At 62.1% G+C, this 57,671-nt stretch carries 52 protein-coding genes (2 of these 52 only partly in view); 31 read left to right on the forward strand and 21 right to left on the reverse strand.

The annotated features are described in order from the left end of the window. The 3 genes in view from LCM24_RS11870 to LCM24_RS11880 are tightly spaced (each overlapping or abutting the next) and all read left to right on the forward strand, a layout consistent with a single transcriptional unit that may run on beyond the window. Positions 1 to 119 carry the 3' end of an ATP-dependent zinc protease gene (locus LCM24_RS11870; RefSeq protein WP_224804589.1) on the forward strand. Its footprint begins 343 nt before the window's first position, so the window shows 119 of its 462 coding nt (coding positions 344-462); its start codon lies beyond the left edge, outside the window; it ends in the stop codon at positions 117 to 119. Further along, a complete protein-coding gene (gene rimK / locus LCM24_RS11875) occupies positions 116 to 1,021 on the forward strand; it encodes a 30S ribosomal protein S6--L-glutamate ligase (protein ID WP_090479688.1) in 906 nt (301 codons plus the stop codon). Before LCM24_RS11870 ends, rimK begins: the two co-directional genes overlap by 4 nt. Beyond that, a complete protein-coding gene (locus LCM24_RS11880) occupies positions 1,018 to 1,809 on the forward strand; it encodes a hypothetical protein (protein ID WP_224804591.1) in 792 nt (263 codons plus the stop codon). Before rimK ends, LCM24_RS11880 begins: the two co-directional genes overlap by 4 nt. Here the strand turns inward: LCM24_RS11880 and LCM24_RS11885 are convergent, their stop codons facing one another. The 4 genes from LCM24_RS11885 to rpsF all read right to left on the reverse strand — a co-directional run bounded on the left by LCM24_RS11885 (position 1,810) and on the right by rpsF (position 4,642). Continuing rightward, entirely contained in the window at positions 1,810 to 3,249 is a 1,440-nt protein-coding gene (locus tag LCM24_RS11885; RefSeq protein ID WP_224804593.1) for an AMP nucleosidase, read from the reverse strand. A 122-nt stretch (positions 3,250 to 3,371) separates the two neighbouring features. Next, entirely contained in the window at positions 3,372 to 4,040 is a 669-nt protein-coding gene (rplI, locus tag LCM24_RS11890; RefSeq protein ID WP_090479677.1) for a 50S ribosomal protein L9, read from the reverse strand. A gap of 12 nt (positions 4,041 to 4,052) precedes the next feature. Then, entirely contained in the window at positions 4,053 to 4,277 is a 225-nt protein-coding gene (gene rpsR, locus LCM24_RS11895) for a 30S ribosomal protein S18 (protein ID WP_090479673.1), read from the reverse strand. Then, on the reverse strand, positions 4,277 to 4,642 hold the full coding sequence (gene rpsF / locus LCM24_RS11900; RefSeq protein WP_090479670.1) for a 30S ribosomal protein S6: 366 nt from the start codon (positions 4,640 to 4,642) through the stop codon (positions 4,277 to 4,279). Before rpsF ends, rpsR begins: the two co-directional genes overlap by 1 nt. A 205-nt stretch (positions 4,643 to 4,847) precedes the next feature. Between rpsF and LCM24_RS11905 the strand changes: the two genes are divergently transcribed. Then, positions 4,848 to 5,810, forward strand: coding sequence for a DUF808 domain-containing protein (locus LCM24_RS11905; RefSeq protein WP_224804595.1), 963 nt, complete (start codon positions 4,848 to 4,850; stop codon positions 5,808 to 5,810). 4 nt (positions 5,811 to 5,814) lie between these two features. Here the strand turns inward: LCM24_RS11905 and LCM24_RS11910 are convergent, their stop codons facing one another. Continuing rightward, positions 5,815 to 7,242: a glutamate ligase domain-containing protein gene (locus LCM24_RS11910; protein WP_224804597.1), complete on the reverse strand. Its 1,428-nt coding sequence runs from the start codon at positions 7,240 to 7,242 to the stop codon at positions 5,815 to 5,817. A gap of 66 nt (positions 7,243 to 7,308) precedes the next feature. Here LCM24_RS11910 and LCM24_RS11915 point away from each other — a divergent pair, with 66 nt between their 5' ends. The 5 genes from LCM24_RS11915 (at position 7,309) to LCM24_RS11935 (ending at position 12,267) form a co-directional block, all read left to right on the forward strand. Next, the gene (locus LCM24_RS11915) at positions 7,309 to 8,136 is read left to right on the forward strand and encodes an LD-carboxypeptidase (RefSeq protein ID WP_224804965.1); all 828 of its coding nucleotides are present in this window, start codon (positions 7,309 to 7,311) and stop codon (positions 8,134 to 8,136) included. A gap of 25 nt (positions 8,137 to 8,161) precedes the next feature. Beyond that, the gene (gene fabD / locus LCM24_RS11920; RefSeq protein WP_224804599.1) at positions 8,162 to 9,100 is read left to right on the forward strand and encodes an ACP S-malonyltransferase; all 939 of its coding nucleotides are present in this window, start codon (positions 8,162 to 8,164) and stop codon (positions 9,098 to 9,100) included. After that, complete coding sequence (gene fabG, locus LCM24_RS11925) at positions 9,100 to 9,852, forward strand: 3-oxoacyl-[acyl-carrier-protein] reductase (protein ID WP_090480276.1); 753 nt, start codon at positions 9,100 to 9,102, stop codon at positions 9,850 to 9,852. The genes fabD and fabG overlap by 1 nt, the downstream gene beginning before the upstream one ends. Positions 9,853 to 10,009: 157 nt before the next feature. Beyond that, positions 10,010 to 11,131, forward strand: coding sequence for a DNA polymerase III subunit beta (dnaN, locus tag LCM24_RS11930; protein WP_090479659.1), 1,122 nt, complete (start codon positions 10,010 to 10,012; stop codon positions 11,129 to 11,131). 56 nt (positions 11,132 to 11,187) lie between these two features. Next, positions 11,188 to 12,267, forward strand: coding sequence for a DUF2855 family protein (locus tag LCM24_RS11935; protein ID WP_224804601.1), 1,080 nt, complete (start codon positions 11,188 to 11,190; stop codon positions 12,265 to 12,267). Here LCM24_RS11935 and LCM24_RS11940 read toward each other — a convergent pair. The 6 genes from LCM24_RS11940 to LCM24_RS11965 form a co-directional block, all read right to left on the reverse strand. Next, on the reverse strand, positions 12,264 to 13,274 hold the full coding sequence (locus LCM24_RS11940) for a zinc-dependent alcohol dehydrogenase family protein (RefSeq protein WP_224804603.1): 1,011 nt from the start codon (positions 13,272 to 13,274) through the stop codon (positions 12,264 to 12,266). The genes LCM24_RS11935 and LCM24_RS11940 overlap by 4 nt on opposite strands. Beyond that, the gene (locus LCM24_RS11945) at positions 13,271 to 15,022 is read right to left on the reverse strand and encodes an N-acyl-D-amino-acid deacylase family protein (RefSeq protein WP_224804605.1); all 1,752 of its coding nucleotides are present in this window, start codon (positions 15,020 to 15,022) and stop codon (positions 13,271 to 13,273) included. Before LCM24_RS11945 ends, LCM24_RS11940 begins: the two co-directional genes overlap by 4 nt. 60 nt (positions 15,023 to 15,082) lie before the next feature. Further along, on the reverse strand, positions 15,083 to 16,492 hold the full coding sequence (locus tag LCM24_RS11950) for an MFS transporter (RefSeq protein ID WP_224804607.1): 1,410 nt from the start codon (positions 16,490 to 16,492) through the stop codon (positions 15,083 to 15,085). A 90-nt stretch (positions 16,493 to 16,582) separates the two neighbouring features. Then, positions 16,583 to 17,443, reverse strand: coding sequence for an alpha/beta fold hydrolase (locus LCM24_RS11955; RefSeq protein WP_224804609.1), 861 nt, complete (start codon positions 17,441 to 17,443; stop codon positions 16,583 to 16,585). Between the two features lie 31 nt (positions 17,444 to 17,474). Then, the gene (locus LCM24_RS11960; RefSeq protein ID WP_224804610.1) at positions 17,475 to 19,163 is read right to left on the reverse strand and encodes a PHA/PHB synthase family protein; all 1,689 of its coding nucleotides are present in this window, start codon (positions 19,161 to 19,163) and stop codon (positions 17,475 to 17,477) included. A 69-nt stretch (positions 19,164 to 19,232) separates the two neighbouring features. Continuing rightward, entirely contained in the window at positions 19,233 to 20,540 is a 1,308-nt protein-coding gene (locus tag LCM24_RS11965; RefSeq protein WP_224804612.1) for an FAD-dependent oxidoreductase, read from the reverse strand. Between the two features lie 186 nt (positions 20,541 to 20,726). On the opposite strand from LCM24_RS11965, the gene LCM24_RS11970 reads away from it, so the two are divergent. From LCM24_RS11970 to LCM24_RS11985, 4 genes are all read left to right on the forward strand, one after another. Beyond that, positions 20,727 to 22,952, forward strand: coding sequence for an EAL domain-containing protein (locus LCM24_RS11970; protein ID WP_224804613.1), 2,226 nt, complete (start codon positions 20,727 to 20,729; stop codon positions 22,950 to 22,952). A 90-nt stretch (positions 22,953 to 23,042) separates the two neighbouring features. Next, entirely contained in the window at positions 23,043 to 25,229 is a 2,187-nt protein-coding gene (locus LCM24_RS11975; protein ID WP_224804615.1) for an EAL domain-containing protein, read from the forward strand. Between the two features lie 64 nt (positions 25,230 to 25,293). Beyond that, on the forward strand, positions 25,294 to 27,111 hold the full coding sequence (gene lepA / locus LCM24_RS11980; protein WP_224804617.1) for a translation elongation factor 4: 1,818 nt from the start codon (positions 25,294 to 25,296) through the stop codon (positions 27,109 to 27,111). 197 nt (positions 27,112 to 27,308) lie between these two features. Continuing rightward, positions 27,309 to 29,225 carry a putative bifunctional diguanylate cyclase/phosphodiesterase gene (locus LCM24_RS11985; RefSeq protein ID WP_224804619.1) on the forward strand — a complete coding sequence of 639 codons (1,917 nt, stop codon included), beginning with the start codon at positions 27,309 to 27,311 and terminating at the stop codon, positions 29,223 to 29,225. On the opposite strand, the gene LCM24_RS11990 is transcribed toward LCM24_RS11985, so the two are convergent. The 3 genes from LCM24_RS11990 to LCM24_RS12000 form a co-directional block, all read right to left on the reverse strand. Then, positions 29,222 to 30,043: a hypothetical protein gene (locus LCM24_RS11990; RefSeq protein WP_224804621.1), complete on the reverse strand. Its 822-nt coding sequence runs from the start codon at positions 30,041 to 30,043 to the stop codon at positions 29,222 to 29,224. The genes LCM24_RS11985 and LCM24_RS11990 overlap by 4 nt on opposite strands. A 281-nt stretch (positions 30,044 to 30,324) precedes the next feature. Then, the gene (locus LCM24_RS11995; RefSeq protein WP_224804623.1) at positions 30,325 to 31,590 is read right to left on the reverse strand and encodes a glutamate-5-semialdehyde dehydrogenase; all 1,266 of its coding nucleotides are present in this window, start codon (positions 31,588 to 31,590) and stop codon (positions 30,325 to 30,327) included. A gap of 46 nt (positions 31,591 to 31,636) precedes the next feature. Then, on the reverse strand, positions 31,637 to 32,428 hold the full coding sequence (locus LCM24_RS12000) for a pyrroline-5-carboxylate reductase family protein (RefSeq protein WP_224804624.1): 792 nt from the start codon (positions 32,426 to 32,428) through the stop codon (positions 31,637 to 31,639). Positions 32,429 to 32,632: 204 nt separating this feature from the next. Here LCM24_RS12000 and proB point away from each other — a divergent pair, with 204 nt between their 5' ends. The 7 genes from proB (at position 32,633) to LCM24_RS12035 (ending at position 40,153) form a co-directional block, all read left to right on the forward strand. Further along, positions 32,633 to 33,781 carry a glutamate 5-kinase gene (proB, locus tag LCM24_RS12005; RefSeq protein ID WP_224804626.1) on the forward strand — a complete coding sequence of 383 codons (1,149 nt, stop codon included), beginning with the start codon at positions 32,633 to 32,635 and terminating at the stop codon, positions 33,779 to 33,781. A 95-nt stretch (positions 33,782 to 33,876) separates the two neighbouring features. Further along, the gene (locus tag LCM24_RS12010; protein ID WP_090479604.1) at positions 33,877 to 34,680 is read left to right on the forward strand and encodes an outer membrane protein assembly factor BamD; all 804 of its coding nucleotides are present in this window, start codon (positions 33,877 to 33,879) and stop codon (positions 34,678 to 34,680) included. Positions 34,681 to 34,977: 297 nt separating this feature from the next. Continuing rightward, on the forward strand, positions 34,978 to 35,151 hold the full coding sequence (locus LCM24_RS12015) for a DUF465 domain-containing protein (protein ID WP_090479601.1): 174 nt from the start codon (positions 34,978 to 34,980) through the stop codon (positions 35,149 to 35,151). A gap of 86 nt (positions 35,152 to 35,237) precedes the next feature. Continuing rightward, the gene (gene nhaA / locus LCM24_RS12020) at positions 35,238 to 36,440 is read left to right on the forward strand and encodes a Na+/H+ antiporter NhaA (protein WP_224804628.1); all 1,203 of its coding nucleotides are present in this window, start codon (positions 35,238 to 35,240) and stop codon (positions 36,438 to 36,440) included. Positions 36,441 to 36,473: 33 nt separating this feature from the next. Next, positions 36,474 to 38,138, forward strand: coding sequence for a DNA repair protein RecN (gene recN, locus LCM24_RS12025; protein WP_224804630.1), 1,665 nt, complete (start codon positions 36,474 to 36,476; stop codon positions 38,136 to 38,138). Positions 38,139 to 38,207: 69 nt separating this feature from the next. Next, the gene (locus LCM24_RS12030; protein WP_224804632.1) at positions 38,208 to 39,155 is read left to right on the forward strand and encodes a hypothetical protein; all 948 of its coding nucleotides are present in this window, start codon (positions 38,208 to 38,210) and stop codon (positions 39,153 to 39,155) included. A 167-nt stretch (positions 39,156 to 39,322) separates the two neighbouring features. Continuing rightward, positions 39,323 to 40,153: a hypothetical protein gene (locus LCM24_RS12035; RefSeq protein ID WP_224804634.1), complete on the forward strand. Its 831-nt coding sequence runs from the start codon at positions 39,323 to 39,325 to the stop codon at positions 40,151 to 40,153. Between the two features lie 13 nt (positions 40,154 to 40,166). Here the strand turns inward: LCM24_RS12035 and LCM24_RS12040 are convergent, their stop codons facing one another. Then, entirely contained in the window at positions 40,167 to 40,670 is a 504-nt protein-coding gene (locus tag LCM24_RS12040) for a DUF2165 family protein (protein ID WP_224804636.1), read from the reverse strand. A gap of 74 nt (positions 40,671 to 40,744) precedes the next feature. Here LCM24_RS12040 and ligA point away from each other — a divergent pair, with 74 nt between their 5' ends. Both ligA and bla read left to right on the forward strand, forming a co-directional pair. Next, on the forward strand, positions 40,745 to 42,823 hold the full coding sequence (ligA, locus tag LCM24_RS12045) for an NAD-dependent DNA ligase LigA (RefSeq protein WP_224804638.1): 2,079 nt from the start codon (positions 40,745 to 40,747) through the stop codon (positions 42,821 to 42,823). Between the two features lie 46 nt (positions 42,824 to 42,869). Further along, positions 42,870 to 43,970, forward strand: a complete 1,101-nt coding sequence (gene bla, locus LCM24_RS12050; RefSeq protein ID WP_224804640.1) for a class A beta-lactamase — start codon at positions 42,870 to 42,872, stop codon at positions 43,968 to 43,970. Here bla and LCM24_RS12055 read toward each other — a convergent pair. From LCM24_RS12055 to LCM24_RS12070, 4 genes are read right to left on the reverse strand one after another with little or no spacing between them, the layout of a single operon-like run. Continuing rightward, complete coding sequence (locus LCM24_RS12055; RefSeq protein WP_224804642.1) at positions 43,967 to 44,662, reverse strand: DUF2459 domain-containing protein; 696 nt, start codon at positions 44,660 to 44,662, stop codon at positions 43,967 to 43,969. The genes bla and LCM24_RS12055 overlap by 4 nt on opposite strands. Then, positions 44,659 to 45,561 (reverse strand): 50S ribosomal protein L11 methyltransferase, encoded by a 903-nt coding sequence (locus LCM24_RS12060; RefSeq protein WP_224804644.1) that lies wholly within the window; start codon positions 45,559 to 45,561, stop codon positions 44,659 to 44,661. The genes LCM24_RS12055 and LCM24_RS12060 overlap by 4 nt, the downstream gene beginning before the upstream one ends. Then, positions 45,558 to 46,514 (reverse strand): EAM family subclass B3 metallo-beta-lactamase, encoded by a 957-nt coding sequence (gene blaEAM / locus LCM24_RS12065; protein WP_224804646.1) that lies wholly within the window; start codon positions 46,512 to 46,514, stop codon positions 45,558 to 45,560. The genes LCM24_RS12060 and blaEAM overlap by 4 nt, the downstream gene beginning before the upstream one ends. Continuing rightward, entirely contained in the window at positions 46,504 to 47,214 is a 711-nt protein-coding gene (locus LCM24_RS12070; RefSeq protein ID WP_224804648.1) for an SDR family NAD(P)-dependent oxidoreductase, read from the reverse strand. The genes blaEAM and LCM24_RS12070 overlap by 11 nt, the downstream gene beginning before the upstream one ends. A gap of 108 nt (positions 47,215 to 47,322) precedes the next feature. On the opposite strand from LCM24_RS12070, the gene sdhC reads away from it, so the two are divergent. From sdhC to LCM24_RS12100, 6 genes are read left to right on the forward strand one after another with little or no spacing between them, the layout of a single operon-like run. Further along, complete coding sequence (sdhC, locus tag LCM24_RS12075) at positions 47,323 to 47,703, forward strand: succinate dehydrogenase, cytochrome b556 subunit (RefSeq protein WP_224804649.1); 381 nt, start codon at positions 47,323 to 47,325, stop codon at positions 47,701 to 47,703. A 9-nt stretch (positions 47,704 to 47,712) separates the two neighbouring features. Further along, entirely contained in the window at positions 47,713 to 48,099 is a 387-nt protein-coding gene (gene sdhD / locus LCM24_RS12080; RefSeq protein ID WP_090479565.1) for a succinate dehydrogenase, hydrophobic membrane anchor protein, read from the forward strand. Next, on the forward strand, positions 48,099 to 49,940 hold the full coding sequence (gene sdhA / locus LCM24_RS12085) for a succinate dehydrogenase flavoprotein subunit (RefSeq protein WP_090479562.1): 1,842 nt from the start codon (positions 48,099 to 48,101) through the stop codon (positions 49,938 to 49,940). Before sdhD ends, sdhA begins: the two co-directional genes overlap by 1 nt. Positions 49,941 to 49,958: 18 nt before the next feature. Beyond that, complete coding sequence (locus tag LCM24_RS12090; RefSeq protein ID WP_224804651.1) at positions 49,959 to 51,062, forward strand: saccharopine dehydrogenase family protein; 1,104 nt, start codon at positions 49,959 to 49,961, stop codon at positions 51,060 to 51,062. Beyond that, entirely contained in the window at positions 51,059 to 51,502 is a 444-nt protein-coding gene (locus LCM24_RS12095) for a thiol-disulfide oxidoreductase DCC family protein (protein ID WP_224804653.1), read from the forward strand. The genes LCM24_RS12090 and LCM24_RS12095 overlap by 4 nt, the downstream gene beginning before the upstream one ends. Further along, entirely contained in the window at positions 51,499 to 52,362 is an 864-nt protein-coding gene (locus LCM24_RS12100) for a glycoside hydrolase (protein WP_224804655.1), read from the forward strand. The genes LCM24_RS12095 and LCM24_RS12100 overlap by 4 nt, the downstream gene beginning before the upstream one ends. On the opposite strand, the gene LCM24_RS12105 is transcribed toward LCM24_RS12100, so the two are convergent. Continuing rightward, positions 52,359 to 53,006 (reverse strand): peptidylprolyl isomerase, encoded by a 648-nt coding sequence (locus LCM24_RS12105; RefSeq protein ID WP_224804657.1) that lies wholly within the window; start codon positions 53,004 to 53,006, stop codon positions 52,359 to 52,361. The genes LCM24_RS12100 and LCM24_RS12105 overlap by 4 nt on opposite strands. Before the next feature lie 214 nt (positions 53,007 to 53,220). Here LCM24_RS12105 and LCM24_RS12110 point away from each other — a divergent pair, with 214 nt between their 5' ends. The 3 genes from LCM24_RS12110 (at position 53,221) to creD (ending at position 56,864) form a co-directional block, all read left to right on the forward strand. After that, positions 53,221 to 53,610, forward strand: coding sequence for a BlaI/MecI/CopY family transcriptional regulator (locus tag LCM24_RS12110; protein WP_160594806.1), 390 nt, complete (start codon positions 53,221 to 53,223; stop codon positions 53,608 to 53,610). Beyond that, positions 53,607 to 55,352 carry a M56 family metallopeptidase gene (locus LCM24_RS12115; protein ID WP_224804659.1) on the forward strand — a complete coding sequence of 582 codons (1,746 nt, stop codon included), beginning with the start codon at positions 53,607 to 53,609 and terminating at the stop codon, positions 55,350 to 55,352. The genes LCM24_RS12110 and LCM24_RS12115 overlap by 4 nt, the downstream gene beginning before the upstream one ends. Before the next feature lie 129 nt (positions 55,353 to 55,481). Next, on the forward strand, positions 55,482 to 56,864 hold the full coding sequence (gene creD, locus LCM24_RS12120; protein WP_224804662.1) for a cell envelope integrity protein CreD: 1,383 nt from the start codon (positions 55,482 to 55,484) through the stop codon (positions 56,862 to 56,864). Between the two features lie 72 nt (positions 56,865 to 56,936). Here creD and LCM24_RS12125 read toward each other — a convergent pair whose 3' ends face one another. Next, positions 56,937 to 57,671, reverse strand: partial view of a neutral zinc metallopeptidase gene (locus LCM24_RS12125; RefSeq protein WP_224804663.1) — the 3' portion only. Its footprint extends 114 nt past the window's final position; 735 of the gene's 849 nt are visible here — the last part of the coding sequence; its start codon lies off the right edge, out of view; it ends in the stop codon at positions 56,937 to 56,939.

Raw genomic sequence — 57,671 nt, forward strand, 5'->3', positions numbered from 1 at the left:
ACATGAAATTCCCGATGCTGATCGGCCGCTCGTCCCTGCGTCGTAGATTTGTCGTGGATTCAGGATATTCCTGGCTCCAGACGCCCGAAATGAAGGTCAAGAAAGGCCACAAACCATGAAAATCGCCATGCTTGCGCGCAATCCCAATCTCTATTCGCACAAGCGCCTCAAACAGGCGGCGGAAGAGCGCGGGCACGAACTCGACATCCTTAACACAACGCGCTGCACGGTGCACATCGCGAGCCACCGGCCCGAAGTGTATTACAACGGCGAAGCTTGCGTCGGCTATGATGCGGTCATCCCGCGTATCGGCGCCTCGATCACGAACTACGGTCTAGCGATCCTGCGCCAGTTCGAAATGCGCGGATGCTGGCCGCTCAACGAAAGCGTCGCCATCGGCCGCAGCCGCGACAAGCTGCGCTCCATGCAAATTCTCGCCAAGCACGGCCTCGGCCTGCCGCTGACGGCCTATGCCAACGACCCCAAGCAGGCGGAGGAGATCATCAAGGCGGTGAAGGGCCCGCCCGTGGTCATCAAGCTGCTGGAGGGCACCCAGGGCATTGGCGTCGTGCTTGCCGAAACCATGTCTTCGGCCAAGTCGGTGATCGAGGCCTTCCGCGGGGCCAATGTGAACATCCTCGTCCAGGAATTCATTAAGGAAGCAGGCGGCACGGACATCCGTGCGCTGGTGGTCGGCGGCAAGGTCGTCGCCGCGATGAAGCGCACCGGCGCAGCGGACGATTTCCGCAGCAATCTCCACCGTGGCGGCAGCGCAGAGCTGATCAAGATTACGCCTGCCGAACGCTCGACAGCGGTGAGCGCGGCAAAGCGCATGGGGCTCAATGTCTGCGGCGTGGACATGCTGCGCAGCAACCACGGTCCGGTAATTATGGAGGTGAATTCCTCGCCCGGCCTCGAAGGCATTGAGAATGCCACCGGCAAGGACATCGCCGGGATGATCATCGACTACATGGCGGCCAATGCGAAGGTCGGGAAGACGAAGACGAAGGGGAAGGGGTGAGCGACAATTCAATCGGCGATGAGTTCGAGACGAGCGATTTCGTCGATGTTGAGATTGGCTTGTGCCGACTAAGCGTTGATTTGCCGAAAGACATTCAGTTTCGAATGTTGAACAGTCTCAACCACTTCGCAGCTGCCTCTCAAATCTTCGATCTAGATAGAGAAATGGCTTCTTTTCGGTCTATCACCGGCGAAGAGGAGGCTGCATCATGTTTCCTGTTGGCGTTGCGCATTCGTCAATACGCTGACGCGCGGAAACTCAATCCGAAAAACCATCTGCATAAGAATGCCGCTATCGCGTGCATGATCGCGCTGGCGGTCCAGCTCCAACCGATTCTTGCGCAATTTCAGTTGCTATTCGATTTTAGAAACTGTCGAATCGATTTAAAGATTCCGCTTTCGAACTTCGGTGTTCAGGGTGGCGAGACATTTGCAATGCAACCCGTTGAGCCATTGGATATGTTGCACAGTCGGGAAGGCGTCGATGAGAACGATGTTTATCTCGAAGCATTGCAGCGGTTGGCCGACGGTGCTGAATTCGACGACATTAAGCAGCTAGTATCTGACCGGGCCAATCAGCGAAACACACTCTTGTATGCTTCGCACGATGGAATGCCCGAAAGTCGGGCAACCTTAGAAGGTATTGAAGGCCGTCGAGCCCGCTCACTGGCTTTACTGGTCATTACAGTGATGATCCTACAGTCACGTAAGAAGTTGGCTTCGGTACGGCAAACGGTTCCCGCGTTAGTCTCGATTATCTCGAGGCTACCTTCAGCTGAAAATAAGTAGCTACCTAAACGGCGGCTCGTTGAAGGCACGCAGCTTGCGGCTGTGCAGTTTCGGGCCTTCCTGGCGCAGCAGGTCGCAGGCGGTAACGCCGATCTGCAAGTGGGCCGCGATGGCTTCCTCATAGAACTTGTTTGCCTGGCCGGGCAGCTTGATCTCACCGTGGAGCGGCTTGTCCGAAACGCATAGCAGCGTGCCGTAGGGGACGCGGAAGCGGTAACCCTGGGCCGAGATGGTTGCGCTCTCCATGTCGATGCCGACTGCGCGGCTGAGGCTCAGCCGCTTTGCCGACTGGGTATAGCGCAGCTCCCAGTTACGATCGTCGGTGGTGACCACGGTGCCGGTACGCATGCGCTTCTTGAGGTCGCTGCCGTGCTCGCCGGAGACGGCTTCCGCCGCTTCGGCCAGGGCCTGCTGGACCTCTGCGATGGCGGGAAGGGGGATTTCCGGCGGGAGGACCGGGTCGAGCACGTGATCGTCGCGCAGATACGCATGGGCGAGCACATAGTCGCCGATCTTCTGGCTGGGGCGCAGGCCGCCGCAGTGGCCGATCATCAGCCATGCTTCGGGGCGCATCACCGCCAGGTGATCGCAGATCGTTTTGGCGTTGGACGGACCAACGCCGATGTTCACCAGCGTAATACCGCCGCCGTTCTTGCCGACAAGGTGGTAGGCGGGCATCTGGTGGCGACGCCAAGCGGTATCGGACAGTTGGCCGCGCGCATTGTCGGTCGCTTCGGTAATCATCAGGCCACCGGCGCCTGCGAGCGCAGTGTAGCCGTTCTTACCAAGCTGCGATCCTGCCCAGTCGACGAACTCGTCCACATAGCGGTGGTAGTTGGTGAACAGGATGAACCGCTGAAAGTGCTGCGGATCGGTCCCGGTGTAATGCGCAAGCCTTGCAAGGCTGAAGTCCGTGCGCAGGCCGTCGAACAGCGACAGCGGGATGGGATCGTCAGGGTTTTCCAGCTCGATGCCGTCGGCCAGCTCGTCGCCGATATCGGCGAGGTCGGTGGAGGGGAAATGGCGGGCGATCTCGTTGGGATCGATACCCGCCAATACCGCACCGGCTTCACCGTCGAGCACGTAAGGGAAGGGAATTTCCTGGCGTGATGAGCCGACCTCCACCTCGATGTCGTAATTCGATCCGATCAGTTCGAGCTGTTCGCGCAGATAATTGCGGAAGAGGTTGGGGCGGGTAACCGTCGTTGCATAGAGCCCGGGCATGTTCAGCCGGCCGAACGCGCGGTTGGAACCGTCAGGCATCTGGCCGCCGCGGAACAGCAGGCGGAGTTCGGGATAGGCGTAGCTGCCATCCTTGCGCCGTTCGGCGGCGGGCAGCTCGCGGGTTTTGCCGAAAGCGATCACGTCTTCCCGCAGGCGGGTAATCGCCGCGTCATAGACGGTTTCGAGCTTGTCGAGGATCTGGTCGATTGATTCCATGGCTGGATTTTCTCCTGGCTTCTTGTTGTTTTGATGACACCTCCTGCCACAGGAAGGGGCCTGTTACAAAAAGGGCGCGGAGACCGAAGTCGCCGCGCCCTGTTTGTTCGAGGTCGATGCGCTTAAGCGTCGTCACCTTCCGGCTTCGTCGCTTCGATGAGGGCTTCGCTTTCGCTGGTGCCTTCTTCGGTGCTGACGCCGTCTTCGAGCATGTCGGCGGGGATTTCACCCGGCTCGAGGCCCGTGTCGATGCGGTTGGCTTCGGCCTGCTCTTCGATTTCGCGCTGTTCTTCTTCGAACATCTGCGCGAGCACGTCGACGCCCTGGCTCTGCAGTTCGGCTTCGTCGTCCGAGCGGGCGACGTTCGCCTTCACGGTGACGGAAACCTCAGGGTGGAGGTCGATGCGCACGTCATGCATGCCGATCGTCTTGATCGGGTTGCCCATGATGACCTGCTTCTTGTCGATCTCGTGACCCTTGTCGGAAAGGCCGTTCACGATGTCGCGAACGTTGACCGAACCGTACAGCTGGCCTGCGTTCGAAGCGGCGCGGATCAGCACGACTTCGACGCCGTCGACCTTTTCACCGGCCTTTTCGGCTTCGGCGCGGCGTTCGGCGTTTTCCTTCTCGAGGCGTTCGCGGTTGGCTTCGAAGACCTTCTTGTTCGCAGCGTTGGCACGAAGGGCCTTCTTCTGCGGAAGGAGGAAGTTGCGCGCGTAGCCGTCCTTCACGGTGACGACGTCACCGATCGTGCCGAGCTTTTCGATGCGCTGGAGGAGAATGATATCCATGGTCTCTGCTCCTTACTTCACGATGTACGGAAGCAAGCCGATGTGGCGTGCGCGCTTGATCGCCTTGGCGAGTTCACGCTGCTTCTTCGCGCTGACGGCGGTGATGCGGCTGGGGACGATCTTGCCACGCTCGGACATGAAGCCCTGGAGGAGGCGAACGTCCTTGTAGTCGATCGCGGGGGCATTCTTGCCAGCGAACGGGCAAGACTTGCGGCGGCGGAAAAACGGACGGGCCATCAGTTACGCTCCTCGCGTTCGCGGCGCTTCTTGGAATCGCGCTCGTTCTTGCGCATCATCACCGACGGACCTTCTTCGTGTTCGTCGACACGGATGGTCATGTAACGGATGACGTCTTCATTGATGCGCGTCTGGCGTTCGAGTTCTGCAACAACGGAGCCGGGGCCCTCGATGTTGAGCATTACGAAATGCGCCTTGCGGTTGCGGTCGATCTTGTATGCGAGGCTCTTGAGGCCCCAGGTCTCGGTCTTGGTGACCTTGCCTTCGTTCTTTTCGACGATTTCGGTCGCCGTGGCTGCGAGCTGGTCAACCTGAGCCTGGCTCAGGTCCTGTCGCGCCAAGAAAACATGCTCGTAGAGAGCCATGCTCTTGTCCTTTCAACTGTCGGCCGATCGCTGGCTTGTCCGCGGGATTGCGGGGCCCCTCCGGCTTTCTTCATTCCTTCGCCCGGAAGCGAGGGATGCGCGCACATAGCGGGATTCTGGGTGAATGCAAGGCAAACTGTCCCCTTGCGCAGGTGGAACGTGCACGGCAGGGGGCCGTTGGCAGTGGAAACACAGGAGAATTTGCGTGCCCGGCGGACTTGTAGCGCTTTTGGACGACGTTTCGGTGATTGCGCGGACGGCGGCCGCATCGGTGGACGACATCACTGTGGCTGCCAGCAGGGCCGGCACGAAGACTGCCGGCGTAGTGATCGACGATGCGGCAGTTACGCCGTCCTACGTCACGGGGCTGAGTCCGGCACGTGAACTCCCGATCATCTGGAAAATCACCAAGGGGTCGTTGAAAAACAAGCTGCTCCTTCTTCTTCCCGGCGCCCTGATACTCAGCTGGCTTCTACCTTCGGCGATCATCTTCATCCTGATGCTGGGCGGGGCTTACCTGTCCTACGAGGGCGCCGAGAAGGTCATGGAAAAGCTTGGCGGCGAGAAGCACGGCAAGACACTCGAGGATGAGATTGTCGACCCCGTAGCCTTCGAGAAGCAGCGCGTCGCAGGGGCGATCAGGACGGACCTCATCCTGTCGGCCGAGATCATGGCGATCACTCTCAACGAAGTGGCGTCAGAAGACTTTTTCGTGCGGGCCGGTGTTCTGGCAATCGTGGGCATCGCGGTTACGCTGTTCGTCTACGGCGCGGTGGCGATCATCGTGAAACTGGACGACATCGGTCTGCATCTTTCCGAACGCAAATCGCAAGCCGCCGAGCAGTTCGGGCGTTTCCTGGTGCGTTCGGTTCCCTATATCCTCAAGGCTCTCTCGTTCATCGGTACCATTGCCATGCTGTGGGTCGGCGGGGGCATCATCCTGCACGGCCTGCACGAGCTCGGCCTGCACGGCCCGTCGGACTGGGCGCATGGAGTCCAGCACGCTGTGGAGACGGTTACAGGCGGATTGTCAGGTCTGCTTGGATGGGCGACCTATGCCGCGATCTCGGCATTGGTCGGCCTTGGCCTCGGCTTCGTGATCGTGTTCCTGCTGCACAAGGTCTTCAAGATGGGCCATGGCATGGGCGAGGGCGCCGAAGCCCACTGATCACTTACGACAGGCGCTGGAAAATCCGCTGCGCAAATTCGCTCAGCGTGTCGTCGCGCGCGCCCATGATCACGATGCGGTCACCGGGACGGGCGAGCGACACCAGGCGGTCCTCGACATCCTTGCGCGATGGCACGTGTTCGGCCCTTGCGCCTCCGTCGGCGATGAGCTTCACAATCCGCTCGCTCCCTTCGCTGCGGTCGACTGTTCCGCCGAAATAGACGGGGTCTGAAAAGATTACGCGATCGTCCGCTCCCATGACGTTGACGAAGGTTTCGGCTAATTCGGCACCCATCTGGCGCAAAGGGCCATATCCGTGGGGCTGGAAGAAGGCGAGCACGCGGCCTTCGTGGGATTTTAGCGTCTTCAGCGTGGCTGCGCACTTCTCCGGATTGTGTCCGAAGTCGTCGATGACGGTAATGGCAGCGTGTGTCGTGCCCACAATGTCGAAACGCCGGGCCAGTCCGTCGAAACCGGCCAGCGCCTGGACGGATTCTGCAACCGGCACACCGGCTGCGGCCGCGCCGGCAATCGCCGCAAGAGCGTTCGAGAGGTTGTGGCGACCGGGCATGTTCAACCGCAGCGCGTGCTGGCTGCCGTCATGCCGGTCGACGACCATGGCTGCTTGCCGGACGGGCCCCTCCGCGATGCTTCCCGGCTCGATGCCGATTTGTGCTTTTTCCTGATCGATCCCGAAGGTGATGACCTCTTTCGCGTGAGGGAGCAGGGCGAGGGCTTCCGGATCGTCCGCATTGAGGACCGAAATACGGCTGCGCGAGAGGTAGTCGCCGAATAGCTGGCGCAATTCCTCCATACTCTTGTGATCGAGCGAGACGTTGAGAAGGATACCGACTGCCGGCTTGTAAAGCGCGATCGACCCGTCGCTCTCGTCGACTTCACTGACATAAATGCTTTGCGATCCGACGACCGAACTGGCGAACGGGCGCTCCGGCGAGACGAAGTTCTTCATCACCGCCCCGTTCATGACGGTGGGGGCGCGGCCGGTTGCCTCGAGTATCCAGCCCAGCATCCCGGTGACTGTCGATTTTCCGCTGGTCCCAGCGACGGCAAGGCCTGCGCCGCTGGTGTTGAAGAGGATCGAATTGAGTTCGGCGCGCGTCAGTCGCAGGCAATCTAGAGCGTTCGCCTGTTTGATTTCCGGGACGCTATCTTCAATCGCGGCAGACGCGACGACGATCTGGTCGCTCGACACGATCCCGCTGCCGTCTTGGGGATGGAGTTCGAAACCTTGCTTCTCGAGGGCAGCGAATTTCTCCGGAGTGCGACCCTGGTCGAAGCTGCGGTCGGATCCGGCTACCTTGCAGCCGCGCCCCTTGAGGATCTGCGCAAGCGGCAGCATGCCTGATCCGCCGATGCCTACGAAAAAGAACGGGCGGGCGAATAGTTCGTCGGGGCTGAGGAAGTCGCTCATTCCAGCCTCGCTATGCAGTTGCAGCCGCCAAGACAAGCAGGCATGACCGCAGATGTGCACCGTCCGATCCGAAAAGTGGCCATTTGCGCCCCCGCGACCCCGCTCAAGCGCAAATATGCGCAGGCCGTAGGTAGGCTCGCGAGCGACGAATTTCCCGAGCTAGAATTACATTTCCACGAGCAGTGCTTCGTCGAGGAAGGCCACTTCGCAGGCTCCGATGACGCGCGCCTCGCGGCTCTGCTCGATTGTGCCAACGACGCCAGCAACGACGCGGTGTGGTTTGCCAAGGGCGGATATGGCTCGAACCGGATCGCCGCTCAATTTCTCGAACAGGCAGGTGATGCCGCGAAGAGCAAGCCGTTCCTGGGCTATTCCGACTGCGGGACGCTTCTGGGTGCACTTTATCGCGCCGGGATCGGCACCCCGGTCCATGCGCCCATGCCGGTCGATATCAAGCGCGAGGGAGGCGAGGCTGCCATCCGCCGCGTCCTCTCCTACATGTCAGGAAATCCGGACGGACTGGAGCCTTCGCTCACCGATAGACCGGTCGCTGCGTTCAATCTCTATACGCTTGCCATGCTCGTCGGCACTCCGTTCATGCCCGACCTGACAGGACACGAAGTCCTCATCGAAGAAGTCGGCGAGTACGAATACGCCATCGACCGCCTGCTCTTCCATGTTACCGCGCAGATCGGTGACATCGCGGGAATCAAGCTGGGCGAGGTGACGGCGGTTCCCGAAAACGATCGGCCGTTCGGGGCGAGCGCGCAGGAAATCGTGGAAGACTGGTGCCGCCGTAGCGGCATTCCCTACCTCGGCCGGGCGGAGGTCGGGCATTCCTCTGCCAACAAGATCGTACCTTTCGGTCTTGAGGGACGGACCTTGCGCGCCTAAGCGCCGCTCCCAACAGGAGAGAAACATGACTGCATTCATTTTCCCCGGTCAGGGAAGCCAGAAGGTCGGCATGGGAACGGAACTGGCCGATGCCAGCACCCACGCACGGGAAGTCTTCGAGGAAGTGGACGACGCGCTGAACCAGAAACTGTCTTCCGTCATGCGGGACGGCCCCGAAGGCGAGCTGACGCTGACGTCGAACGCGCAGCCGGCCATCATGGCAAACTCGATCGCCACTCTGCGCGTCCTGGAAAAGGAATTCGGCGTCGTTCTGGCGGATAAGGCCGGCTGCGTTGCAGGCCATTCGCTGGGCGAATACTCCGCGCTGTGTGCCGCCGGCGCGTTTGGCCTTGCCGAAACCGCGAAGCTGCTGCGTCTGCGCGGCATCGCGATGCAGGATGCCGTGCCGATCGGTGTCGGCGCCATGGCTGCTCTTCTCGGTGCCGACATCGAGAAAGCCACCGCGCTGGCAGAAGCAGCGGCCGAGGGGCAGGTGTGCGAAGTCGCCAATGACAACGATCCGACGCAGGTCGTGATTTCGGGCCACGCGGAAGCCATCGATCGCGCGATCGAACTGGCGAAGGGGCACGGGATCAAGCGCGGTATCAAACTGCCGGTGTCCGCGCCTTTCCACTGCTCGTTGATGGAACCTGCCGCACAGCGCATGAAGCTGGCGCTGGAAGAGACATCCCCCTCGGCTTTCTCGGTGCCTCTGTTCGCCAATGTCACGGCTTCGCGTGTCACGGACCCCGCCGAAGAGCAGCGCCTTTTGGTCGAGCAGGTCACGGGCCGCGTTCGCTGGCGCGAAAGCGTGATCGCAATGCGTGAGGCGGGCGTCGAACGCTTCGTCGAGCTCGGCGGCAAGGTGCTCGGACCGATGGTCGGCCGCATCGACAAGGAGGTGACCACTATCAGCCTCGTCACCATGGAAGATCTCGAGAATTTCGCGAAGGAGAACGCATGATGTTCAGCCTCGAAGGCAAGACCGCACTCGTTACCGGCGCCAGCGGCGGCATCGGTTCGTCTATCGCCTATGCCCTGGCGCGCCAGGGTGCGCGCTTGGCGCTGTCGGGTTCCAATGGCGACAAGCTACGCGCCTTCCGCGAACAGCTGAACTCGGATACCGGCGGCGACCACGTCGAGATTACCTGTAACCTGTCCGACACGACGCAGGTGGAGGAGCTTGTTCCGGCGACTGTCGATACGCTCGGCAAGATGGATATTCTCGTCAACAATGCCGGGATTACGCGCGACAATCTGACGATGCGCATGAAGGACGAGGAGTGGGACGAGGTGATCCGCATCAACCTCGAAGCCAGTTTCCGTCTCATGCGAGCGAGCGCGCGTCCGATGATGAAAGCCAAGGGTGGCCGCATCATCTCGATCACCAGCGTCGTGGGCCATACCGGCAACCCCGGGCAGATGAACTATGTCGCTGCAAAAGCCGGCCTCACCGGCATGAGCAAGAGCCTCGCCCAGGAGCTTGCGAGCCGCAACATCACCGTCAATTGCGTCGCGCCGGGCTTCATCCGCACGGCGATGACCGATGCACTTACCGACGACCAGAAGGCCGCCATCAATGGCCGGATCCCGATGGGCAGGATGGGCGAGGGCGACGAGATCGGCGCGGCTGTGGCCTATCTCGCCAGCGACGAGGCTGCCTATGTCACCGGCCAGACGCTGCACGTGAACGGCGGCATGGCGATGATGGGCTAAATACCCCTTTATCCCCAAGGAATCGATCAGGGGGCGGGTTCGGGACGTGACGGAGCCTTGCCCCCGTAGGCGGCCTCGCTAAGGTCGTTATCCGTATTCCGGCGCGCGGGGGCGATTCCGGCCCTTGCTTCGCCCAACAGGGACGAAAGAAGGACCCATGAAGGCCACTATCGAACGCGCTACGCTGCTGCGCTGTCTCTCCCACGTTCAGTCCGTTGTCGAACGGCGCAACACTATCCCCATCCTGTCGAACGTCCTCATCGAGGCGGAAGGCGACGGCTTGCGCGTGATGGCGACCGACCTCGACTTGCAAGTGGTCGAACACATGGAAGCCAGCGTCGAGAGCGACGGGTCCGTCACCGTTTCCGCGCACCTCCTGTTCGATATTGCGCGCAAGCTGCCCGACGGCAGCCAGGTCAGCCTTGAAACCGCCGACAACCGCATGGCGATCAAGGCGGGCCGCAGCCGCTTCTCGCTGCCCACCCTGCCGCGCGACGACTTCCCGGTGATTGTCGAAGGCGACCTGCCGACCAGCTTCGAACTTCCGGCCAAGACGCTTGCCGAGATGATCGACCGCACGCGGTTTGCGATCTCGACGGAAGAAACGCGCTACTACCTCAACGGTATCTTCCTGCACGTTTCGGACGAAGACCAGCCCGTGCTCAAGGCTGCCGCGACCGACGGTCATCGCCTCGCACGCTTCACCCTGGCACGTCCCGATGGCGCGGAAGGCATGCCGGACGTCATCGTGCCGCGCAAAGCTGTTGCCGAACTGCGCAAGCTGCTGGAAGAAAAGATGGACGGCAACGTCCAGATCGACCTGTCGGCCAGCAAGATTCGCTTCACCCTCGGTGGAGAAGGCGGAATGGTCCTCACCAGCAAGCTGATCGACGGTACCTTCCCGGATTACTCGCGGGTCATCCCCACGGGTAACGACAAGCTGCTCAAGATCGACCCGCGCACCTTCCACGAAGGTGTCGACCGTGTCGCCACGATCGCGACCGAGAAGACCCGTGCGGTGAAGATGGGGCTCGACAAGGACAAGGTGACGCTCACTGTCACTTCGCCCGACAACGGCACCGCCACGGAAGAACTTTCGGCCGAATACGGTGCCGACGGTTTCGAGATCGGTTTCAATGCGGGGTACCTCAAGGACATCCTTGGCCAGATCGATAGCGACACCGTCGAAATCCACCTGGCCGATGCCGGTGCGCCGACGCTGATCCGCAAGGATGACGACAGCCCGGCGCTCTACGTCCTGATGCCGATGCGGGTTTAACGCTCGCATTCGGGTTCTTGCTTGGCTAGCGTCTCTCTCAAAGAGGGAGATGCGCCATGCAGCAGGTTCACGTCGAAAAATCGCAACTGACCAACGCCGATCTGGTGGAGGTCGACGCTGGTCCGCTGGCCGACGGCGGTGTGCGCCTCGCCATCGAGAGCTTCTCTGTCACGGCAAACAACATCACCTATGCGGTGGTCGGCGACGGGTTCGGCTACTGGAATTTCTTTCCCGCGCCCGATGGCATGGGCATCGTCCCAATGTGGGGCCACGCGCGCGTGGTTGAAAGCAGACACCCGGAATTCGCTGAAGGGGAGCGGGTCTACGGCTATCTCCCAATGGCGACCCATCTGGATGTGATGCCCGGCAAGGTATCGGCTTCGGGCTTCGTGGACATGGCCGAGCATCGCCAGCCGATGAGTCCGATCTACAACCAGTATTCCCGACTTGCCGCCGACCCGGAGCATGATTCCGCGCGCGAGGGTGAGCGCATGATCTTCGGACCGCTTTTCAAGACGGGCTTCCTCATCGAATATTTCATGCGTACGCAGGACTGGTTCGGCGCAGGGCAAGTGATCCTCACCAGCGCGAGCTCGAAGACGGCTATGGGCCTAGCCAGCGTGACCAAGCGCCGTTCGCCCGAGATCAGGCGCATCGGCCTGACGTCGGCAGGCAATGTGGAGTTCGTGAAAGCAAGCGGCCTCTACGATGAGGTCCTGCCCTACGATGCCGTCGGACAGATCGCCGCCGAACCCAGCGTTACGGTCGACTTTGCCGGTAACGCCGGACTGTTAGGCGATCTGCACCAGCACTTCGGAGATGCACTCAAATATTCCTGCCTCGTTGGCGCGACCCATATCGAGGAGCGCGGTGCGGGCATGGGCGGCGCGGCGGATTTGCCCGGACCGACGCCCACGCTCTTCTTCGCCCCGGACCATGCAGTGGCGCTCTTCAAGGAGCATGGCCCGGAAAAGGCAGGCGCGATGGTCGCCGAAAGCTGGCGCGGCTTTCTGGAAGACGCAGGCGATTCCATCGAGATCGAACGCCATTCCGGGCTTGCCGCAGCCCGCGACGTCTTCGTGGAAATGGTGGGTGGCAAGGTCGATCCCGCGAAGGGAATCGTGATCGAGCCCTAGATCTCGATTGCGATCTTGCCGAAGTGTCCGCCGCTTTCCTGGTGACGGAAAGCGTCCGCCAGTTCGGCTAGCGCGAATGTGTCGCTGATAACGGGCTTGATGCCATTGGCCTCGATTGCGGCGATCATGTCCTGCTGCATCGCACGGCTACCCACGGTCAGGCCCTGCACCTTCAGGTTTTTCGAGAACAGGAGGGCAGTCTGCACGGGACCGGCGAAACCGGCGAGCACACCTATCAGAGCGACATGGCCCCCGACCCTGGTGGCCAGCATCGATTGGTCCAGCGTGCCTGCGCCGCCGATCTCGACGACGCAATCTACCCCGCGGCCGCCGGTCAGCTCCAGGGCTTTCGGACCCCAGGCCTCGACTTCCTTGTAATTGATGAGGTGGTCCGCACCCATCGATTTGACCCGTTCCAGCTTTTCGTCGGAAGAACTGGTGGCGATGACGGTGGCGCCCGCAGCCTTGGCGAACTGCAAGGCGAATATCGATACGCCGCCGGTTCCCTGGACGAGCACGGTATCGCCCGGCTTCACCGCGTAATCGACGAATAGAGCGCGCCATGCCGTCAGGCCGGCGCAAGTCAGCGTGGCCGCTTCCGCGTGACTGAAACCGGCAGGGGCGCGGGTGAACCAGTGGGGCGGCGCGGTGATGCGTTCTCGCGCATAACCATCGATCCCGTCACCGGGGACGCGCGTGAAGGCGGATTGTGGTGGCCATCCGTCGAGCCAGTCGGGAAAGAAGGTGCTGACGACATGATCGCCGACAGCGAACTCGGTCACGCCTTCGCCCACTGCAGTGACCACTCCGGCACCGTCCGACATGGGAATGCGTCCCTGCTCGGTCGGTATCATTCCCTTTACGACCGCATAGTCGTGATAGTTCAGCGAGCTCGCCTTGATTTCCACGCTGATCTCGCCCGCCGACGGGGGAGGGGGCGCATCCATCTCGACGAGTTCGAGAGCGTCCAGCGTGGACGGCGTGGCAGTAGTGCGGATAGCTTTCATTCTGCGGCCTCCGCCAATTCGGCACGCTGCGGCCCTCGGATCAATCCTCCGGGCGTTTCGCCAGTCCACTCTCCTTCGCGGAATGTTACGACACCATTCTTTATCGTCGCGACATATCCATCGGCCTTTTGCAGCAGTCTCTTGCCGCCAGCGGGCAGGTCGAACGCAAGCCACGGCTTGCCCAGCTTCAGGCGCTCCATGTCGATGATGTTGATGTCTGCAAGATAGCCCGGTGCGAGGACGCCGCGATCTTCGAGGCCGTAGAGACGGGCTGTGTCACTGCATTGGCGCTTGATTGCGTTCTCTAGGCTGATGGTCCCGCGCGAACGGTCGCGCACCCAGTGCTGGAGCATGAAAGTGGGCGAGGCTGCATCGCAGATCGTGCCGCAATGCGCGCCGCCGTCCGACAGTGAGTTGACCGTGTCGTCGGCGTGCTGGAGGTCGTGGAGAAAATCGAGGTTGCCATCCGCGTAATTCAGGATGGGAAGGTAGATGAAGCCCTTGCCATCGTCGCGGCACAGAAGATCGTAGGCGTATTCGTCACCCGAGACGCCGGCGGCCTTGGCGCGTTCGAGAATGCTTTCCTCGGCGGTCGGTTCGTAATTGAAGTCGGGGTCCATTTCGAACTGCATGTTCCAGCCGCCGCACACGACCAGGATCAGACCGATGATGTCCTGGTTGACCTCGGAGAAATCATGCTGCTCGGCGAGCAGCCTGGCCTTGAACTCGGGATCGAACAGTTTTGCCTTCTGCTCTTCCCAAGGGAGGTCCTCGATTTCCTTCCAGCTCGGCTTGAGGCGGAATGGATGGACTGTGCCCCGCCATGCCATGACGATGCCGTTCCCGCGTAAGGCGATCTGAGCGACGATGTTCGCGCCATTGTCATTCTCGGCGCGCATGGAGGTAATCTGCTCGTCGAGCGGCATCTCCTTGGCGATCGACTGTAGCGCGGCATAGGTGCAGGGCAGGCCCGTTTCGCGACTGAGCGCGCCCATCCAGCCGAACTCATCCCAATCGCGCTTCATGTCGCTGGCCATCTCGAATACGCCGTGACCCGCGCGGCCCATGGCGCGGCCGATTTCGATCAGTTCTTCCTTGGTGGCCGTGGTCCCCGGCACGACCTCGCCGTCGACATCGCGGTGCAGGACGGTGCGCGAGGTCGAGAAGCCCAAGGCACCGGCGCGCACGCCTTCCTCGACGATGGCAGACATCTTCCTGATGTCCTCGTCGGTCGGAACAGCGCCGGGGCGTTCGCGGTCTCCGAGCACGTAGGCGCGCACAGAACCGTGCGGGACGTGCGTCCCGACATCGACAGTTCGTGGAAGCTTTTCGAGTGCGTCGAGATATTCGGGGAAGGTCTCCCAGTCCCAGCTCATACCCTCGGCGAGTGCGGTCCCGGGGATGTCCTCGACCCCTTCCATCAGGCCGATCAGCCATTCATGCTTGTCGGGCTTGGCGGGCGCGAAACCCACGCCGCAATTGCCCATCACGACCGTGGTGACGCCGTGCCAGCTGCTGGGGGCCATTTCCTGGTCCCAGGTTGCCTGTCCGTCATAGTGGGTGTGAATGTCGACGAAGCCTGGCGTCACCAGCAAGCCGGAGGCGTCGATTTCCTCTGCCGCATCGCCCGAAATCTTGCCGACTGCGGCGATCAGGCCGTCCTTAACGGCGACATCTCCGGTAAAGCGATCTTCTCCGGTCCCGTCGACGATGGTCCCGCCGCGGATGATCAGGTCGTATGCTGGCATGGTGTGGCTCCTCTCTCGAAAGAGAAGGTTCCACATTGCAACCTATGAGTCCAGCGCCGACTAGTCTGGACGGCGTGTCATTCGCACGCTCAACAGCGTAGCGACCCCGACGAGGAAGAGCAGATTGATCGAGAGCATGCCGATGCGCTGGTCGCCCGACCAAAGGGTGAACTGCTCGACAAGGAGAGGGCCCATCCAGACCGTGATCGTGCCGGCGATCGCGTATAGCCCGAAGAATTCACCGCTCCGGCCTTCGGGTGCGAGTGCAACCAGCATGGTTCGGCTCGAGGAGATGCTGGCCGTCGCAGTGACAGCGATGATGCTGATAAGGCCGAGGTATGCGAGATCGGAAAGAGTGGGGAATATAATACCGTCCCAGACCTCGAAATTCGGGACGAGGCCGAGGAAAAGGCTCTCCTGCGTGATCGACAGCTGGACGAGGCCGGTGACAATCATGGCCCCGATTTCGAGCGCCAGAGCACGCTTCACGCCGACCTTCTCCTCAAGCCACCCGCCGAAGATCCCGCCACCGAAAGCGCAAACGCTCGCGAAAATCGCGTAGCAGAGCATCTCGAGAAAATTCCATTCGAGGAACAGCGCGACATAGACCGCGCCGAGTGCCAGCAAGGCTGCCATCCCATCGGCGTAGAACATGCGCGCAAGGAGGAATTTCATGAGCTCGCGGTAATGCGCTGCCTCGCGCACCGTGCGAGTGACGCTCTTGGCGCCCTCGCGAAATGCCTTGAGCCAGCTCGCACCGGGCGTTCCCGGGTCCTTTGCATTGGGGAAGAAGGGGATTGAAAAGCCGGCCAGCCATGCGGCACAGACCGGTCCTGCCAGCCGCGCATGTTCGAATTTGGTGAGGTCGACGCCGAACTGTGCTTCGGCGAAGGGCCAGCCAACCAATGCGGGCAGGACGAAGAGCAGTGCAATGGCGATGAAGATGAGCGATGCGGCGAGGTTGCCGAGGCCGAGGCCGAGACCGGAAATCATCGCCAGCCGCCGCGGTTCACCCGCAACGCTCAGCATCGCATTATGGGTGACCTCGGAGTAGGTGTAGCTGACATAGGCAATCACCAGCAGTGTCATGATTACTGGGACCGACAAACCCTGTCCGCCGGGCATTGCGAACCACAGCAGAGCCGAACAGATCGTGATGGCGGCGAGGAAGATGGCAAGGATCGGCTTCAACCTGCCGCCCCGGTCCAGAGCCGCCCCGAGGAACGGGGCTGTAAGCGCGGCTATGAAACCCGCCCATTTGGTGACCGAAGCGATGGTCGCTTGTCCCCGCGCATTCGCCGCTGCCTGCGCATCTTCAGCGGCAAGTCCATCGAGCTCTCCGCTTGCGAGCAGGTCGGCCCCGATAATGTCGCGCGCAAAATACGGCGCGAAAATGTAGATGACGATCAGGATGTAATAGGGGTTGCGGGCCCACTCGAACACGGCCCAGGCAAACCCGGTCTTACCCAATGCGCCCCCGGTCCCCCGTGATTCCCGCACCGCCAGAGGGCGGACGAGAGGATCGGGAGCGGCGCTGTCCATCAGTCGCCTAAACGGGTATTAGGCCGCTGCACGATCCTCGCCTTCCGGAGCGTCGAGGAACTCGCGCAAGGCTGCCACGCTTTCGTCGGCGTGGGTGAGAAGGAAGAGGTGCCCTCCGCCTTTCAAGACTTCCAGCCGGGCATTGCGGATCGCGGAAGCCAGAATGCGCCCATTGATCAAGGGTACGATCTGATCGTCGTCGCCCATCATGATCAGCACTTCCTTGTTGAGGAACGGCAGGGCGGGCAGGCTCGTCCAGCCCAGCATCGCCAGTAGCTGGTACATGTAACCACGGGGAGACGGCGGCTTCAGCCGGCCGATGTGGCTGTCTTTCTGATGCGCCTCGCCATCGGGATCGACACCGCCGTAGAGCGTGGCGAAGTGTTCGTTCATGAACTCCGGATCGATGTAGCGGCGCGGATCGGCCATCTTGGTGAGCGCTGCCGGATTTCCCGGCACCATCAGCATGCCTGCGGTGGTTGCCGCAAGTACCAGCCTGCGCGTGCGCTTGGGGTGCTGGAGCGCGAAATGCTGAGCCATGGCACCACCCCAGCTCACCCCCATCACGTCCACTGTCTCGACGCCAAGGCGATCGAGGATCTGGCTGGCAGTCCAGCACATCGTGAAGGGATTGTACGGCAGGACCGGATCCGGACTTTCACCGGTGCCCGGCATGTCGAACATGACGAATGCGCGTTCCGTCAGCATTTCCGCCAGCGGTGCGACGGCTTCGATATTCGCCCCGATGCCGTTGAAAAACAGCAGCGGCGGATGCTCGCTTTTCTGGTCCAGACGCCAATGCGCGACGCGCAAGGTCCGACCGCCTGCCTCGATCATCTCGATAGTGGCGGTCATGGGTTCGTCTTTCGATGCGGTCACGCGGGTATCCTGTTGCTTGCCGACGAGGGTGTCAGCACTCTTCCATAACGTAGAGACCGGGGGCAGGGTCCAGCGGCTGGTACGCTTTGTTCCCCAGTTTCGCAGGGGCCTTCTTCTTCTCGCCAGCGCGGTTCTGCACCCATTCCATCCAGTATGGCCACCAAGAGCCTGAAACTTCTTCGGTTCCCTTGAGCCACTCGTCGGCAGTCTCGGGCAGCTTTTTCTTCTCGTCCTTCTGGATGTAGTAGCGCGCTTTCGGGTTGCCCGGCGGGTTCAAGATGGCCTGCATGTGCCCCGAATGCGACAGGACGTAGGTCACATCCTTCGAGCCGAACAGGCGTGTCGAACGGTACGTCGCCTTCCAAGGCGTGATATGGTCGGTCACACCGCCAAGGATGAACAGGTCGCTGGTCACCTTGGAAAGGTCGATCTTGTGGTCGACCATTTCGACCTCGCCCTGCTTGGTGAAAGCAAGGGTTTCGAAGACGGTCAGGAAGTCGCCCATCAGGGCAGCTGAAAGGTTGGTCGCGTCTGCATTCCAGAACAGGACGTCGAATGCGGGCGGATCCTGACCGAGAAGGTAGTTGTTGATCACGTAGTTCCAGATCAGGTCGTTCGGACGCAGCCAGGCAAAGCCTCGCGCCAGATCGTCGCCCTTGATCACGCCCTTCTTGGACGCGCGGCGCTTGGCAAGGGCCAGGCCGTTTTCCGACACCAGCGAACCGGCTTCGATATCGTTCTGCTTGGGATGCAGGACACAGACCATCAGCGTTAGTGCACCGAGCAGGTCGTCCTTGTCGGACGCCATCTTGCTGGCCAGCATCGAGGCAGTCTGCCCGCCCGAACAACCGGCCGAGACATTGACCTTCTTGGAGCCGGTGATCTTGCTGACTGCTTCCATCGCTTCACGGCAGGAGCGAACATAGTCGGCCATGTCCCAGTGGCCCTGTTCCTTGGTCGGGTTTTTCCAGCTGATCACGAAGGTCTGGATGCCGTTGTCGAGCTGGTACTTCACCACCGATTTTTCCGGCGAAAGATCGTTGATATACATCTTGTTGATCTGGGGCGGGATGGTGAGCTGCGGGATCTCGTAAACTTCGTCGGTGGTCGGTGCGTACTGGACCAGTTCCATCATCTCGGTGCGCAGGACCACCGAGCCTTTCGACGTGGCGATATTTTCGCCCAGCTTGAACGGCTTCTTGTCGACCTGGCTGACCATGCCCTTGTTGTGGACCATGTCGTCGTAAGCGTTCTTGAGCCCCTTGATGAGGCTGAGGCCACCGGAATCGATAGCCATCTTCTGCGCGGTCGGATTGCCGACCAGCGTATTCGTGGGGGCGAGCCCGTCGATGATGATATTCGAGATGAAGCGGGCGCGGTCGCGCTCCAGTTCGTCGAGTTCAAGGTCTTCGAGCCAGCGGGAAGCGCCCTTCTGGACAGCTAGGTAGTACTGCATGCCAGCGCGCATGAACGGATTGTACTGCCATGCAGGATCGCGGAAGCGCTTGTCCTTGGGGTCGGGTGCCAGTTCGCTCTTGCCGGTCATGATCTTGATCATGTCCTGACCGACTTCCTGGCTATGCTTCATCAGTCTTTGGGGATCGGATGCGGTCTCGCGCAGCATGACGGCAACCGCACCGAAGATATCCTCCCGCGTCAGGCCGATAAGCGGGCCAAGTGCGCTGGTGGATTGTGCGGCTTCGTCTTCGAGCTGTGCCATATCGTGTGGATCCTCTTTTTCTTTGTTCTTGCTACTATTCCAATGCAGCGCGCCGCGCCAGTGTTCCGCTTATTTGCGCGCGGCAATCATGCTTTCGATGTCGACGAATTTCTCGCGCGGGGCTCCTTCACGCGCCGCAGCGGCTTCCGCTTCCTCGATCTTTTGCCAATCGCGGAAGGTGACGATGTCGAGGCCGCGATCGCGCGCGAGTTCATCGAAACCTTCGCGGCCACGTTTGCGCCCGCCTTGCCCGATATCTTCTGCCAATTTCTCGATCACGCCGTAACCGTCCGGGCGGTTCGTCCCGATAGTGCCCGTGGGGCCGCGCTTGGCCCACCCGACACAATAGAGGCCCGGCAGGATGCGACCCTCGTCATTGGCGAAACGACCCTGTCTTTCGTCGAATGGAACCCCGTCGATGGCGGACGAACGGTAGCCGATGCATGTCACCGCCACATCGGCCGGCACTACGTAGGTCTCGCCGGTACCGGTGGCGCGTCCTTTCTCGATGGTGGTGCGTTCGACTTCTACACCGGTCAGGCGACCACCTTCGCTTATGAAGCGGACCGGGTTCGCGAAGAAATCGAATTCGATGGCAATCGCCTTTTCCCCGTGGATGCTTTCCGGGATGGCGGCGAAATCGCGTAGAAGCGTCACGGATTTACGCAGGCCAGGTTCGAGTATCGCGTCATCATCGACGGGAGGAAGATCGTCTCCGTCTACCCGAGGGCTTGCACGGTCCAGATGCATCAGTTCGCCCAATTCCTTGGGGGTCATCATTATCTGGTGCGGTCCGCGCCGACCGAGAATGGTGATGGTTTCGAGGTTGGAGCCGCGCAGCATTGCGAGGGCGTGCTCGACTATATCCGATCCTGCCAGCTCGGCTTCGGTCTTGGACAAGATACGGGCCACGTCGAGAGCGACATTGCCCATGCCGATGACGACCGCGTGGCGCTTCGACAGGTCCGGATCGATGGAGGCAAATTCGGGGTGACCGTTATACCAGCCGACAAAGGCAGCGCTGCCGAAGATATTCGCAGCATCTTCACCTTCCAGCCCAAGCGACCGGTCCTCGGGGGCACCTGTGGCGAATACCACGGCGTCGTATAGGTCCTGCAACTCTGCGACGGAAACGTCTTCGCCGACCGTCACATTGCCGACGAAGCGGACGTTGTCGCTCAGCGCGGTCTTTTCGTACCTGCGAGCGACGCCCTTGATCGACTGGTGATCCGGCGCAACGCCGGTCCGGATTAGGCCATAGGGAACCGGGAGCTTGTCGAAAACATCGATGCGGGCATCATCCTCCCACTGCTTTCCTGCAGCTTCGGCCGTGTAATAGCCGGCCGGACCGGACCCGATGATTGCGATATGACGCATGAGCGGTTTTCTCCCCCCGCAGCTCTATCGATGACAATGCCTTCACGCATGCCGTGACGCAAGCGCCCTCGCGAAACCCGCAGAAGCAGCGCACCTGATGGTTATGCATTGGGTAACGATTTCCCGCTAAACGAGCGCCTCAACCGCGGGAATAGCGCGGATCAACGAGACGATCGGGTTTTAAATATGAGTGGATTTTTCTCGAAGCGGGGCAAGAAGCCCTCCAAGGCAAAAGTTGCGGCAAACGAAAATCCAGGCGGCAAAACCAATGCGCCTGAGGCATTTTCGCGCATCCAGATGCTCGACAGCTTCGAGAACGCCGGACTGGGATGGTTCTGGGCGACCGACGCCGAGAACCGTCTGATCTACCTCTCTCCGTCCGCTGTCGAGCAGGCCGGACTGACCAAGGGTGAAACGATCGGTCAGTCGATCGCCGACTTCTTCCACCAGGATGAAGAGCACGTTCGCGAAGGCCGCCCGTTGAAGTTCCTTGTCAGTGCCCGGAACTCGATTTCCCACCACCCGGTGAAGGTTGCCTCGAGTAGCGAAGAAAGCCCGCAATACTGGGAATTGACCGGCGTACCGCAATACGATGAGGGTAAGAATTTCATCGGCTATCGCGGAAGCGCGAAGGATGTAACTGCCAGCCGTGCTTCGCGCATCGACGCCGAGCGCATGGCGCAGTTTGATTCCCTTACCGGCCTCGCCAATCGGCACCGGATGACCAAGCGCCTCACTTCGACGCTGAAGGCGTTTCACGCATCCCAGCGTAGCTGTGCGCTACTGATGCTCGATCTCGATCGGTTCAAGCAGGTCAACGACACGCATGGCCACCCAGCTGGCGATGATCTGCTCAAACAGGTTGCGAACCGGATCGAGCGCATAGTCGGCAATAAGGGCGAAATTGCGCGGCTTGGCGGCGATGAGTTCCAGGTCATGCTCCAGGATATGGATGACCGCGCCGAATTGGGCGAGCTTGCCGATCGCCTGATCAAAATGATCTCCCAGCCATACCAGGTGAACAACACCCGCGTGACCATCGGCACTTCGGTTGGCATTGCGGTTTCTCCGTTCGACGGCGTTGAGCCAGACGAGCTGGTCAAGGCGGCCGACCTTGCGCTTTATGCTGCGAAGAACAAGGGCAAGGGCTGCTATCGCTTTTACAATGTCGACATGCGCGACGGGGCGCAGACGCGTAACCAGATCGAGACGGATCTGCGCCGGGCGATGGAAGACGGCGAGCTGCGCATGTATTACCAGCCGATCGTCAGCTCCAAGGACCACAATCTCAAATGCCTCGAAGCGCTGATGCGCTGGGAGCACCCGGAGCGAGGTTTCATCCCGCCATCGCAGTTCATCCCGGTCGCCGAGGAAATCGGCATGATCAACGAGCTTGGCGATTGGGCGTTGCAGCAAGTCTGCAAGGAAGCAGCTGGCTGGCCTTTCGAGCTGCGCGTGGCCGTCAACGTTTCGGCGATCCAGTTCGCCCAGGATAATTTCCCGGAGAAGGTGAAAGAAGCTCTGCGCGAGGCGCGTATGCCTGCACGCAGGCTTGAGCTCGAAATCACGGAAAGTGTCTTCGTCGGCGACACGGGCCGGACACAGGAAATGTTCGAAGAACTGAAGCGACTTGGCGTCCGACTGGCTCTCGATGATTTTGGGACCGGCTATTCCTCGCTCAGCTATTTGCAGAAGGCCCCATTCGACAAGATCAAGATCGACCAGGCCTTTGTTCGTGGGGCAACGGAGAAGGGTAACAACAACCCAGCGATCATGTCGGCAATCGTCAGTCTGGCTGAATCGCTTGGCATGGAAACGGTGGCGGAAGGCGTCGAAACGAAAGACGAGCTTACGCTGGTGGAGGAACGCGGCGCAAGCCACGTGCAGGGCTTCATTTTCTCGCCGGCAATCAGCCATGAAGAGCTTCTCGAACGGCTTGAGAGCAAGGAACTGAAGTATGAGGCGCGTGGTCCGGAACGGTTCCGTTCCGAACGCAAGAGCGTCTTCCGCAGGGTCGGGCTCATACACGAGGATCACCGGTATCACGTGACCATGCGTGACTTGTCGAAAACGGGCGCGAGGGTCGAGGGCCTCCTGAATGTGCCGGTCGATACGCAGGTCGTTCTCGATCTGGGTGGCGGCCAGCTCGCGGTCGCAGTCGTTCGCAGGTCCGAAGAGTACACACAGGGTCTCGAGTTCGAGACGCCCCTGATCAGTGACGGCGCGGACGGCCTTTGCACGCGTCACCGCGTATCGCCTTACGAGATAGCGTCCGCGTCCAACGCGCCGCTGGCCAGCTTGCCAGAGGACCCTTACGCACTGCTCATGGCGGAAAACGCTGCAAACGGCACGCGTAAGCAGTTTCTCGAGGTGGATATCAGCAATTCGTCCCGTAAACGCAAAGCTGGATGAAGGTGATTACAAGCCCGGCGTTAGGGTAAAAATAACCATTCCCGCTTAGACCCGAACCTGCAAGTTCAATGTAGTAGAGGTCTACCCACCATGGGGGCCATGCCCTTTTCCAACCTGTTCTCGTCTCGCGGCGAAGCACCTGCGTCTGCGGTCCCCCAAGGGATCGCTGCGGAGGACAAGCTTCGGATCGTCGACGAAATCGAGAGCAGTGGAGCGCTGGGGTTCTGGTCGACCGATCGCAACGGAAATATCGCCTATCTCTCGCCTGCTATTGCGGAGCGACTGGGTGCCTTGCCCGAAGAACTGATCGGCACGCCGCTCCAGCAGGTCCTGATCCCGGTCGAAGGTGAAACCGATGGCCGCTCGCTTGGGCTTAAGCTCAACACCCGCAAGTCTTTTTCCAATTTGTCGGCGCAGGCCCAAGCTAGCGATAATGATGCCGTGCTATGCCTGTCGGGCAGGGCGCTCTACGACGAAAAGACGGAGTTCGCCGGCTTTCGCGGCAGTGTCGTCGACATCACCGAAGACTTTCGAGCAGAGGCCGAAGCGAACCGGCTCGCAAAATTCGATTCGCTGACCGGGCTCGCCAACCGGCACCGGATGGAGCAGCGCATCGATTCGACGCTGAAAACCTTCTGCGCGGCCGAACGTACCGCCGCCTTGATGATGCTCGACCTGGATCGCTTCAAGCAGGTCAACGATACCCTCGGGCACGCCGCTGGCGACCAGCTTCTCCAGCAGGTCGCGGACAGATTGCGCAGCGCCGTTGGCGGACGCGGCGAGATCGGTCGACTTGGCGGCGACGAGTTCCAAGTCTTGATCCCCGACATGGACGATCGCGGTGAGCTGGGCGAGATCGCAAAGAAGATCATCCAGATGCTCTCGCAGCCTTATTCGGTCGAAGAAGGGCGCTGCACCATCGGCTGCTCCGTCGGCGTGGCAATCGCGCCTTACGACGGCCTTGAACGCGAAGAACTGTCACGTGCTGCCGACCTGGCGCTGTACGCATCGAAAAACGGCGGCCGCGGTCAGTTTCGCTTCTACGGCGCGGACCTCGAGCATGAGGCCAATCTGCGCAAGCGCATGGAAGACGATCTTTCAGCGGCAATCGAGGCAGGTGATTTCGCCCTCGAATACCAGCCGGTCGTCGACCTTGGGTCGAACACGGTTATCGGGTTGGAAGCCAAATACACCTGGGAAGACGAAGATCGCGGTCGGGTGGCTCCCGAAACTTTCCTTCCTATTGCCGAGGGAAGTCGTCTCATTGTCCCGATTGGCGAATGGGCCCTACGTCGTGCGTGTGAGGATGCGGTCCAGTGGCCGGGCAACCTGCGACTTTCGATGAATATCTCGCCTGTCCAGTTCGAAGCCAACGGATTTGCCGAGCTGGTCGAGAAGATTCTCGAAGAGACCGATCTCGATCCGGCGCGGTTGGAGCTTGAGCTCAATGAGAGCGTCTTGCTTGGCGATGCGTCGAAGGTTGATGCGACGCTCGGCCACCTCTTCAAACTCGGGGTGCGGCTGACGCTCGACCAGTACGGGACAGGGCGCTCCTCGCTGGCCTACCTGCGCCGCGCACCCTTCAATACGCTTAAGATCGGAGCGAACTTCTTCGAACCCATGTTGGGCAACGACCTTGGCGACATGGAACTGGTCCGCGCGGTGGTTGCGCTCGCAAATGCGCTTGGCATGGAAACTGCCGCTTCGGGCGTCCATGCGCTCAAGCTGATGCAGGAACTGAAGCACCTGGGTGTCGGGCAGGTCCAGGGCTTCGTCTATTCCGATGCCGTCAGCCACAGCCAGGTTCTCGAAGAGATAGACAAGGGCGTCTGGGTCCTTGAACCGACCGACCAGGGCAACCAGCGCGCCAATCGCAGGACGGTCTACCGCAAGATCGGTGTGATCCACGAAGATCACTACTACGATGTGACCTTGCGCAATCTGTCGCGCTCGGGTGCGATGATCGAAGGGCTCGAGGATGTGCCTGTTGGCACCATGTTCGTGCTGGATTTCGGCGGCGGGCAACTCGCGGTCTGCACTGTTCGCCGGACCATGGGCGATACGCAGGGGCTCGAATTCGAGCAGGAACTGGTCGACGACGGGGCAGGTGGCTTGTGCACGCGAAATCGTGTCAGTCCATACGAACTGGCGGCCGCCGGGGCTCCGCTCGAAGCACTGCCTGCCGGCAAATATGCGATGGCCGCTCAATCGTCTGCGCCGACGAGCTATCCCAAGTTCAAACTTTCCGAAAACGCTTCGGGAGCGAGCAAGGGCTAGCTCGAACACTATTCGCGCAATTGCGGCTGACACGCATTCAAAGCGCGGCTAAAGGGCGGTCGCAATGACTGACCTTTCCAAGATCCGTAACTTTTCGATTATCGCGCATATCGACCATGGCAAGTCGACGCTCGCCGATCGGTTGATCCAGCATTGCGGCGGGCTGACCGATCGCGAGATGTCCGAGCAAGTCCTCGATAACATGGACATCGAGAAGGAGCGCGGCATCACCATCAAGGCGCAGACCGTGCGCCTCAGCTACACCGCCAAGGATGGCGAGACCTATGAGCTCAACCTCATGGACACACCCGGCCATGTCGACTTCGCCTACGAGGTCTCCCGCTCCCTCGCAGCCTGCGAAGGCGCCCTGCTGGTCGTGGACGCGGCGCAAGGCGTCGAGGCCCAGACCCTCGCCAACGTCTACCAGTCGATCGAGCACGACCACGAAATCGTCCCCGTCATCAACAAGATCGACCTCCCCGCTGCCGAGCCCGACAAGGTCCGCGCGGAAATCGAGGAGGTCATCGGCCTCGACGCATCCGACGCCGTCCTCACCTCCGCCAAGTCCGGCATCGGCATCGAGGACACGCTGGAAGCCCTCGTCGCCCGCATCCCCGCGCCCTCGGGCGATCGCGACGCGCCCTTGAAGGCCATGCTGGTCGATAGCTGGTACGACCCCTACCTCGGCGTCGTCATCCTCGTGCGCGTCATGGACGGGGTCATCAAGAAGGGCCTCAACGTCAAGTTCATGCAGGGCGGCACGCAGCACCTGATCGACCGCGTCGGCTGCTTCACCCCCAAGCGCACGGACCTGCCCGGCCTTGGCCCCGGCGAAATCGGCTTCATCACCGCGCAGATCAAGGAAGTCGAACAGGCCCGCGTCGGCGACACCATCACCACGGTGAAGGGCGGGGCGGACAAGGCGCTGGCGGGCTATAAGGAAGTGCAGCCCGTGGTCTTCTGCGGCCTCTTCCCGGTCGACGCCGCTGAGTTCGAGAAACTGCGCGAAAGCATCGGCAAGCTGCGCCTCAACGACGCCAGCTTCAGCTACGAGATGGAAAGCTCCGCCGCGCTGGGCTTCGGCTTCCGCGCCGGCTTCCTCGGCCTGCTGCACCTGGAGATTATCCAGGAACGCCTCAGCCGCGAATACGACCTCGACCTCATCACCACGGCCCCGTCCGTGGTTTACCGCGTGCACCTCGCCCATACGAAGAACGAGGACGCCGCTGTCGTCGACATCCACAACCCCGCCGACTGGCCGGACGTGAACCGGATCGACGCGGTGGAGGAACCGTGGATCAAGGCGGTGATCTACACGCCCGACGAATATCTCGGTGCCATCCTCAAGCTGTGCCAGGACCGCCGCGGCATCCAGACCGACCTCACATATGTCGGCGGCCGCGCACAGGTGAGCTACGAGCTGCCGCTGAACGAAGTGGTGTTCGACTTCTACGACCGCCTGAAATCGATCAGCCGCGGCTATGCCAGCTTCGATTACGAGCAGATCGGCCTGCGCGAAGGCGACCTCGTGAAGATGAACATCCTCGTCAATAACGAGCCGGTCGACGCGCTATCGCTGATCGTCCACCGCAGCGTTGCGGAAGAGCGCGGCCGCGGCATGTGTGAGCGCCTGAAAGACCTGATCCCGCGCCACCTGTTCAAGATCCCGATCCAGGCCGCGATCGGCGGCAAGATCATCGCCCGCGAAACCATCGCCGCCCTGCGCAAGGACGTCACCGCCAAATGCTATGGCGGCGACATCAGCCGCAAGAAAAAGCTGCTGGAGAAGCAGAAGAAGGGCAAGGCCAGGATGCGCGAGTACGGGAACGTGAGCATCCCGCAGGAGGCGTTCATTGCCGCGCTGCGGATGGGGGAAGAGTGAAAACCGACCAAGGTACAATAACTTAGGTAATGGTTTACCGACCGGACTTCTGTAAACGCACTCTATCCTTGTCGACCAATTGCGTAGTGGACCATCTCAAGCCTAGTGCAGGATTAACAAAAGTTACGCTTTATTAAAACGGTAGCGGTAAAGCCGCCCTCAGGTCGTAGTCGCTTGATGGGGGGCGAAGTCGCCTCATGCACAGGGCGGTCGAAAACAAGAAACTTGCCTCGGACGCAGCGATTGCGGGTGCCTACCTGCCGATCGTCCGCGGTTATTTCATGGTCGCAGCGGCTTATTATGCGATCATGACCATAACCCATTTCTGGTTTGTCGAGGCACCGGGTCTTTACTGGATCGCGTCCGCTTCCTCGATCGCAACGGTGGGCTGCCTGATCGCAACGCGAACTTCTCGTCGAAACCTGCCGCTTCAACAACTCGAGTTTCTTGCCACGATCGTCAATCTCTTGGTCGTCGGCAATGTGATTGTCGCTATTTTCGTCGAGTTCAGCACTGCCAAATTCGTCTATTTCGTCATGATTGCGATGATTTTCGCGTTCTCAAGTGTGACGATGCGACAAGCGGCGGTGTCGATCGCTATCGCTCTTGCGGGCCTTTGCCTCCAAGTTCTGGCATTCGATCCGGGCAATCTCGTCATCTACGCGTTCATCGGGTTCGGCGCGGCGATGAGCGCTTTTGCCATTGCCTATTTCTTGCGGCGAGCTGTCTCACTCTCTGTTCTGGCCGGGGAGAAAGCGGAGAAGGAACGCGAGTATGCGGAAAATCGGCTCGCCAAGGCGGTGGAGTTGAGCGAAACAATGCGGCTGCGTTCGCTTTCCGATAGCTTGACGGACCTACCTAACCGCCGGGCTTTCTATGGCGAACTTGAACAGGCTAAAGTCCTCGCCGCCGACGGGGGGCGTTACTGGATCCTTCTGCTCGATCTGGACGGCTTCAAATCCGTGAACGACAACTACGGCCATATCGTAGGCGATGAGCTACTGAAGCTTGTTGCACGCAGGCTGAAGAAACATTGCCAGGATGTCGGGCACGTAAGCCGCATCGGCGGCGATGAGTTCAGCATGATTTTTTGCCAGACGGACGAGATGGTGGACGAGTGGGCGAATTCGCTGCTGGCAAGCCTTGCGCAGGTCTACCAGATAAATGGACGACGGGTCCAAATTAGCGGATCGATCGGCTATTACGAGATTGATCCGGGCGAAGCGGATCAGAGCATGTTGCAGAAGGCTGATTTTGCGCTTCTGCACGCCAAGAGGGCCGGTAAGAATCGGTTTGTCGCGTTCGATGCCAGCCACGCGGAAATGGCTGAAACCTCTTTCAGGATCGAGCGTGCCTTAAAGTCCGCCGATCTGCAGCACGAACTTGAGATCGCGTACCAGCCGCAATGCGACATCGAAAGCGGTGACGTAGTTCGCGTGGAGGCGCTTGCTCGGTGGAACTCCCCTTCGATTGGGGAAGTCAGTCCCGACAAGTTCATTAAGATTGCCGAAGAGACAGGCCTCATTTCAAACATCACCGTGACGGTGGTTCGCAAGGTGTTCGAGGACATGAATCGGGTCGGCTGGAATGTTCCGGTGTCAATCAACCTGTCGGCTTCAGACGTATGTTCGGATCGCACGATGGAAGAAATCTTGCGGGTGGTTCCCTTGGACTTCAGCTCTTCCGGGTTGATCGAGTTCGAGGTTACGGAAACGGCCACCATGTCCGATACGGCGAAGGCGAGGGCCAATCTTCTGCGATTGCATCAGGCCGGCTTCCCGATTGCCATTGATGATTTTGGCACAGGGTATTCGAACTTCAATTACCTTCGCACGTTGCCCATCGGAAAACTGAAAGTCGATCGGTCATTCCTTGACGACAAGGCCGATCCGATGACTGAACGGGTCCTCACATCGCTGGTTGGCTTGGCGCGCACGCTGGAAGTCACTTGCGTCCTGGAGGGAATTGAGTGCGAGCTCGACTTGCTTATGGCGAGAAGGTCCGGGTTCAACCTAGTGCAGGGTTTTCACCATGGACCGCCGATGTCGATAGATGATCTCATGAAGAGCCGGTTCTGGTCGGTTGAATACCTGGACCAAGTCCAGACTGCTTAATCCCCCTCGCTCTTCTGCATGCGCGTCCAGTTGTCTGGGGTTTTTTCTTGCCGCGGCTCTTCGGGGCTTTTTTGCCACTGGGGTAGGGTCAGGGGGATAGAACCCTTGACGCAGGGGGCGGCGGGATCTTCGGGGGTGGTGCGCTTCGCGTAGTGGGGGTGGTCCGGGTCGTCCTGGGCGCGATAGCCGTTTGCTGCGTCCTCTGCCCTTATGCGCTTGTACTCCTGCCATGCGGCCCAGGCACGGGGGCTGTGGTTGCGCTCCATCAGGGCCAGCGTGTCCTGGACCTTGCGCTCGATGCTGGCGCGCACCTCTGCCGGAGTGACGCGGGCCTGCTCGGCCTCCCATTCGGCTCGCCATTCCTTCTTCTTGCGTTTCAGATCCATCTTGCCGATCGCGTTCATCGCCTTGGCGCGGCCTTCGGCAAACCGCTCGGGCGCGCGGTTTCTCAGCATGAACATCAGCAGGCGGTCGTTATAGGAAATGCGCGTGCCGACGAGCTGGCCATAGGAGTAGACGGGCACCTCCACCCCGTTGAGCGCGCGGTCCATGGCGACGTCCTCGATCCGCTTCATGCCGAAATCGAGCGCGGCCTCCCATGCGGCGGCGAATTCCTCGGCCCCGGGCTGGCGGCGCAGGCTGTAGGCGCCGTGGGTGGACCGGTTAACCGCGCGGCAGGCGGAGGCGACGCTGCCGGTATCGGCCAGCGCCTCGATGAAGGCGCGCTGGACATGCGGTTTCCACCCGTTGCTGCGGTCCCTCTGGCGCGGGACGGGGGTGAAGTCGGGCAGGTGGACAGGGGGTTTGGTGTCGGACACGGCGGCTCTCCCATGCGAAAAGGGCCGGGGAATGCCCCGACCCTTTGCAGTAGGAAAATGGTTTCTCTTGTTTGCGCACCGACCTCCGTCGGCGCGTCCTCGCTATGCGTGCAGCAAGCTGCACCCGCTGCGGGCGGGCGGTTGCCCTTGCGGACTGCTGGTCGCAGTCCGTTCAAGCTGTGATCCGGGTGATGGCAGTCAGAGGCCGACTGGCCGTCGCGCCTTTTGGCGCGGAAGCCTAAGGGCCCGGATGGGCCCGCCGGCGTTTGAGGCTACACAAATTACGGCCGCGTCTGGCCGTCACCGTGGACGAGGTATTTGAAGCTGCACAACTGTTCGAGGCCGACGGGGCCGCGGGCGTGCATCTTGCCGGTGGCGATGCCGATTTCTGCGCCCATGCCGAATTCCCCGCCGTCGGAGAACTGGGTGGAGGCATTGTGCATGACCACCGCGCTGTCGACCGAGGTGAGGAACTGGCGGGCAGCGTCCGCATCTTCGGTCAGGATGGCGTCGGTGTGGTGGCTGGAGTGGTCCTCGACCCAGGCGATACCTTCCTCGAGACCGTCCACGATCTTCACGCTGGCGATCGGATCGAGATATTCGGTGCTCCAGTCTTCCTCGCTGGCGGGCTTGAGCCGGTCGTCGATGGCAACCGCTTCCGCATCGCCGCGCAATTCGCAGTCTGCCGCCATGGCGTCGGCGATCCTGGGCACCACCTGGTCGGCGATGGCGCGGTCGATCACGATACTTTCCGTCGCCCCGCAGATGCCGGTGCGGCGCAGCTTGGCGTTGCGGATGACCTTCACGGCCTTGTCGACGTCTGCCGCAGCATGGACATAGGAGTGGCAGTTGCCGTCGAGGTGGAGGAGGGTGGGTACGCTCGCCTGGTCGCGGACCAGTTCGACGAGACCGCGGCCTCCGCGCGGGATGACGAGATCGACGAATTCATCGGCCTTGAGCAGGGCGGCCACCGCAGCGCGGTCGGTCGTCTGGACGGTCTGGACCGCGTCCTTCGGCAGGCCTGCAGCTTCGAGGCCCTTCTGCATCGCTTCCACGATGACGCGGGTCGAATGACGGCTTTCGCTGCCGCCGCGCAGGATGATGGCGTTGCCGCTCTTGAGGCAAAGGGCAGAAGCGTCCGCGCCCACGTTCGGGCGGCTTTCGTAGATCATGCCGATCACGCCGATCGGCACGGCAACGCGCTCGATGCTGAGGCCGTTGGGGCGTTCGAAAGTCGCGAGCTTGCGGCCGACGGGGTCGGGCAGTTCGGCGATTTCTTCCAGCGCCTTGGCCATGCCTTCGATGCGGTCTTCGGTCAGGCGCAGGCGGTCGATGAAGCTTTCGGGCTTCTTGCCTTCCACGCTGGCGACGTCCTTGCCGTTCGCTACGAGCAGCGCCGGCGTCGCTTCGCGCAGCGCCTTGGCGGCTTCGCGCAGGGCGGTGTTCTTCGCCTCGGTGCTGGCGGTCACGAGGCCGCGCGCTGCCTTGCGGGCGCGCTGGCCGAGATCGTGAATATGGATTTGCGGGTCGAGTGTCTGGTCGGTCATGATGTCTCTTCTATCAAATTTTCGTGGCAGGCGGGAGGCAGCGAGTTCAGCGCAGCTCGACCGCCCGGTCGTAGCAAGCCTGCAAGGTCGCACGCAGGCGTTCGGTGAGGCCGCCATCGCCATTGAGCGCATTGAGGCCGGCGGCCGTCGTCCCGCCCTTGCTGGTCACGCTATTGCGAAGCTCTTCGAGTGACAGCGCGCCCGGCTCGGCGGCCATGTCGATCGCACCGCCCATGGTGCCGAGCACCATGTCGCGCGCCTGTTCTTCGGTGAAGCCGTGCTCCATCGCGACCTCGACATAGGCGCGGGCGATCTCGAACACATATCCCGGTCCCGAGCCGGCAACGGCAGTAACCCGGTCGAGCTGTTCTTCGGTGTCCACGGTAACCGTCGCCCCTGCGCGGGCCATGAATTCCTGCGCATGGGCGAGGTGTGCTTCACTGGCTTCGGGGGAGGCGAAAATGCCGCTCACTCCGCGGCCGATGGCAGCGGGCAGGTTGGGCATCACGCGAATGACGGGCGCACCGCCCATCGTCGCGGAAAGGCGCGCGGAAGAATAGCCTGCCGCAATCGAGATCAAGTAGCCGTCCGGTGCGAGGTGTCCGACATAGTCCGGCATGATGTCGTCGATCATCTGGGGCTTCACCGCGACTATAAGGCAGTCGAAGCGTTCGCCGTCTAGCGCCGCCCTGTCCGACACCAGCCTCGCCCCTCCGGGCACACTTGCTTGCCCCGGGTCGACCACGGTGATCGATTCCGTTCCCTTGGACCATTGCTCCAATAAAGCGGATCCCATCTTTCCGCATCCGACTATCAGGACTCTATTTATAATAATCATTCACCGTTCTGCGCATTCAGCGCGTTGATTAGAGTATTGAGTTCTTCGAAAAACTTTGAATAGGTTTTCATCGACCCGAAAATATTAAGAAGCGTATTTCGTGTTATTTGTGATCGCGGAAAATCTTCAAAATCCTATTGTGCAGCGCACCATCACCATCTATATAGGTTTCCGAAAATTTCAAGGATGAATAACTTTTTCATTATGACCAAACCCAAGACCATCGTTGTTAAGATCGGCTCCGCTCTGCTGGCAAATCAGGAATTGCTTACCCCCCGCTATGGTTTCCTTCAGCGGATGATGGAGGACATCGCCCACCTGCGATCCGAAGGGTGGAATGTAATCGTCTGTTCCTCCGGGTCCGTCGCGCTTGGTCTGCGTATCATTGGTGAAACGCCCGCAAGCGCTGGCGTATCCGATAAACAGGCCGCGGCGGCTTGCGGTATGCCGCTACTTCTCAATGCCTACAAACAGGTCGGGCACGAGTTCGGCTTCGATATTGCACAGGTCCTTCTGACGCTGGGCGATTTTGAAGACCACCGCCGCTTCCTAAATACGCGCAACACGGTCCACCGCCTGCTGGAATCCGGGATCATGCCCATCGTGAACGAGAACGACACGATCACGACGGAGGAAATCCGGGTCGGCGACAATGATCGGCTCGCGGCCAAGGTCGCGCAGATGGTCGGTGCGACCGACTTCATCATCCTGACCGGCGTCGACGGCCTTTACGACCGCAACCCCGACGATCCCGAAGCGCAGTTCGTGGCCGAAGTCCACGATGTGAACGAGTACATGGATGCGACCAAAGGCAAGTCCACACTGGGCACCGGCGGCATGGCTACCAAGCTGCAGGCCGCCAACATGGCGCAGGAAGCCGGTGTCACCACCTGGATCGCGCAGGGTGAAGTCGACCGCCCACTGTCGCGCGTCCTCGATGGAACGGGCCGTGCCACCAAGGTCATTCCCAATCCCGAGCCGCTTTCGGGCTGGGACAGCTGGATCGCCAACCGCCTGCAGATGGCCGGTAGCATCGTGGTTAGCGAATCCGTCGCGTCGAACATTGCAAATGGCGACAGGGCGATCCGCCGTTCCGATGTCATTTCCGCCGATGGTGATTTCACCCGCGGGGACGTGCTGCACATCTACGATAACAAGGGGATCGAACGGGCACGCGGCCTGTCCGACTTCACCTCCGAAGAACTGCGCGTCATGATCAACAACCCCGATACCGATGCGGAGCAGCTATTGGGTTATCGCACAAAGGGCGAAATCATCCGCAGCAACAATCTGGTTGCCCTGGATACGCGGCACCTCCTGTGGGACGCGCCTGCCGCGCTCAGCGAAGGCTAATCCCTTGCGCATCGGACGGCTCACCGATTTATCCGGTGGGTTAGGCGCGAACTTCACTTGGCGTTCAGCGGGGGTCTGGCTATAGGCTCGCCACCATGACGACCCATTCGCGTTTCGCTCGCAAGCTCGCCCTCGGTGCCCTCGTCGGTGCCACCCTTGTCACTGCCGGTTGCGCAAGCCGCGGCGGGGGCGGGGCGGAAGACACCGCTTACATCGCGCGTGACGTCGAAACGCTCTACGCCGAGGCGAAGGAACGGCTTGATCGCAACCAGCCCAAGCTGGCCGCCGCGCTGTTCGACGAAGTGGAGCGTCAGCATCCCTATTCGCCGTGGGCCCGCCGCGCCCAGCTGATGAGCGCATTCAGCTACTACGTCGCGCAGGATTACAACAAGACGATCACCACGGCGCAACGCTTCCTGTCGATCCACCCGGGCAACAAGGATGCGCCTTACGCCTACTACCTGATCGGGCTCAGCTATTATGAGCAGATCAGCGATATCCAGCGCGACCAGAAGGTGACCGAACAGGCGCTGACCGCGCTGCGCGAAGTCGACCGCCGTTTCCCGCAGACCGAATATGCTGCCGACGCGCGCCTCAAGGTCGACCTTGTGCGCGATCACCTTGCCGGCAAGGAAATGGAAATCGGCCGCTATTACCAGCGATCGGGCAAGTGGATTGCATCGCAGATCCGTTTCCAGAACGTCGTCGAAAATTTCGAAACCACCAGTCACGCCCCCGAAGCGCTTTATCGCCTGACCGAATCCAGCCTCGCGCTCGGCATTCCCAGTGAAGCGGTAAAATACGCGGCCGTTCTCGGTGCCAACTATCCGGGCAACGAATGGTATGAAAAGGCCTATGAGCTGGTTCAGGACCACGCTGCAGGCGTCAGCGCCAGCTAGGGCAGGGTACATCTCCATCGAAAAAGGCGCCACGGCAACGCGGCGCCTTTTTTCTTGGCCGAAATCGGGCGGTTATCGGCGAGACGGAAAAAATCTGCCGAATCCTTGAAACCCGATCGATCCGTTCGCATTTAATTACTGCGGACCGGGCCCCTCTGGCGTGCGCGAGAAAGTGCACGTGATGTCGGACCGCATCGGACAACCGATGCGCGCTGGCAGGCCTTTCCCCTCCCCCCTCCCAGCCTGACAGCGCCATCGGGTGTCCGATCGACATAAGCCTCGATTTCGGAGACTACGATGACGGCCCGTACTTACAGACTGACCCAGATCCACCAGCGGATCGACGAGCGCCTGCGCCTCGAACTGCGCAAGCGGACGCCCGACTGGTTGGAAATCTCCCGCCTCAAGAAAATGAAATTGCGCGCGAAAGACGCGCTCCATCGCATGGCCAAGCGTGCCAGGCCTGCCTGACGGCAGCTAAGGGGTCCGTCGCCGCGCAACCATCCCCATGCGCAGGCGGCGGCTGCCCACTCGTGTAAAAAATTCCGGAGTTACCCATGGTCAAAGCTATCGCCCCCATGTTGCGAGACTTCCTGCAGAAGGAATCAGCCGGCGGCATCGTCCTGATCTTTGCCGCGCTGCTCGCCCTTGCGGTAGCCAATTCCCCGCTGCTTACTGCCTATCAGGATGGGCTGGCGACGCCCGTGGTGTTCGGTATCGGTGGCTTCGTCATCGACAAGCCCCTGCTGCTGTGGATCAACGACGGCCTGATGGCCGTATTCTTTTTCCTCGTCGGCCTGGAGGTGAAGCGCGAGATTTTCGAAGGCCAGCTTTCCAGCTGGGACAAGGCTTCGCTCCCGCTAATTGCCGCGATCGGCGGCATGGCGATCCCGGCTGTGATCTTCCTGGCGCTCAATGCGAACTCGCCCGAGAGCATCAATGGCTGGGCCATTCCCGCTGCGACCGACATCGCATTCGCGCTCGGTATTCTCTCGCTACTTGGCTCGCGTGTCCCCGTTGCGCTGAAAGCGCTGCTGCTCGCCATCGCCGTGATCGACGACATCGGCGCGATCGCGATCATCGCTCTGTTCTATTCTGGTGAGCTCGACACCGGTATGCTCGGCCTTGCCGCGATCGTCTTCGTGGTGATGCTGGCGATCGGCCGGGCGAAGGTGCAGTCGACCATTCCCTATATCCTCCTCGCGATCCTGATGTGGGCATTCGTGCTCAAGTCTGGCGTCCATGCCACGCTCGCCGGTGTCGCTGCGGCGATGACCGTGCCGCTCGATGCAAAGAGCGATCACGGCCCGCTCGAGACCATGGAGCATGCGCTGCACCCCTGGGTGGCGTTCCTCGTGATCCCGATCTTCGGCTTGGCCAATGCGGGTGTGACCCTGTTCGGCCTGTCTCCCTCAGCGCTGCTCGAACCGCTTCCGCTCGGCATCGCTCTCGGCCTTCTGATCGGCAAGCAGATCGGCATTTTCGGCTTCGCATTTGCAGCCGTGAAGCTGGGGCTCGCAAAACTGCCGGAGGAAGTGAACTGGGCGCAGGTCCACGCGATGAGCCTGCTGGCCGCAATCGGTTTCACCATGAGCTTGTTTATCGGCAATCTCGCCTTCGCTTCGCCGGAGCAGATCGATGCGGTGAAGATCGGCGTGCTGTCCGGCTCGACCATTGCGGCGCTGGCCGGATACCTCCTGCTCAAGCGCGCCTTGCCTCTGCAAGCCGAAGCTGTTGCTAACGGAACAAAGGGTGGATGACGCGACGCTTCGGGTGGGCTAGGAGGTCTCCTGATGCTCACCCGGCTGGCCATCCGCAATATCGTACTGATCGAAGCGCTCGACCTCGATTTCGGGCGCGGGCTCGGCGTGCTTACGGGCGAGACCGGGGCGGGCAAGTCGATCCTCCTGGATTCGCTCGGCCTCGTGCTCGGCAACCGCGCCGACAGCGGCCTTGTGCGCGGGGGTGAGGACAAGGCGAGCGTCAGTGCCAGCTTCGAATTCGCCGCTCTGCCCGATCCGCTCGCCGAATTGCTCGATGATGCCGATATCGAGATCGAGGAGGGCGAACCGCTCATCATCCGTCGCCAGCTGAAAGCCGACGGCAAGAGCAAGGCCTTCGTCAACGACCAACCCGTCAGCGTCGGCCTGCTGCGCGAGATGGCGGGGCACCTCGTGGAATTGCACGGCCAGCACGACGACCGCGGCCTCGTGAACCCGCGAGGTCACCGTGCCCTGCTGGATCGCTTCGCCGGCGGCGATACCGCCAAGGTGGAGCAGGCCTGGGCGACCTGGCGCGATGCCGAAGACAAGCTCGCCGAGGCGCGCGGCAATCTGGAACAGGCGAAGCTCGACCAGGACCTGCTGCTGGCCCACCTGTCCGAACTGACCGCGCTCGAACCGCAGGCGGGCGAGGAGGCGCGCCTCGCCGAAACGCGCGCCGCGATGCAGAAGGGCGAGAAGCTGTCGGGCGACCTCGAGGAACTGCGCCATCTGTGGGAAGGCTCGGACTCGCCGCTCGCATCGATGCGGGTTGCGGCGCGCCGCCTCGACCGCATTGCGCCTGAACACCCGCTGCTGGCCGAAGCGCTCGCCGCCCTCGACCGCGCGGTGATCGAGGCAGGCGAGGCGGAGGACAAGCTACAGTCGGCGGCCGAAGCGCTCGAACATGACCCGCAAGCGCTCGACGCTGCAGAAACGCGCCTGTTCGACCTGCGTGCAATCGCCCGCAAGCATCGCTGCGAGGTGGACGAACTACCCGAGAAGATGCGCGAATTGCGCAGCCAGCTCGACTCGATTGAAGGGGGCGAGGCTGAGCTCGACGCGCTGGAGCAAGCGGCCAGGACCGCCGGCGCGCGCTATACGGCAGAGGCAGAGGCGCTTCATGCCAACCGCGTAGCTGCGGCCATGCGCCTCGACGAGGCGGTGGCGCGCGAACTCGCTCCGCTGAAGCTGGATGCCGCGCGCTTTAAGACGGCTGTGGCCGCGCTCCCGGAAGACCGCTGGGGGCCGCACGGGATGGACAGCGTGGAATTCCTCATCGCCACCAATCCCGGCGCCGATTTCGCACCGCTCAACAAGATCGCCAGCGGCGGCGAGTTGTCGCGTTTCATCCTGTCGCTCAAGGTCGCGCTGGCCGAGCAGGGCGGGGCGGCAACCGTGATTTTCGACGAGATCGACCGCGGCGTGGGCGGAGCGGTGGCCAGCGCCATCGGCGAACGTCTCGCCCGTCTAGCAAGCGACGGACAACTTCTCGCCGTCACCCATTCCCCGCAGGTCGCGGCACGCGGCGGCATGCATTACATGATCGCCAAGAGCTCCGAGGGCACGGTCACCAAAACCAGCGTTACCAAGCTCGATGAAGCAGGTCGGCAGGAAGAGATCGCCCGCATGCTCTCGGGCGCGGAGGTGACGCCGGAAGCGCGCGCGCAGGCCGACAGGCTGCTGGAAAAGGCCTGACCGGGGCACTTGCCGGCATTTCGGGCGTTATTCGCCGTAATGCATTGGATCAGAACCCTTTGTGCGACGTTGGCGCTTACCGCCCTTGCGGGCTGTACGACCTATTTGCCTCGCTACGAACCGCAGAAAGGCGCGTTCGCGACCGGCTATTACGATAATATCCAGACGCCTCGCCTCGCGCTGCTGGAATACCGGTTGGCGAATTATTTCGCGCAATCGAAGCGCCGCTATCCCGTCGTATGCGCGGCAGCTGAAAGGATCGACCTATATAGCGAGGCAGCGCGCGCCCGTCCGCTGGATCCGGAAGTCGAACTCAAGCTGATCGCGCGCTTTCCGGGCCTTTCGCCTCTATCTCGCTGCGAGCGGGACGGCTTGGATATCGTGGCAAGTGACACCGGACAGCCAGCCGCGATCTTCGACGTGCACGAGCTGGTGTGCGACACGCCGACGGTCTGTCTGGCGTGGGCAGGCTATTATGCGAACGGCCAGCACGGCTGGAGCTACTTCCGGATGACCTTCGCGGATGGCGAATGGCGTATAAAGCGTGAGGAACTCGACATTGTCCTTACCGCCGGCGACCCCGCTCCCCAATCGATACCCGAACCCCGTGTAGAACTACCGGACACCCCGCAGATGGCAGTGCTGAAAACCCTGCTGGACGAGCAATTCGCCAATCCCGACCGCTTTGCCACCACCTGTGCGACCATCGTGCCGGGAAACCAGGCCTCGCAGGCATTGCCGGACGAGGTCGAGGTCGCGCTGATCCAGTACTATCCCGAGCTTGCCCCGTTCGACCGTTGTGTGTGGAAGGACGATGCGCTGGTCGTGGATGCCATCACAGGCGAACGGGCGGTCATCTATTCGGTGCGCCGGACGGTCTGCCCGACGAAGGACGAATGCACGGCATGGGGCGGGTGGATCACGGCAAATCTTGGCGCGCAGGCATGGGAATACCGCATCCGTCGCGTCGACGGCAGATGGACCGTCGAACGCACCGGCACTGGGGTGATATCCTGAGCGAAATGGAAAATGGCGCACATCGGCAAGGGCGGCACGATCCGGCGCTGTCTCTCATCTGCGCTGCTCTTTTCCCTGTCGCGCTGACGGCCTGTTTCGGGGAAAGAGACGGGCGGACACCTGAAGTGCCCGAAGGGAAATTCCCGGCGGATCAGCCAAGCGAGGCGATGCCGGCGCTGCTAACCTACACCCACATCGGTGCGCTGGAGGCGATCCAGGCCGGTACAGTGGTCAAGCGCGGCCCGTGTTTCTACCTGTCCGGAGCTCCGGAAGAGGCTGTGATCCTCTGGCCCGAAGGCACGCAAATCGTCCGCGACACGGAACGTGGCGTGGCCGTCGAATTGCCGGATGGCTTGCGCATAGCGGTGGGCGACAGGATCCGCGGCGGCGGTGGCTCCTTGCCACCTGCGCAGCCCATTTCCGACTTTGCCAGCCAGCAAGTGCCGGAAAGCTGCGCGACGGGGCCTGCCGTGCAACTCCATAGCGTCGAATTGGTAGAGCGCGTTTATGCGCAAGACGAAGACTTCCGTCCGCCACCGCCTCCGCCGCCGCCACCTGCACCAGACTTCCTCGATAGCGTGAGAGATCATCCAGCTGACAGCGGGAGCGATGCGATCGAAATTCTCGGTATCGACGATCCGCGAGAGGCGCTGTTCGCCCACATGATCGCAGGGTTACGTAGAGGTGAGGACTTTCACGATCGGCCGGTCTGCCTGCGCGAGGTGGACGACGCCCTGTTCTCGCGCCTCTCGATCAGATTCGAGCACGTCTATCGCGCCGGTGCGTGCCGCTGGCAGGACGGGGGTGTGAGGCTGCGTGCCGATGACAGTCCCGCGGTTTTCGTTGAGGCGCGGCTCGATTGCGACGGGCGCAGCCGCTGTGTTGCCGAAGGGGCGCGCATTTTCGGCAACGTGGGCGGCGAAGGGCAGGGCTACGTCATGAAGCCGGTACCCGGTGGATGGTCGCTCACCACCTCTGGAATATCGTGGATCTCGTAATCCTGACTATCGGTTAGCCCGCCTGCGCAGGTTGCTCTTCCGGCATGCTGACATAGATCAGCGTCATCATGGCCATCCCCCCATAGACCCATGATCCGTCGAAGGGCCCTTGCCCGAGCGGCATTTGCCAAAGCTGGTATCCCGCCACGGCCACGCCCTGGAACAGTCCCCACCAGTTCAGCACTGCTGCACCCATGGCGATCTTCGCCCATGTCTTGCCTGCCTGGAATTCTGCGCCCGAAGCCTTGCGGAGCGTGAAGAGCTTCCAGGCACCGTAAAGGCCGCCAAGGCCCGCGATCAGCTCCAAGGAAAAAACCAGGACGATGCCCACCACGATGAGAAACGACGGCGGGACCGGCAGCAATGTCACGGGATAGGCTTCCTGGTCCGCATGGCTCGTTGTGTAGACGAAGAAATCGTAAGCCTGCGGAAGGTTGGCGATATTGTGAGCGACATAGAGCAGCGCCATCAAGGCGACGCTGGCGGTAATTCCTGCTTTGAGAAGGCGGTCGGTCATCCCATTTCCCCCAAATCGGTGATGCGACCTTGCGGCACTTTTCCCCGTGCCTGTGCTGGGGCATAGCGCAGGATATGGGAATCGAGCAAACCGCACCTGTGGACATGAACGAGGCAGACGCTGCCAACGAGCTCATGCGCCTCGCGAAACAGATCGCACATCACGACCGGCTGTATCATGCCGAGGATTCTCCCGAGATCACCGATCCGGAATATGATGCGCTGGTGCGCCGCAATGCCGCGCTGGAAGAAGCATTCCCGCATTTGGTCCGCGAGGATTCCCCTTCGCGCAAGGTCGGCCATGCCATCGCCGCATCGCCGCTGTCGAAGGTGACGCACGAGGTTCGCATGATGAGCCTCGACAACGGCTTTTCCGACGAAGAGATCGGCGAGTGGGTGGCGCGCGTGCGCCGCTTCCTTTCGCTCGACGACGATGCGCCGCTCGCCTTCACTGCCGAGGACAAGATCGATGGCTTGTCCTGTTCGCTCCGCTACGAGAACGGTGCCCTTACGGTGGCAGCTACGCGCGGTGACGGGCAGGTCGGTGAAGACGTGACCGCCAATGTGCAGCATATCCCCGACATACCGAAAATGCTGCGCAGCAATGCTCCCGAAGTTTTCGAGGTGCGCGGCGAAGTCTACATGGAAAAACAGGCTTTTGCTGCGCTCAATGCTGCGCAGCAAGAGGTGGGCGGAAAGCTCTTTGCCAACCCGCGAAATGCTGCGGCGGGATCGCTGCGGCAGAAGGACGCAAACGTCACCGCGCAGCGTCCCTTGCGCTTCTGGGCACATGGCTGGGGTGCAGCATCGCAGGTGCCGGGCGATACGCAGTCCGAGGTGGTCGAAGCCCTGCGCGAGTGGGGCTTTCCCATCTCGCCATTGTTCACCCGCGTCGAAAGCCTCGACGGCCTGCTGGCCCACTATGCCGCCATCGGCAAGGCGCGGCCCGACCTGCCGTATGAAATCGACGGCGTGGTCTACAAGGTCGACCGGCTCGACTACCAGCAGCGGCTCGGCTTCGTAGCCAAGGCTCCGCGCTGGGCACAGGCGCACAAATTCCCGGCGGAGCGGGCGGAAACGACGCTGGAGGCGATCGATATCCAGGTCGGGCGTACGGGCAAGCTGACGCCCGTCGGCAGACTTGCGCCAGTGCTCGTGGGCGGCGTTACCGTGACCAACGTCACGCTGCACAACCGCGACGAGATCGAGCGGCTCGGCGTGCGTCCCGGCGACCGCATCGTCGTCCAGCGCGCAGGCGACGTCATCCCGCAAGTGGTCGAGAACCTGACGCGCGATGCCGAGCGCGAACCTTTCGTTTTCCCGGACCACTGTCCTGAATGCGGCAGCGAAGCCGTCGCCGAGGAAGGCGAGGTCGACGTGCGTTGCACTGGCGGGCTGATCTGCCCCGCTCAGCGTACGGAAAGGCTCAAGCATTTCGTCAGCCGCGGTGCGCTCGACATCGACGGGCTGGGCGAAAAGACCATCGACCAGTTCTTCGCGCTCGGCTGGCTGGAAAGCCCGGCGGATATCTTCCGGCTCAAGGACCGTCGCGAGGACATCCTCGCGCTGGAAGGCTGGAAAGAGAAATCGGTCGACAACCTCCTCGCCAGCATCGAGGCAAGGCGCGAACCCGATGCGGCGCGGCTGCTCTTCGGGCTGGGTATCCGGCATGTCGGCGCGGTCACTGCGCGGGACCTGTTGAAGAACTTCCACGAACTGCCTGCGCTTCGTGATGCGGCTGAGAAGGCGAGGGCAGGTGATGAAGAGGCCGCCAATTCCCTGACCTCGATTGACGGGATCGGCAGCGCGGTCGTCGAGGCGCTGGGCGACTTCTTCCATGAAGAGCACAACCGTTCGGTGTGGGTTGATATCCTGGGCGAAGTTTCGCCGCCGCGATACGAGATCGAGACACGCGACAGTCCGGTTGCGGGAAAGACAGTGGTCTTCACAGGAAAGCTCGAAACGATGAGCCGCGACGAGGCCAAGGCGCAGGCGGAACGACTGGGCGCCAAAGCCAGCGGCTCTGTCAGCGCCAAGACCGACCTGCTCGTGGCGGGGCCGGGCGCGGGAAGCAAGCTCAAGAAGGCCGCCGATCTCGGCATCGAGGTGATCGACGAGGCCGGGTGGGCCGCCATCGTCGCTGCCGCCGAATAATCCCGACTTTCCGGAAACTTATGCGCGCGCCTTTGTTGGCATTACCGTGACCCGACCGCTTGTAACCCTCACGCTCCTGATCGTCTCCGCGTTCTTCCTGCTCGGCACCTGCGTGCAGGGCCCGGCAGAAAGCGCTGCGGAATTCGAGCGACGCATCACGCCCGAAGAAGTGGTCGAGGAAGAGCCGGAACTGGACGCCCGGCAGGAAATGCTCGAGGCGAGGCTACAGCAAATCGGCGAGGGCTTTGCGGGAGAGGTCGGCATCGCCGCCGTCGAGGTCGCGAGCGGCGCGACCATGGCGTACAATGGCGACAGGCCGTTTCCCCAGCAAAGCGTCAGCAAACTGTGGGTCTCGCTGACCGCGCTCGACCTCGTCGACGAAGGCGCTCTGGACTTGTCCGAACCGGTCGCGATCCGGCGCGAGGACCTGACCGTTTTCTACCAGCCGATCCGCGACATCGTGCGCACGCGCGGCGTGTTCCGCACCGATTATCGCGACCTGATGGAGCGGGCCCTCACGCAGAGCGACAACACCGCCAACGACCGGCTTCTGCGCCGCGTCGGCGGCACGCAAGCGGTCGAGGCTTTCATGCGCCGCAAGGGAATCGAGGGCGTCCAATTCGGCACCGACGAGCGCAGCAAGCAGAGCGCGATTGCGGGCCTAGATTGGCGGCCGAGCTATTCCATCGGGCGCAATTTCTACGAGGCGCGCGACCGCGTGCCGGACGACAGGAGGCGCGAGGCCTTCGAGGATTATCTCGACGACCCCATAGACGGGGCAAGCGCTTCCGGCATGGCGCAGGCATTGGCGCGCCTGGCGCGGGGCGAATTGCTGTCGCCGCGATCCACCGAATTCATCCTGTCGACACTGGAAAACACCAAGAGTGGCCCGAAGCGATTGAAGGGCGGCGTGCCCTCAGGCTGGTCGATTGCGCACAAGACCGGCACCGGCCAAGTCTTCGATGGCGACCAGTCCGGCTACAACGACGTGGGCGTGCTGACTGCACCCGATGGCACGCAATATGCGCTGGCCGTGATGATTGCGCGGACGCGCACTTCCTACGCGGCGCGCTTCGAGATGATGCAATCGGTGACACGCGCGGTAGTCGAGTATCACGAAGCCAGGATGGCGAGCGAGACTACCTAGTTCTCGGTGGGCGGGGGGATCCATTTCATCACCCCTCCGGCCAGCGGCGTCCAGTGACCCATCTTCACCCCGGCCTTCGCCAGCGTGTCGCCGACCCACTGGTTGCAGGTATTGGCCAGGGTATAGCGACCAAGCGCATCGTAATTGCGCGCGCCGTGTTCGAAACTGTCGTGGCTGAACCGTTCCTCGCCATGCGGCACATGGGGTAGGGCCGCTTCGACTTCGGCTACCAATACGCGGTATTCTTCGGGCCTCAGCACAAGCGGGCGATGATATTCGGAAGGCTGCGGCCAGGCGTAATGACCGACCCGCATCAGACCGTCGCCGCCCTGGAAGACAATGCGCAGCGCAGTGCTGGCCTTCAGATCGCCCCAGGTCGGGGTGTTGAGGAAAACCTCCTTCTCGCCCCACCCGATCGCGACGTGGGTCGGCATGCGGCCGTCCGACCGGGTCATCCCCGCCGAAGGGAAAGTCTGCCGCCAGTCCTTCACATCGGTGACGACGGGCATGACAATTCCGGTGTGGATGCCATTGGTCTCGACCATGATGACAATCCCGTCATCGGCTTCGGTCCAGTCCGAATTGCGGGGAACAGAACTGCCGATCCACGCCGAGGCGAGGAAAAGCGCGACGACAAGCAGGGGCAGGGCGAGCAATGCCGCCGTCAGCTTGAAGGCGCGGCGCGCAGTCACCGGATGCGGCTCTTGCGGAGCCAGAGTATCGACCAGTCGCCGTTTGTGACGCGCCGCGCCAGCCGCAGGCCCTTTGCCTGGTAAGCCCGGCGGACCTCGGCTTCCTGGGTTTGCAGCAGCCCAGCCAGGAGGAGGCTTCCACCTGGCGTAATCGCAGATGCAAAGTCGGGGGCGAGCTCGACCAGCGGGCCGGCAAGGATATTGGCGATCAACAGGTCGTAGGGCGCGCGTGCCTGAAGCAAAGCGTGATCCATGCCGGGCGCAATAATCATCGTCAGCTGGCCGGACCTGTTACCCATCGCGACATTGTTGAGGGCTGCATTGTCCTCCACCACGCCGGCACAGACGGCATCGATGTCTGAAGCCGTTGCCAGCGCATGAGGCCACAGATGCATCGCCGCGAAAGCGAGCAGTCCGGTGCCGGTGCCGATGTCGGCGTGGTTGCGAACGGTTACGCCCTCGCGCTTCATCAGGTCGAGCATGGCAAGGCAGGCGGCGGTCGTTTCGTGCTGGCCGGTGCCGAACGCCTGGCTGGCGGGGATGATGAAATCGACCATGGACGGGTCGGGATCATGTTCCGGTGTGCGCACGTGAAAACGGCCAGCGCGGATCGGATCGACGCCTTGCTGGCTCAAAGTTACCCAGTCCTGATCGGGCAATTTTTCCGCGTCGAGTTTCGGTGCTTTGCCTTGGAACAGGCCAGCTACGGCTTTCTTGTCCGCCGCAGTCGGCTTGCGTTCGAGCCAGACCTCCAAAATCCAGTCGTCCGGCTTGTCTTCCGCGATTTCGCGACCGGACACGACCAGCTCTTCGGGAAAGTCCCAGGCCTCGTCATGCTGGAGCAGGGCGGCCTGCACTACCGGTTTCGAAGCTTCGGCCGAGAGTTTCCAGGCGCTCACTCGGCTGCTTCCTTCGCCAGACGTTCATCGAGGCGCTTGCTCAGCCGCTCTGCATAAAAGCCGCATCCCTTGTGCAGGTAGAGCCCGTATTCTCCGCTCATCAGGTCGAGCATGGACCCGGCCGAAGGGTGCGGCGTCACCAGAAACTCACATTGGAGCATGCGTGCCTTGTCGATGCTGGTCCGGAATGCGCGGACCATTTCCGGGTGATCGGTGAAGCGGTAATCGTCTGCGGAAACCGCGGACAGGCTGTCGATATAGGCGAAGCGGTTGCACACGGGCGGCTCGCCGGGGAGCGAACACGACCACCATGTCCAACTGAGGGCCCCGGGCGAATGGCCGGGCGTTTCATGGGCCGTAACGCGCAGGTTGCCGAGATCGAGTATTTCTCCGTCACCGATCACCCGGTCGACCTTTACCGGGGTCATGTCGGGATGGCCGGATGCAGCCTGCGGATCGTCCGCGGCGACTTTCCCGGTTTCGAGCACGGGCTTGGCTCTTGCCGAAGCCACCACTTGTGCGCCTGTCGCTTCCTTGATTGCGGCATGCGCGCCAACATGGTCGAAATGCTCGTGGCTCATCAGGAGATAGCGGACATCCTTTGCATCGAAGCCGAGCGAGGCGATGTTCGCGAGGACCAGCGGGGCGGCTTCGGGCACGCCGCTGTCGATCAGGATATGTCCTTCATCGCCGGTAATCAGGACCGCCGAGATGCCGCAGGTGCCGACATACCAGCTGTTGCCCATCAGTTGGAACGGCGGAGCGGGCTTGTCCCACTCGTCCCACGGCTCGCACGCGTCGAGAAACGCCATCTGCATTTCGTGGGCGTTCACCAGCTTTGCCGTTGGAGCGGGCGAGGGGGGCGTGTCTGCATCCTCAACTTGCGGTGCAGGAAGCGCCGCACACGCAGCGAGGAGCAAGGGCAGGGCCGCGACCAGCGCTTTAACGTACATAGCTTGCTCCATTGGCGTCGAGCGTTGCACCGGTAAGCGATGGCGGGGCATCCAGCGAGAGGAATTCGACGATCCGCGCGATCTCCTCCGGTTCCGCAACGCGGCCAAGCGGAATGTCGGCCAACAGGCCTGAACCGCCCCGGCTGTCCAGGTAATCGCCCGCCATGGCGGTGTCGGTAAAGCCGGGCGTGATCGCGAAACTCAGGATACCTTCTGCGGCATATTGGCGCGCAATGGTCTTGTGCATCGCCAGCATCCCGCCCTTGCTCGCCGCATAGTGCCAGTGTGCGGGCGAATCGCCGCGGTGACCTGCGCGGCTGGCGACATGGACGATGCGTCCGGTCGCGCCGCGTTCCTGCCAGTGGCGGACCGCCAGCCTGCTCAACTGGGCAGAAGCGGTCAGGTTGATGCGCATGGTTTCTTCCCATGCATCCAACCAGTCACCGTCGGGTTTTTCGATCGGATTGGGATCGAATAGGCCCGCATTGTTGACCAGAACGTCGATCTCGCCGCCTGCCTGCGTGAGAGCGGCCTGCCACAAGGCCTCCGGTGCGTCGGGGTCGCGAAAGTCCGCAGCAAGGGTGCCGAAGCCTTCGCCGGAAGTCGATTGACCGATCACTTTCGCGCCGCGCGCTTCGAGTGCCGTACGGGAAGCGGCGCCGATCCCGCGGGAGGAGCCGGTGAGAAGGATGCATGTCATGCATCACGCTATTCGAAAATTTGCGCCTTTTGTCGAGGCCGCACGCCTTGCCTTGCACCGGCAGTTCGCTAAGGAGGCGGCACGAATTCAGCGATATGGAATAGATGCATGGCCAACCGCCCGCTTTCACCACACCTGCAGATCTGGAAATGGGGACCGCACATGGCGGTATCCATCCTGCACCGCATCACCGGTGACGGACTGGCGCTGGTCGGTCTCGGCGTGCTGCTGTGGTGGCTCGGCTCGATGGCCGCTGGTGAGGCTGCCTATGCAACCTTCGCAGGCATCATGGGCTCGCCCATCGGCATGATCGTGCTGGTCGGACTGACCTGGGCATTCTTCACCCACATGATGAGCGGTCTGCGCCACTTCGTGCTCGATATCGGTGCCGGTTACGAACTCGACACCAACAAGACGTGGTCGATCCTGTCGCCCGTCATCGCAATTATTCTCACCGCCCTTTTCTGGGCCGTGATCCTGCTTAAGTGAGGCCGCGCAATGGGTAACGGAACTTCCATCGGACGCGTGCGCGGGCTCGGCCCGTCGCATGAAGGCGCGCATCACTGGCTGGTGCAGCGCTTCACCGCCATCGGCAACCTCGTGCTCATGCTGTTCCTCGTGGTCAGCCTGGCGATGCTGCCGTCCTACGATTACGCCTCCATGACCGGCTGGGCATCGCAGACGCTGCCCGCCACCGCACTGGCGCTGCTGATCGTCAGCGTGTTCTGGCACGCGCGCCTCGGCCTCCAGGTCCTGATCGAGGATTATGTTCACGACGCCGGTACCAAGTTCGGCGTGCTCACCCTTCTCAACCTTGCAACAATCGGCGGCGCAGCCTTCGGTCTCGTATCGATCGCGCGCCTTGCCCTCGGAGGAGCCGCCTGATGGCCCGCACCGAAACTTTCGAAATCGGCGGTCGCAGCTACCCGATCATCGACCACACCTATGATACCGTCGTCGTCGGCGCCGGTGGCTCGGGCCTGCGCGCCACTATGGGTAGCGCGGAAAGCGGCCTGCGCACGGCCTGCATCACGAAGGTCTTCCCGACCCGCTCGCACACCGTTGCCGCACAGGGCGGCATCGCAGCCAGCCTCGGCAACAACACGCCTGACCACTGGTCGTGGCACATGTATGATACGGTCAAGGGCTCCGACTGGCTCGGCGACCAGGACGCGATCGAATACATGGTCCGCGAAGCGCCGCAGGCGGTCTACGAGCTGGAGCACGCCGGTGTGCCCTTCAGCCGCAATGACGACGGCACGATCTACCAGCGCCCCTTTGGCGGCCACATGCAGAACATGGGCGAAGGCCCGCCCGTGCAGCGCACCTGTGCCGCGGCCGACCGTACCGGTCACGCCATGTTGCACGCGCTCTACCAGCAGAGCCTGAAGTACGACGCGGACTTCTTCATCGAATATTTCGCGCTCGATTTGATCATGGAAGACGGCCCGAACGGCAAGGTTTGCCGCGGCGTCATCGCCATGTGCCTCGACGATGGTACGATCCACCGTTTCCGCAGCCACGCGGTCGTGCTGGCGACGGGCGGCTATGGCCGCTGCTATTACACCGCGACCTCGGCCCATACCTGCACCGGCGACGGTGGCGGCATGGTGCTGCGTGCAGGGCTCCCGCTGCAGGACATGGAGTTCGTCCAGTTCCACCCGACCGGCATTTACGGCGCGGGCGTGCTCATCACCGAAGGTGCGCGCGGCGAGGGCGGCTACCTGACCAACTCCGAAGGCGAGCGGTTCATGGAACGCTATGCTCCTTCCGCGAAGGACCTTGCATCGCGCGACGTCGTGTCGCGTTCGATGGCGCTGGAAATGCGCGAAGGCCGCGGCGTCGGGCCGGATGGCGACCACATCTACCTGCACCTCGATCACATCGATCCAAAGGTGCTGGGCGAGCGCCTGCCGGGCATCACCGAAAGCGGCAAGATCTTTGCCGGTGTCGACCTGACCAAGCAGCCGCTGCCGGTCACGCCGACCGTTCACTACAACATGGGCGGCATCCCCTGTAACTATCACGGCGAAGTGATGGCTGGCGATCCGAGCGATCCGGAAAAGATCGTCCCCGGCCTGTTCGCCGTGGGCGAAGCGGCCTGCGTGTCGGTGCACGGCGCGAACCGCCTCGGTTCCAACTCGCTGATCGATCTCGTGGTCTTCGGCCGCGCGACCGGCCATCGCCTGAAGGAAATCGTCAAGCCCGGCGTCAGCCATGACGAGCTTCCCAAGGACAGCGCCGATCTCGCGCTGACGCGTCTGGATCACTTCCGCCATGCCGACGGCAGCATCCCGACTGCGGTCCTGCGTTCGGACATGCAGAAGAGCATGCAGAAGCACGCGGCCGTGTTCCGCGACAGCAAGCTACTGTCCGAAGGCGTCGAGCTGCTCCGCGACGTCAACAAGCGGATGGAGGACGTGAAGGTCCACGACCGCTCGATGATCTGGAACAGCGACCTCATCGAAACGCTCGAACTCGACAATCTCATGGCGCAGGCCAATGTGACCATCGCTTCGGCCGAAAACCGCAAGGAAAGCCGCGGCGCCCATGCGCACGAGGACTTCCCCGAGCGTGATGACAAGAACTGGATGAAGCACACCATCGCCTGGTTCGACGGTTGGGGCGGCAATGGCGGCGGCGTGAAGATCGATTATCGCCCGGTCCACGAGTACACGCTGACCGACGACGTCGACTACATCGAGCCGAAAAAGCGGGTCTACTAAACCCGCGGCAAGCAGGTCATGCCGTTTCGTGTCGCCATCATCGGAGGCTACGGCAATTTCGGTGGTTATGTCGCACGCCAGCTGGCTGCGGACAGCGCGATCGAACTCGTCATCTGCGGACGTAACCTGGCCAAGGCACAGAAGTTCGCAGCTGGCTTGCAGGCTGCAAATCCGGCGAAAGGCGCGCGTGTCGATATCGAGGACCCACCCGCGGTCATGCTTGGCGACATTACGCCGGACCTCGTCATCAACATGGTCGGCCCGTATCACGGCCAAGGGTACGGCGTAGCGAAGGCGGCGATCGCGCTCGGAGCGCACTACTGCGACATCGCGGATGCGCGCGCATTCGTGTGCGGCATCGGAGAACTGGATTCAGCCGCGCGGAAAAAGGGCGTCACGGTCCTCTCCGGCGCCAGCTCGGTCCCGGCTCTGACGGCTGCCTATTGCGATGCCGCGCTTGACGACATGACGGAACTGCGCCGTGTCGAATACGGGATCAGCGGCGCGGAACAGGCCAATCGCGGCGCGGGGACAGTGGCTGCGGTGCTGTCCTATGTCGGAGAGCGGTTCACGCGCGCTCAGGGTGGCCGGATGCAGGAAGAGATCGGGTGGCGCGGCGCTATCCCCGTCGATTATCCCGAACTCGGGCGACGCTGGTTCGCTGCCGGCGATGTTCCGGACCTCGAACTTTTCCGATCGCGATACCCGGGATTGCAGGACCATCGCTTCCTCGCCGGACACGAGATCGCACCCCTGCATTTCGGGCTGTGGATAATGGGCGCGTTGCGGCGGGTGCGTTTGATCCCGAACCTGTCGCGCTTTGCCGACCTGTTGGTCAGCCTGTCGAAGCCCTTCAATGTCCTCAGTCGGGGGCGCAGCGGTTTCCACATGGTGATCGAGGGTGTGGATGCCAGCGGCGCCCCGGTCATCCGGCGACACTGGATCATCGCCCGCAGCGGCCACGGGCCGAACATCCCGGTCATCCCGCCTATCCTGATTGCCCGCAAGCTTGCTCGTGGAGAGCGACTGGCACCCGGAGCGCGGCCGTGTCTCGACGTGATTTCCCTGGATGAATACCGCTCGGCTTTCGCGGGCCTCGATATCGAATGCATCGACGAATGACGCGTCCGCCATACAGCTATCGCGACGATCCGCAGGTCCCCGACTTCGACGACAGCCGTCCGCTGTTCGTCTTCGATAATGTCTGCGTCCTGTGTTCGGGCGGAGCGCGATTTATCATGCAGCATGACCGGAAGGAAAGGATCGCGCTCACCAGCGCGCAAGGCGAGTTGGGAAGCGCGCTTTACCGGCATTACGGCCTCAGGATGGATGACAGCTACCTGTTCCTGGCGGATGGGCAGGCATACGAGATGAGCGAGGGATATTTCCAGTTGGCGCGCCGCCTGGGCGGCGTGTGGCGGCTTGCCGGGGTTTTTCGCATCGTCCCGCGGCCCCTTCGCGACGCAATATACCGCCTCGTTGCGCGCAATCGCTATCGCTGGTTTGGCAAGACCGAAGCCTGTGCATTGCTCACGCCAGACCAGAGGGCGAGGTTGCTGTGAAGCGTTGCTTGTCGCCTGCGCTGATCCTCGCCCTCGCAGCCTGTGCGGTGACGCCCACCGCGCCGCCTTCGTCGATTGGCGCCGAACCCTTTTATGCAAAGCACGTCGACGCCTCGGGCATTCCGATCCTGTCATCGGCCCGGGTGTCCGACGAGGCACTTCTTGCCGCACGTGACATGGCCCGCGGGATGCTGGCGCACCGACCTGACTTCGCGTCATGGCTGGCGGCAAACGACTATCGCGTTGCGATCATTGCCGAAGACGAAGCATTGCTCGACCTGCCCGACAAGGCGCATTGGACGAAGCCTGCGCGGGACGATCCGCGCCTGACGCGCTGCGAACTCAAGCATTACGACGTGCGCATCGGTGCCAAGTCCGATCGCGAATATTGGGACGAGCGCGCAAGAGGGATCGGCGGCGAGCGAACGGTTGGATCGGAAGAGGACGTCCTCGGCCTGCCGACGTCACGCTATTTCGGCGAAACCATTTTCGTCCACGAGATGGCGCACAATGTCCTGTTTGCGATCGAAGCGGTCGATCCCGCGCTCTTTGCCGAAATCGAGGCTGCCTATGCCCATGCGCTCGCCAACGATCTCTGGCTGAACGAATACGCGACTACGACCATCCAGGAATACTGGGCCGAAGGCACGCAAATCTGGTTCAATTCGAACCGTTTGGTCGTCGTGGACGGGCGGCGCATCCTCGATCATCCCGATCTTGCGGCATACGATCCGAAACTGTTCGCCGCATTGGGCGCGGCATACGGTACGCGGCACCGGCTCAAATCCGACCCTTTCCACGCCAGCCCGGCGCGGGTGCCGCCGGGCCCCATTCCGGAAAATACCGCCGAAGTCTGTTAGTCCTCGATCGGAGAGGCGAGGCGGCGCGCCTCGATAATCTTCACCGGCTCGGCCAGCATCTGTCCTTTCATCCAGCCCTCTCCCTTTTCGGGATCGGTGGGCATGGCATGGATTGTGGCGACGACGTCCATCCCTTCGACGACATAGCCGAACACCGCGTAGCCGTTTCGCCAGACAGGGTCTTCGGATTTGGGATCGGCATCCATGCCGGTCGAATCCTGAAGGAAGATCGAGAAGTCTCCATTGGCCGTTCCCGGTTCGCCCATCGCCATTGAGAGCGCACCCTTGGTGTGGCTGAGGCCGGTTACCGTCGTCGGTTCATGCGGGATGCCGGGCAGGACCCGGTCCGGGTTCCACTGCGTGCCGCCCTGGATCAGGCCGTTGGGCTGGTCGCCCCAGTCGAGCGTCATCGCGCGATAGAACACCGTGCCGTCGAAGCGGTCTTCATCGACATAGCGCAGGAAATTGCCCGCCGTGATCGGTGCCCGCTCAGTCTCCAGCTCCACGGTAATGTCGCCTGCCGTCGTTTCGAGGACGACGCGGACAGTTTCGGGTTCGCCAGGCTGGGGAGGGGCGACTTCCGCCTCCTGCGCGCCAAGCGGTGCGGCAATCAGGGCGAGGGCGGGGAGGAAAATCCGAAGCATGCAAGACAGGCTACATCAGCGTGGTGCGTCGTCAATCCTGAGCTTTGTTGCCGTTCATCGATAGTCGGGCGACCCGTGCAGAGCCTTTGTTGCAACCCGTGCCGCGATACTATCTGCCAGATGCGGGTGCGGGAATCGTTTTGTGTTTACACGCGTAGTCAAACTGTCTACAGGCGTAAACGAATTCAGCGAATCCCGAGGGAAGAGGTACGTTATGGGACAGCGCAAGCAATCGCCGGGTGACCGGATCAGCGAAGCCGAACACGCGGTAATGGAAGCCTTGTGGACCGAAAGTCCGCTGTCGGCTGCCGAGGTGTGCGAGCGGGTTTGTGCCGAAAACGACTGGTCGATCCCGACGGTAAAGACGCTGCTTGGCCGCTTGGTGGCAAAGCGCGTCATCGGTACCGAACCGCAGGGGCGCAAATTCCTCTACCACCCGCTCATCGAGCGTTCCGACTATGTCGGTGGCGAATCGCGCAGGCTGGTCGACCGCCTGTTCGGTGGTCGCGCCGCACCGCTGTTCGCCCATCTGGCAGAAAATGAAGCGCTCACGGATTCCGACCTCGAAGAGATCGAGGCGCTCCTCAAGGAGATGCGGAAATGATCGAGCTTCTGCGCGAATATTGGGAGTGGTTCCTGTTCGACACGCTGGTGTGGACAGGCGCCCTGATCGCGATGGTGATGGTGCTTCGCCGTCCCGTTGCAAAACATTTCGGCTCCGGCGCGGCCTACGCGCTGTGGTTCATTCCGCTGGCGCGGCTCTTCGTTCCGCCATTCACGCTTCCGGCATGGATGAACCTCACTCCGCGCGAGGAGGTGTCGTTCGAAACCGCGCCGCTCGCCCTGGACGAGGCCGCGATAGAACCGGCCACGTTCTTCGCCGATATGGCCGCTCGTTCGCCCGCGCCGCAGACCTTCCCGGACCCGACCGACTTCGTGCTGCCGCTGGTGGCAATCTGGCTGGTCGGGGCTGCGGTCATGCTGACGCGCCGTTTCTATCTCTATTTCGAACTGCGCCGCGATCTGCTCGACGATGCGCGCCCGGTGGGCGATGTCGGCAGCGTGCGCCTGATCGAAACGCCCGCCATTTCGGGGCCGATGGCTTTCGGTGTGCTCGACCGCGTCATCGCCCTGCCTGCAGGCTTCATGGCGAGCCGCGACCGGGTTTCGCGCGACCTCGCGATTGCTCACGAGCTCGCCCACCATCGTGGCGGGGACCTGATCGTCAACATGGCCGTCCAGCCGCTGTTCGCGATCCACTGGTTCAATCCGCTTGGCTGGCTGGGCTGGAGCGCGCTGCGCCGCGACCAGGAAGCCGCCTGCGACGCGCGCGTCGTGGCCGCCCGCCCGCGTGAAGAACGCGCTACCTATGCCGGCATCATTGCCGATTTTGCTCGCCATCCGCAGGGGACGCCGCGACCGGCGCTCGCCGCGCCGATGGCGTGTCCAGTTCTGGGGGACAAGTCGATCATCCATCGTTTGAGGAGTTTGAACATGTCCGATATCTCGCCGCGCCGCCGCATTGCCGGCCGCGCAACGCTGGCCAGCGCCTTCCTCGCCGTGCCGCTCACCGCCTCGGTCTGCTTTGCGGAAGTGTCGGCCATGCCTACTTCGGACGAAGTCGCCGTCGTGGAAGCAGCGCCGCTGGCAGACTTCGCCTATCCGGTCGCCCCTGCAGCGCCCGAAGCACCTCTGCCCGCAGCCTATCCTGAGGCGCCGCTGCCGCCCATGGCGCCCGAAGCTCCGCTTGCACCGCCTGCGCCCGATCACGAACGTGCCATGGCGGATGCAGCCCGCGCGAAGGCCGATGCGCGCCGTGCCTTGGCCGAAGCGAAGCGGGTGGAGAAGCGCTGGACTTCCCGCGACTATGACGAGGGCCGCAAGGCATGGGCGGAATCCCGCATTGCCTATGCCGAAAGCCGTCAGGATTGGGCCGAAGGCCGCATCGCCTATGCCGAGGGCCGTAAGGACTGGGCGGAAGGCCGTGTGGCCTATGCCGAAGCCAAGCGGGAGAAAGCCGAAGCCAAGGCCGAAGCGCGCCATGCGAAGCTCGAGGCGGAGACCGAAGCAGCCGTCGCGCAGGCGGTGGCCCAGGCAATGGCGGCGGTGCCTGAAGTGATCGAGAAGTGCGTCTATCCCGACCAGCCGGTCACTACGAAGGTGAAGTCCAACGGCAAGACCGTGATGTATGTGTGCGAGACCGCTGGTGACCGCATTGCGCTGAGTGCAATCCGCGGGGCGCGGAAGGCGATCGCAAAGGATCGCTCGCTCGATGCAGAAATCCGCGCGGAAATCCTGCGCGACCTGGACGAGGAAATCGCCGAACTCGAATCCTCGCTCTCCTGACTTAACACACACTCCTGAGAGGCCGGTCTCCGCGTGGAGACCGGCCTTTTGCGTGCCCGGACGGGTTCACAAGGTGTTCAGTTCGTCGCTCACAAAGAACGCTTCATCGCAACAGATGGAGATGAAACGATGCGAGACAGATCCCCCACAGTCAAACTGGTCATAGCGGGGTTGATCGGCCTCGTGCTGCTGATCCCGATCATCATGGTCTACGATCTGGTTAACGACCGGCAGAACCAGGCCCGCATCGCGGAATCGACCATCACGGCGGGCGCGGGAGGATCGCAGGTGGTCTCCACCCCGATCCTTGCCGTACCCTATCTCGCCCAGAAGCAGGTTCCGGTTCTGGTCGATGGTAAATCAGTTATGCAGACGCAGCAGGTGCGCTCGGAAATCCTTATTGCCCCGCTGCAGCATTCGCTCGACACCCGGCTTGATACGGAGCGCAAGAAAAAGGCGATCTACGAGACAGTGGTTTTCTCCGCCGACATGGCTGGACAGGCGCGGTTCGAATTGCCCGACGATCTTTCCAGCTATGATGTGACGCGTGATCAGCTTGTCCTGTCCGAGGCGCAGCTGCGCTTCGGTGTGAGCGATGCGCGCGGTTTGCGGGGCGGCGCGAAAGCGAGCCTCGGCGGAGAAGCGGTCGAGCTGTCACCCGGCCAGCGTGCCCGCGGCGAGGGCAGCGGCTTCCACGGCACCTACGACTGGAGCGAGGGCGACGCGCTCGACTTGGAATACAGCTATACCCTGCGCGGTAGCCGTTCGCTGTCACTGGCTCCGGAGGGCGGCGATACGCGCTGGAACGTAACCTCGTCCTGGCAGCACCCCGGCTTCGAAGGTCGCTATCTGCCGGACACCAGCGACATCTCCGACGAAGGCTTCAGCGCCAACTGGTCGATCGGGACGCTCGCCATCGGTCACGGTCCGGCAGACGGACCGGCGGACGAAGCCGAAGCGGAACTGGAACGTCGCATGATGTCGGAATACGGCGCCGTCGAGGAAGCCTCGGACGTAGCCTGGGCGACAATCGCCCTGGTCGAACCCGGCGACATTTACGCGCAGGTCGACCGCAGCGTGAAGTACGGGTTTCTCTTCATCGGCTTCACCTTCCTCGCCTTCCTCCTGTTCGACGTGATCGGCGGGGCCCGCGTGGCGGCGGCGGAATACCTGCTTACAGGCGCCGGGCTGGTGCTGTTCTTTGTCCTGCTTTTGGCCTTTGCCGAAGTCGCGGGGTTTGCCTTGGCCTATCTGATCGCCAGTGCGGCCATAATCGGGCTGTTGACCGCCTACAGCGCCGCAGTTCTTGGCGGGTGGAAGCGGGCAGGCTTTATCGGCGGCTTGCTGACGGTTCTCTACGCCGGGCTCTACGTGCTGATGAGCCTTGAGGAAGCCTCGCTGATCGTTGGCTCGGTCGCGATGTTCTTCGCACTGGCGGGCGTGATGTACGCCACCCGCAATCTCGACTGGTCGCAGGCCGTAAGGGAGCCTGGAGAACCGCTGGAAGCCTGACGCCGCGAGCGTTGGAAAAGGAAAGGGCGCGGACCGAGAGGACCGCGCCCTTTTTACGTCGAAGCTCGCCTATCAACCGATATTGGTGATCGCGTCGCACTGGCGGTCATCGCCCTGCAGGCCGAGGCGCAAGGCCTGGCTGCGCTGGGCGCTGGTGCCGTGGGTGAAGTTCTCGCTCGACACGCGGCCGCCGGTAAGGCGGTCGTCACCGATGGCGGCGGCAGCCTCCATCCCTTCCTCGATATCGCCCGGTTCGATGAGGTTGCGGTTCTTGCCCGCCCATACACCGGCATAACAATCGGCCTGCAGTTCCATGAGCACCTGCAGCTGGTTCGCCTGGCGCCGGTTCTGGGCCTGCGCACTGCGGATCTGCTGGGATATGCCGGTCAGCGTCTGGATGTGGTGGCCGTATTCATGGGCAAGCACGTAATAGCGCGCGAAATCGCCGCGATTGCCTGCCATGCGCGCAAGCTGGTCGTAGAAGCTGGTGTCGATATAGATCGTCTGGTCGGCCGGGCAGTAGAACGGACCGGCAGCCGAAGTCGCGCTGCCGCAACCCTGCGTGGTGACGCGGCCGTTGCGGAACAGGTCGAGCGTGGGCTGGCGGAAGCTGTCGCCATAACCCTGTTCCTGGAAGGTGCGTGCCCAGGTCTGGTTGAGCGATTGGAGACCGTTGCACGCCTCGCGCGCGTATTCGCTCGAGTTGCAGATTGCCTCTTCGTCGGTGTTGGCGGGGCCTGCCTGCTGCGAGCCCTGCTGCACGCTTTCGACCGTGCTTGCAGTCTGCATCGGATCAAGGCCGAAGAC

Origin of the sequence: Qipengyuania aquimaris, from assembly GCF_020171965.1 — a bacterium.
Lineage (GTDB): Bacteria > Pseudomonadota > Alphaproteobacteria > Sphingomonadales > Sphingomonadaceae > Qipengyuania > Qipengyuania aquimaris_A.

Coding starts and splice junctions, on each gene's coding strand:
- dnaN (WP_090479659.1), top strand. CDS start 10,010: ATGAAGGCCACTATCGAACGCGCTACGCTGCTGCGCTGTCTCTCCCAC.
- LCM24_RS11945 (WP_224804605.1), bottom strand. CDS start 15,022: ATGCCAGCATACGACCTGATCATCCGCGGCGGGACCATCGTCGACGGG.
- rplI (WP_090479677.1), bottom strand. CDS start 4,040: ATGGATATCATTCTCCTCCAGCGCATCGAAAAGCTCGGCACGATCGGT.
- LCM24_RS12040 (WP_224804636.1), bottom strand. CDS start 40,670: ATGACCGACCGCCTTCTCAAAGCAGGAATTACCGCCAGCGTCGCCTTG.
- LCM24_RS12115 (WP_224804659.1), top strand. CDS start 53,607: ATGATCGAGCTTCTGCGCGAATATTGGGAGTGGTTCCTGTTCGACACG.
- rimK (WP_090479688.1), top strand. CDS start 116: ATGAAAATCGCCATGCTTGCGCGCAATCCCAATCTCTATTCGCACAAG.
- LCM24_RS12000 (WP_224804624.1), bottom strand. CDS start 32,428: ATGATTATTATAAATAGAGTCCTGATAGTCGGATGCGGAAAGATGGGA.
- LCM24_RS12095 (WP_224804653.1), top strand. CDS start 51,059: ATGACGCGTCCGCCATACAGCTATCGCGACGATCCGCAGGTCCCCGAC.
- LCM24_RS11935 (WP_224804601.1), top strand. CDS start 11,188: ATGCAGCAGGTTCACGTCGAAAAATCGCAACTGACCAACGCCGATCTG.
- lepA (WP_224804617.1), top strand. CDS start 25,294: ATGACTGACCTTTCCAAGATCCGTAACTTTTCGATTATCGCGCATATC.
- blaEAM (WP_224804646.1), bottom strand. CDS start 46,514: ATGTACGTTAAAGCGCTGGTCGCGGCCCTGCCCTTGCTCCTCGCTGCG.
- creD (WP_224804662.1), top strand. CDS start 55,482: ATGCGAGACAGATCCCCCACAGTCAAACTGGTCATAGCGGGGTTGATC.
- recN (WP_224804630.1), top strand. CDS start 36,474: ATGCTCACCCGGCTGGCCATCCGCAATATCGTACTGATCGAAGCGCTC.
- sdhA (WP_090479562.1), top strand. CDS start 48,099: ATGGCCCGCACCGAAACTTTCGAAATCGGCGGTCGCAGCTACCCGATC.
- LCM24_RS12110 (WP_160594806.1), top strand. CDS start 53,221: ATGGGACAGCGCAAGCAATCGCCGGGTGACCGGATCAGCGAAGCCGAA.
- rpsR (WP_090479673.1), bottom strand. CDS start 4,277: ATGGCCCGTCCGTTTTTCCGCCGCCGCAAGTCTTGCCCGTTCGCTGGC.
- LCM24_RS11940 (WP_224804603.1), bottom strand. CDS start 13,274: ATGAAAGCTATCCGCACTACTGCCACGCCGTCCACGCTGGACGCTCTC.
- LCM24_RS11965 (WP_224804612.1), bottom strand. CDS start 20,540: ATGCGTCATATCGCAATCATCGGGTCCGGTCCGGCCGGCTATTACACG.
- LCM24_RS11910 (WP_224804597.1), bottom strand. CDS start 7,242: ATGAGCGACTTCCTCAGCCCCGACGAACTATTCGCCCGCCCGTTCTTT.
- fabG (WP_090480276.1), top strand. CDS start 9,100: ATGTTCAGCCTCGAAGGCAAGACCGCACTCGTTACCGGCGCCAGCGGC.
- LCM24_RS12015 (WP_090479601.1), top strand. CDS start 34,978: ATGACGGCCCGTACTTACAGACTGACCCAGATCCACCAGCGGATCGAC.
- ligA (WP_224804638.1), top strand. CDS start 40,745: ATGGGAATCGAGCAAACCGCACCTGTGGACATGAACGAGGCAGACGCT.
- rpsF (WP_090479670.1), bottom strand. CDS start 4,642: ATGGCTCTCTACGAGCATGTTTTCTTGGCGCGACAGGACCTGAGCCAG.
- LCM24_RS12010 (WP_090479604.1), top strand. CDS start 33,877: ATGACGACCCATTCGCGTTTCGCTCGCAAGCTCGCCCTCGGTGCCCTC.
- LCM24_RS11970 (WP_224804613.1), top strand. CDS start 20,727: ATGAGTGGATTTTTCTCGAAGCGGGGCAAGAAGCCCTCCAAGGCAAAA.
- LCM24_RS11975 (WP_224804615.1), top strand. CDS start 23,043: ATGGGGGCCATGCCCTTTTCCAACCTGTTCTCGTCTCGCGGCGAAGCA.
- sdhC (WP_224804649.1), top strand. CDS start 47,323: ATGGCCAACCGCCCGCTTTCACCACACCTGCAGATCTGGAAATGGGGA.
- LCM24_RS11985 (WP_224804619.1), top strand. CDS start 27,309: ATGCACAGGGCGGTCGAAAACAAGAAACTTGCCTCGGACGCAGCGATT.
- LCM24_RS12070 (WP_224804648.1), bottom strand. CDS start 47,214: ATGACATGCATCCTTCTCACCGGCTCCTCCCGCGGGATCGGCGCCGCT.
- LCM24_RS11995 (WP_224804623.1), bottom strand. CDS start 31,590: ATGACCGACCAGACACTCGACCCGCAAATCCATATTCACGATCTCGGC.
- sdhD (WP_090479565.1), top strand. CDS start 47,713: ATGGGTAACGGAACTTCCATCGGACGCGTGCGCGGGCTCGGCCCGTCG.
- LCM24_RS12035 (WP_224804634.1), top strand. CDS start 39,323: ATGCCGGCGCTGCTAACCTACACCCACATCGGTGCGCTGGAGGCGATC.
- LCM24_RS12105 (WP_224804657.1), bottom strand. CDS start 53,006: ATGCTTCGGATTTTCCTCCCCGCCCTCGCCCTGATTGCCGCACCGCTT.
- LCM24_RS12090 (WP_224804651.1), top strand. CDS start 49,959: ATGCCGTTTCGTGTCGCCATCATCGGAGGCTACGGCAATTTCGGTGGT.
- nhaA (WP_224804628.1), top strand. CDS start 35,238: ATGGTCAAAGCTATCGCCCCCATGTTGCGAGACTTCCTGCAGAAGGAA.
- fabD (WP_224804599.1), top strand. CDS start 8,162: ATGACTGCATTCATTTTCCCCGGTCAGGGAAGCCAGAAGGTCGGCATG.
- LCM24_RS11885 (WP_224804593.1), bottom strand. CDS start 3,249: ATGGAATCAATCGACCAGATCCTCGACAAGCTCGAAACCGTCTATGAC.
- proB (WP_224804626.1), top strand. CDS start 32,633: ATGACCAAACCCAAGACCATCGTTGTTAAGATCGGCTCCGCTCTGCTG.
- LCM24_RS11960 (WP_224804610.1), bottom strand. CDS start 19,163: ATGGCACAGCTCGAAGACGAAGCCGCACAATCCACCAGCGCACTTGGC.